This is a genomic window from Flavobacterium covae (assembly GCF_001534645.1).
In the GTDB taxonomy this organism is placed as follows: domain Bacteria; phylum Bacteroidota; class Bacteroidia; order Flavobacteriales; family Flavobacteriaceae; genus Flavobacterium; species Flavobacterium covae.
Genome location: NZ_CP013992.1, coordinates 743014 through 800684 on the forward strand (window position 1 = coordinate 743014; position 57671 = coordinate 800684).

The 57671-nt window shown below is 30.2% G+C and carries 50 protein-coding genes and 1 CRISPR repeat array (2 of these 51 only partly in view); of the genes, 26 read left to right on the plus strand and 24 right to left on the minus strand.

The window, feature by feature from the left end; translation table 11 throughout:
• From AWN65_RS03215 to AWN65_RS03235, 5 genes are all read right to left on the minus strand, one after another.
• Positions 1 to 572 carry the 5' portion of a lysoplasmalogenase gene (locus AWN65_RS03215; RefSeq protein ID WP_060381840.1) on the minus strand. It extends 88 nt beyond the left edge of the window, so 572 of the gene's 660 nt are visible here — the first part of the coding sequence; its start codon is at positions 570 to 572; its stop codon lies off the left edge, out of view.
• A gap of 9 nt (positions 573 to 581) precedes the next feature.
• Complete coding sequence (locus tag AWN65_RS03220; RefSeq protein WP_060381841.1) at positions 582 to 1847, minus strand: sterol desaturase family protein; 1266 nt, start codon at positions 1845 to 1847, stop codon at positions 582 to 584.
• Positions 1848 to 1961: 114 nt separating this feature from the next.
• Entirely contained in the window at positions 1962 to 2237 is a 276-nt protein-coding gene (locus AWN65_RS03225; RefSeq protein ID WP_060381842.1) for an ATP-dependent Clp protease adaptor ClpS, read from the minus strand.
• 32 nt (positions 2238 to 2269) lie between these two features.
• Positions 2270 to 3106: a 50S ribosomal protein L11 methyltransferase gene (gene prmA / locus AWN65_RS03230; RefSeq protein ID WP_060381843.1), complete on the minus strand. Its 837-nt coding sequence runs from the start codon at positions 3104 to 3106 to the stop codon at positions 2270 to 2272.
• 289 nt (positions 3107 to 3395) lie between these two features.
• On the minus strand, positions 3396 to 3890 hold the full coding sequence (locus tag AWN65_RS03235) for a GNAT family N-acetyltransferase (protein ID WP_060381844.1): 495 nt from the start codon (positions 3888 to 3890) through the stop codon (positions 3396 to 3398).
• Positions 3891 to 3925: 35 nt separating this feature from the next.
• Here AWN65_RS03235 and AWN65_RS03240 point away from each other — a divergent pair, with 35 nt between their 5' ends.
• From AWN65_RS03240 to AWN65_RS03255, 4 genes are all read left to right on the plus strand, one after another.
• Positions 3926 to 4606, plus strand: coding sequence for a hypothetical protein (locus AWN65_RS03240; protein ID WP_060381845.1), 681 nt, complete (start codon positions 3926 to 3928; stop codon positions 4604 to 4606).
• Positions 4607 to 4640: 34 nt separating this feature from the next.
• Positions 4641 to 6305 carry a 2-succinyl-5-enolpyruvyl-6-hydroxy-3-cyclohexene-1-carboxylic-acid synthase gene (gene menD, locus AWN65_RS03245; protein ID WP_081078389.1) on the plus strand — a complete coding sequence of 555 codons (1665 nt, stop codon included), beginning with the start codon at positions 4641 to 4643 and terminating at the stop codon, positions 6303 to 6305.
• Between the two features lie 84 nt (positions 6306 to 6389).
• The gene (locus AWN65_RS03250) at positions 6390 to 6731 is read left to right on the plus strand and encodes a DUF2853 family protein (protein ID WP_060381846.1); all 342 of its coding nucleotides are present in this window, start codon (positions 6390 to 6392) and stop codon (positions 6729 to 6731) included.
• Between the two features lie 78 nt (positions 6732 to 6809).
• Positions 6810 to 7643 carry a CvfB family protein gene (locus AWN65_RS03255; RefSeq protein WP_060381847.1) on the plus strand — a complete coding sequence of 278 codons (834 nt, stop codon included), beginning with the start codon at positions 6810 to 6812 and terminating at the stop codon, positions 7641 to 7643.
• 172 nt (positions 7644 to 7815) lie between these two features.
• On the opposite strand, the gene AWN65_RS03260 is transcribed toward AWN65_RS03255, so the two are convergent.
• The 8 genes from AWN65_RS03260 to cas13b form a co-directional block, all read right to left on the minus strand.
• Entirely contained in the window at positions 7816 to 8520 is a 705-nt protein-coding gene (locus tag AWN65_RS03260) for a DUF6048 family protein (protein WP_060381848.1), read from the minus strand.
• Positions 8492 to 8986 (minus strand): DUF6452 family protein, encoded by a 495-nt coding sequence (locus AWN65_RS03265; protein ID WP_060381849.1) that lies wholly within the window; start codon positions 8984 to 8986, stop codon positions 8492 to 8494. Before AWN65_RS03265 ends, AWN65_RS03260 begins: the two co-directional genes overlap by 29 nt.
• 61 nt (positions 8987 to 9047) lie before the next feature.
• Complete coding sequence (gene rlmD / locus AWN65_RS03270; RefSeq protein ID WP_060381850.1) at positions 9048 to 10460, minus strand: 23S rRNA (uracil(1939)-C(5))-methyltransferase RlmD; 1413 nt, start codon at positions 10458 to 10460, stop codon at positions 9048 to 9050.
• Positions 10461 to 10601: 141 nt separating this feature from the next.
• Positions 10602 to 11303 (minus strand): hypothetical protein, encoded by a 702-nt coding sequence (locus tag AWN65_RS03275; protein WP_060381851.1) that lies wholly within the window; start codon positions 11301 to 11303, stop codon positions 10602 to 10604.
• A 187-nt stretch (positions 11304 to 11490) separates the two neighbouring features.
• Entirely contained in the window at positions 11491 to 12339 is an 849-nt protein-coding gene (locus AWN65_RS03280; protein WP_060381852.1) for an Rpn family recombination-promoting nuclease/putative transposase, read from the minus strand.
• 54 nt (positions 12340 to 12393) lie between these two features.
• Positions 12394 to 13242, minus strand: a complete 849-nt coding sequence (locus AWN65_RS03285) for an Rpn family recombination-promoting nuclease/putative transposase (RefSeq protein ID WP_060381853.1) — start codon at positions 13240 to 13242, stop codon at positions 12394 to 12396.
• 54 nt (positions 13243 to 13296) lie between these two features.
• Positions 13297 to 14133, minus strand: coding sequence for an Rpn family recombination-promoting nuclease/putative transposase (locus AWN65_RS03290; RefSeq protein ID WP_060381854.1), 837 nt, complete (start codon positions 14131 to 14133; stop codon positions 13297 to 13299).
• Positions 14134 to 15527: 1394 nt separating this feature from the next.
• A CRISPR array of direct repeats spans positions 15528 to 15892; the repeat unit is 36 nt; unit sequence GTTGTAGATACCCTTCAAAATAAGGGCTTTCCCAAC.
• 136 nt (positions 15893 to 16028) lie between these two features.
• A complete protein-coding gene (gene cas13b / locus AWN65_RS03295; RefSeq protein WP_060381855.1) occupies positions 16029 to 19670 on the minus strand; it encodes a type VI-B CRISPR-associated RNA-guided ribonuclease Cas13b in 3642 nt (1213 codons plus the stop codon).
• 146 nt (positions 19671 to 19816) lie between these two features.
• Here cas13b and AWN65_RS03300 point away from each other — a divergent pair, with 146 nt between their 5' ends.
• On the plus strand, positions 19817 to 20353 hold the full coding sequence (locus tag AWN65_RS03300; protein ID WP_060381856.1) for a DUF1697 domain-containing protein: 537 nt from the start codon (positions 19817 to 19819) through the stop codon (positions 20351 to 20353).
• A 32-nt stretch (positions 20354 to 20385) separates the two neighbouring features.
• Here the strand turns inward: AWN65_RS03300 and AWN65_RS03305 are convergent, their stop codons facing one another.
• Positions 20386 to 22140, minus strand: coding sequence for a cytochrome-c peroxidase (locus AWN65_RS03305; RefSeq protein WP_060381857.1), 1755 nt, complete (start codon positions 22138 to 22140; stop codon positions 20386 to 20388).
• A 180-nt stretch (positions 22141 to 22320) separates the two neighbouring features.
• Positions 22321 to 23772, minus strand: coding sequence for a hypothetical protein (locus tag AWN65_RS03310; RefSeq protein WP_060381858.1), 1452 nt, complete (start codon positions 23770 to 23772; stop codon positions 22321 to 22323).
• Positions 23773 to 24032: 260 nt separating this feature from the next.
• On the opposite strand from AWN65_RS03310, the gene rocD reads away from it, so the two are divergent.
• A complete protein-coding gene (gene rocD / locus AWN65_RS03315; RefSeq protein WP_060381859.1) occupies positions 24033 to 25277 on the plus strand; it encodes an ornithine--oxo-acid transaminase in 1245 nt (414 codons plus the stop codon).
• Positions 25278 to 25424: 147 nt separating this feature from the next.
• Here rocD and AWN65_RS03320 read toward each other — a convergent pair whose 3' ends face one another.
• Positions 25425 to 25736, minus strand: coding sequence for a DUF2752 domain-containing protein (locus tag AWN65_RS03320; RefSeq protein WP_060381860.1), 312 nt, complete (start codon positions 25734 to 25736; stop codon positions 25425 to 25427).
• A 48-nt stretch (positions 25737 to 25784) separates the two neighbouring features.
• Between AWN65_RS03320 and AWN65_RS03325 the strand changes: the two genes are divergently transcribed.
• A complete protein-coding gene (locus tag AWN65_RS03325) occupies positions 25785 to 26330 on the plus strand; it encodes a Smr/MutS family protein (RefSeq protein ID WP_060381861.1) in 546 nt (181 codons plus the stop codon).
• A gap of 1 nt (position 26331) precedes the next feature.
• Here the strand turns inward: AWN65_RS03325 and AWN65_RS03330 are convergent, their stop codons facing one another.
• On the minus strand, positions 26332 to 27252 hold the full coding sequence (locus AWN65_RS03330) for a hypothetical protein (protein ID WP_060381862.1): 921 nt from the start codon (positions 27250 to 27252) through the stop codon (positions 26332 to 26334).
• 84 nt (positions 27253 to 27336) lie between these two features.
• Here AWN65_RS03330 and AWN65_RS03335 point away from each other — a divergent pair, with 84 nt between their 5' ends.
• From AWN65_RS03335 to dnaK, 5 genes are all read left to right on the plus strand, one after another.
• Positions 27337 to 28992, plus strand: a complete 1656-nt coding sequence (locus AWN65_RS03335) for an MFS transporter (RefSeq protein WP_060381863.1) — start codon at positions 27337 to 27339, stop codon at positions 28990 to 28992.
• An 83-nt stretch (positions 28993 to 29075) separates the two neighbouring features.
• The gene (locus tag AWN65_RS03340) at positions 29076 to 29963 is read left to right on the plus strand and encodes an EamA family transporter (protein ID WP_060381864.1); all 888 of its coding nucleotides are present in this window, start codon (positions 29076 to 29078) and stop codon (positions 29961 to 29963) included.
• Between the two features lie 168 nt (positions 29964 to 30131).
• Positions 30132 to 31040 (plus strand): neutral zinc metallopeptidase, encoded by a 909-nt coding sequence (locus AWN65_RS03350; protein WP_060381866.1) that lies wholly within the window; start codon positions 30132 to 30134, stop codon positions 31038 to 31040.
• Between the two features lie 868 nt (positions 31041 to 31908).
• A complete protein-coding gene (locus tag AWN65_RS03355) occupies positions 31909 to 32814 on the plus strand; it encodes a neutral zinc metallopeptidase (RefSeq protein ID WP_060381867.1) in 906 nt (301 codons plus the stop codon).
• 482 nt (positions 32815 to 33296) lie between these two features.
• Positions 33297 to 35186 carry a molecular chaperone DnaK gene (gene dnaK, locus AWN65_RS03360; protein WP_060381868.1) on the plus strand — a complete coding sequence of 630 codons (1890 nt, stop codon included), beginning with the start codon at positions 33297 to 33299 and terminating at the stop codon, positions 35184 to 35186.
• Between the two features lie 484 nt (positions 35187 to 35670).
• Here dnaK and AWN65_RS14990 read toward each other — a convergent pair whose 3' ends face one another.
• The 5 genes from AWN65_RS14990 to AWN65_RS03385 all read right to left on the minus strand — a co-directional run bounded on the left by AWN65_RS14990 (position 35671) and on the right by AWN65_RS03385 (position 40579).
• Complete coding sequence (locus tag AWN65_RS14990; protein ID WP_256380911.1) at positions 35671 to 36147, minus strand: transposase; 477 nt, start codon at positions 36145 to 36147, stop codon at positions 35671 to 35673.
• 89 nt (positions 36148 to 36236) lie between these two features.
• The gene (locus AWN65_RS14995) at positions 36237 to 36572 is read right to left on the minus strand and encodes a hypothetical protein (RefSeq protein ID WP_201025137.1); all 336 of its coding nucleotides are present in this window, start codon (positions 36570 to 36572) and stop codon (positions 36237 to 36239) included.
• A gap of 12 nt (positions 36573 to 36584) precedes the next feature.
• Positions 36585 to 36845, minus strand: a complete 261-nt coding sequence (locus AWN65_RS15000; protein ID WP_060383812.1) for an IS1182 family transposase — start codon at positions 36843 to 36845, stop codon at positions 36585 to 36587.
• A 506-nt stretch (positions 36846 to 37351) separates the two neighbouring features.
• Positions 37352 to 37732: a RidA family protein gene (locus AWN65_RS03380; protein ID WP_060381871.1), complete on the minus strand. Its 381-nt coding sequence runs from the start codon at positions 37730 to 37732 to the stop codon at positions 37352 to 37354.
• A 117-nt stretch (positions 37733 to 37849) separates the two neighbouring features.
• On the minus strand, positions 37850 to 40579 hold the full coding sequence (locus AWN65_RS03385) for a putative LPS assembly protein LptD (RefSeq protein ID WP_060383813.1): 2730 nt from the start codon (positions 40577 to 40579) through the stop codon (positions 37850 to 37852).
• A 67-nt stretch (positions 40580 to 40646) separates the two neighbouring features.
• Here AWN65_RS03385 and AWN65_RS03390 point away from each other — a divergent pair, with 67 nt between their 5' ends.
• The 7 genes from AWN65_RS03390 (at position 40647) to bshA (ending at position 49962) form a co-directional block, all read left to right on the plus strand.
• Positions 40647 to 41837, plus strand: coding sequence for an N-acetylmuramoyl-L-alanine amidase family protein (locus AWN65_RS03390; RefSeq protein ID WP_060381872.1), 1191 nt, complete (start codon positions 40647 to 40649; stop codon positions 41835 to 41837).
• A 30-nt stretch (positions 41838 to 41867) separates the two neighbouring features.
• Complete coding sequence (locus AWN65_RS03395; RefSeq protein ID WP_060381873.1) at positions 41868 to 42818, plus strand: MlaD family protein; 951 nt, start codon at positions 41868 to 41870, stop codon at positions 42816 to 42818.
• Between the two features lie 29 nt (positions 42819 to 42847).
• Entirely contained in the window at positions 42848 to 44182 is a 1335-nt protein-coding gene (locus AWN65_RS03400; RefSeq protein ID WP_060381874.1) for a (Fe-S)-binding protein, read from the plus strand.
• Between the two features lie 35 nt (positions 44183 to 44217).
• Positions 44218 to 45009 (plus strand): (Fe-S)-binding protein, encoded by a 792-nt coding sequence (locus AWN65_RS03405; protein ID WP_060381875.1) that lies wholly within the window; start codon positions 44218 to 44220, stop codon positions 45007 to 45009.
• Between the two features lie 7 nt (positions 45010 to 45016).
• Entirely contained in the window at positions 45017 to 45499 is a 483-nt protein-coding gene (locus tag AWN65_RS03410) for a hypothetical protein (protein WP_060381876.1), read from the plus strand.
• Positions 45500 to 45508: 9 nt separating this feature from the next.
• Complete coding sequence (locus AWN65_RS03415; RefSeq protein WP_060381877.1) at positions 45509 to 48514, plus strand: glycoside hydrolase family 3 N-terminal domain-containing protein; 3006 nt, start codon at positions 45509 to 45511, stop codon at positions 48512 to 48514.
• Between the two features lie 326 nt (positions 48515 to 48840).
• Positions 48841 to 49962: an N-acetyl-alpha-D-glucosaminyl L-malate synthase BshA gene (gene bshA, locus AWN65_RS03420; protein ID WP_060381878.1), complete on the plus strand. Its 1122-nt coding sequence runs from the start codon at positions 48841 to 48843 to the stop codon at positions 49960 to 49962.
• A 395-nt stretch (positions 49963 to 50357) separates the two neighbouring features.
• Here the strand turns inward: bshA and AWN65_RS03425 are convergent, their stop codons facing one another.
• Together AWN65_RS03425 and AWN65_RS03430 are read right to left on the minus strand one after the other, a co-directional pair.
• On the minus strand, positions 50358 to 51278 hold the full coding sequence (locus AWN65_RS03425) for a bifunctional metallophosphatase/5'-nucleotidase (RefSeq protein WP_060381879.1): 921 nt from the start codon (positions 51276 to 51278) through the stop codon (positions 50358 to 50360).
• A 19-nt stretch (positions 51279 to 51297) separates the two neighbouring features.
• The gene (locus AWN65_RS03430) at positions 51298 to 52050 is read right to left on the minus strand and encodes a 5'-nucleotidase C-terminal domain-containing protein (RefSeq protein ID WP_060381880.1); all 753 of its coding nucleotides are present in this window, start codon (positions 52048 to 52050) and stop codon (positions 51298 to 51300) included.
• Between the two features lie 101 nt (positions 52051 to 52151).
• Between AWN65_RS03430 and AWN65_RS03435 the strand changes: the two genes are divergently transcribed.
• The 7 genes from AWN65_RS03435 to recN form a co-directional block, all read left to right on the plus strand.
• Positions 52152 to 52670, plus strand: coding sequence for a DUF6913 domain-containing protein (locus tag AWN65_RS03435; protein WP_060381881.1), 519 nt, complete (start codon positions 52152 to 52154; stop codon positions 52668 to 52670).
• A gap of 4 nt (positions 52671 to 52674) precedes the next feature.
• Positions 52675 to 53556, plus strand: a complete 882-nt coding sequence (dapA, locus tag AWN65_RS03440) for a 4-hydroxy-tetrahydrodipicolinate synthase (protein WP_060381882.1) — start codon at positions 52675 to 52677, stop codon at positions 53554 to 53556.
• A gap of 111 nt (positions 53557 to 53667) precedes the next feature.
• The gene (locus tag AWN65_RS03445; RefSeq protein ID WP_060381883.1) at positions 53668 to 54462 is read left to right on the plus strand and encodes an outer membrane protein assembly factor BamD; all 795 of its coding nucleotides are present in this window, start codon (positions 53668 to 53670) and stop codon (positions 54460 to 54462) included.
• Positions 54463 to 54471: 9 nt separating this feature from the next.
• Positions 54472 to 54786 (plus strand): DNA-directed RNA polymerase subunit omega, encoded by a 315-nt coding sequence (locus AWN65_RS03450; protein ID WP_014165513.1) that lies wholly within the window; start codon positions 54472 to 54474, stop codon positions 54784 to 54786.
• A gap of 14 nt (positions 54787 to 54800) precedes the next feature.
• Positions 54801 to 56009, plus strand: coding sequence for a bifunctional phosphopantothenoylcysteine decarboxylase/phosphopantothenate--cysteine ligase CoaBC (gene coaBC, locus AWN65_RS03455; RefSeq protein WP_060381884.1), 1209 nt, complete (start codon positions 54801 to 54803; stop codon positions 56007 to 56009).
• Positions 56002 to 56889, plus strand: a complete 888-nt coding sequence (gene porD / locus AWN65_RS03460) for a type IX secretion system protein PorD (protein WP_060381885.1) — start codon at positions 56002 to 56004, stop codon at positions 56887 to 56889. The genes coaBC and porD overlap by 8 nt, the downstream gene beginning before the upstream one ends.
• A gap of 9 nt (positions 56890 to 56898) precedes the next feature.
• On the plus strand, positions 56899 to 57671 hold the start of the coding sequence (gene recN / locus AWN65_RS03465) for a DNA repair protein RecN (protein ID WP_060381886.1). Its footprint extends 880 nt past the window's final position; 773 of the gene's 1653 nt are visible here — the first part of the coding sequence; it begins with the start codon at positions 56899 to 56901; the stop codon falls past the right edge of the window.

Genomic DNA, 57671 nt, shown 5'->3' on the forward strand with positions numbered 1-57671 from the left:
GGTAGTTCTGAATGAAATTTGTTGATTGCTAATATACTATCAGAGCTTACAAAAAATAAAGCGCCTATTAGTACGATTAGGTTGTTTGGTTTAGACCACTTAAAATAACCTTTAATAGCCATTAACAACATAATAGAAATGGTTGTGGCATATAATGCAACAGGTATTTTTAAATTTCCTAAACTAGGGGAAAGTAGATTTAGCATACCTAATAAATACATCATTACAAATATAAATCCTATCCAAAACAAGTTAGAATTGGGTTTGGTTTGCTCTTGTTTTATAAATAAAAAGATAAAGAAAATATGGCTTATTAGAAAAGAGGTTAAGCCTAAAATAAAATATAGCTCAGCTTTGTCTGCAAACATTAAAACGACATCGCCAATCCAAGAAAACAACAAGGCAAAAAGGAGGTGTTTTTTTATTCGGAAATTATGAGAACTATAAGTTTCTAAAATTAGTAAAGGAAGTAATAGAGGTTTGAAATACCAAGCAATAGCTTCTTGTTTAGTTAGTAGTAGAAGTAAATAAAATAGGCTAATACCTATAAAACTCTTTAAATATTGGCTCATAAAATTAGTTTAAAAGGAATTAATGTTTTTTTGTTTAAATTCTATTTTTACAAAATAAAAACTCATAAAAAGAGCAATTAAAAAATAGCCGAAGACTATGTGTGTACCGTATGGAATAATTTGATCTATTTGAAACCAGCCATTTAAGTGATAAATGATAACAATAGCAAATACGAAACGGATGGTCTCATAAATATGTGCAAATTTGTTTTTTCCCATTAATTCAGTATAGCTATATATTGTTATGAAAATAAAGAAGCCATAATAGAAGATATTCGGCAAACCTATTTTAGCTATATTGTCAAATAAATAAGATATTAATATAAGGGTTAAAAACAGCTGAATGAATGACCAGCCTATCAATAATGTGGAATGGTTAGTGCCAAATTTTTTAAAATTATAGACATCTTCAATTTTGTAAATGGGGTATTTTTTATCGAAACCTTCAGGTCTCCAGCCAGTAGGCATAAACCAAATTTTTAGTTTGTCCATAAATTTTTCAGCATACCAAGCATCTTTAATTAATACCCAAAGATGTTGAAAGTTGATTTTAAAAGGATTCCAAGTTTGGGCAGGGCGTGTGATACCGAAAACGGGTGGTACATCTGCTAATTCTTCTTGAAAAGTACCGAAAAGTTTATCCCAAATAATGAATATCTGCGCATGGTTTTTGTCCATGTATTCAGGATTAATAGCATGATGAACTCTATGATGAGAGGGGGTTACAATTATTTTTTCTAAAAATCCTAGTTTATTAATATAACGTGTGTGATACCAAAATTGCAGAAAAAATTGGATAGGTAGGGTAATTGCAATTACTCTAGAAGGAATGCCTAATAAAGCAGCAGGTAATAATAAAAAAGTAAATAATTTAAAAAAATCAGAAACAGATTGTCTTAATGCACAGGATAGATTAAACTCTTCGCTGCTGTGATGAATAGCATGCTTGTTCCAAAAAATATTAATCTGATGTGCCAAACGGTGTGTCCAGTATCCTTGAAAATCAATGGCAATAAATGCAATAATATAGGCTAAAATAGATTCTTCAATATGAAAAAAGGCTATTTTAGAAACCATGATTTCATACGTAATGATAGAAATACTTAAGCCTAAGACATCTCTAGTAGCGTTAGTCATTCCAGAGCTTAAACTAGAGATGCTATCCATCATAGGAGCGTAATCTACTTTTTTATAATAGCCATATATTTTCTCAACGATAATTAAGAATAAGAAAACAGGCATTGCAATGATCAGTATTTTGCCGTAAGTTTCCATTGTAATATTTAGATTTTAAAAATTCAGAAATTTTAAAAAATGATTATATCTGCTTTTAGTAAATCTAATTATTTTTTTTAAATAAATTTATTTTTTTATAACTTTATTTAAGAATTATGTAATTTCTGCGCTTAGTCCAGCATCAAGAAGAGCAAGGCATAATGGTTGTAATTCGTCAAAAGAACCTGTTTTTACAGCACATTTGCCTGTATAATGTACTAAAATAGCGCATTGTTCTGCTTGTAATTCCTCGTGATTACAAACGCGTATTAATGTTTCTATTACATGATCAAACGTATTTACATCATCATTGTATAGAATTATTTCGTGATTAATAGAAACTTTTTCTAAAATGGCAACGTCTTCCTGTGTTTTTTCAATAATACTCATGTATGTTAAATATTTATTAATGGAAAATTAGTCTATGAATTTATATATTTTAATGATACCCAGTTGTTACGGTTAATTTTTTTGACAAAAGTTAAGCCTTTTTCTATGCAAGAAGCATCAATAGTAGGAATGTCTTGTTCGTAAAAACCGCTGAATAAAATAATACCATTAGGATTTAAACAATCCACATAAGTTTGCATATCATTAAGGAGTATATTTCTATTAATGTTTGCAATAATTAAATCGTATTTTTTGTTTTTTAATAAAGAAGCATCTCCTTCATAAACCGTTATATGTTTACAATTGTTGCGTGTTGCATTTTCAATAGAATTTAAATAACACCAATTGTCAATGTCTATGGCATCTATAGGTTGTGCTCCTTTCATTTCAGCAAGTATTGCTAGAATAGCAGTTCCACATCCCATGTCAAGTGTTTTTAATCCTTTGAGATCCAATTCTAATAGATGTTGGATCATCATGTGGGTGGTTTCGTGATGCCCTGTTCCAAAGCTCATTTTGGGTTCTATTATAATGTCAAACGGAGCGTCTGTTTTAGGATGAAAAGGTGCGCGTACATGACATAAACCATCAACATCAATTGGATCAAAGTTTTTTTCCCATTCTGCATTCCAATTTTGCTGTTCAATTTCTTCAAAAGTGTACGAAATTTTAAATTCGGGATTTTGTAATATATAAATGTCTTCTAGAATATTTTTATTCCAATTTTCTTTGGGAATATAAGCAGAAAAACCTTTATCTGTTTCAATAAAACTGTCAAAAGGAAGCTCTCCTAGTTCAGCTATTAAAATTTCAGAACCCAACTCTTTTGGTTCTACCTCAAAATGGTATCCTATGTATGTATTTTGCATTGATTTATTTTTTGCAAAGGTAGTTATTTAGTAGATTATAGTTTTGAGTTTAGGGATCTTTATTAAATAGAAATTGTAAATTTGCGCACGAAAAAAAATAAAATATGAAAAAGAATGAACATTTTTCTAGTGTTAGGTCTTTTAATTTTTTTGTTTAAGAATAAATTTTTTATAAAATTAAAATATTTTTATGATCGGAATAACTAGGATTATAAGGATCAAGGTTAAAAACTGTCATTATAATTTAGATAAAATTTCTCAAAAGAATGAGTCGTAAATAGTTGTTAACTCATAACATAATTTGTACAAAAATAGAGTCAAGCCATCTGTTAAATTTAAAACCAGTTTCTTTAATATGCCCAACTTCTTGGAATCCTAATTTTTTATGGAATGCAAGGCTTCCTAAATTTTCAGAATCAATAACACCAATTAAAGTATGAATTTTTTCTTTTTTTGCAATTTTAATGAGTTCTTTTAAAAGGAGTGAGCCAATTCCATTTCCGTGGTAGTCTTTATGTATATATACTGAGTGTTCTGCGGTAAATTGATACCCTATTTTAAAACGAAATGAACCATAAGTCCCAAATCCTACTATTTTATTTTCTTTTATCGCAATTAAAAAAGGTTGATTATTTATTTTTTTTTCTTCAAAAATCTTTTGTTGCTGTTCTAAAGTTCTGATATGATATTCCCAAATAGAAGTACTATTTAAAATTTCATAGTTTATTATTTCAAGAATTTCAGAAAGATCTTCATACTTAGCCTCTTTTATTAGAATGGACATTTGTTTATAATTAAAAGTATTAATAAATTGAAGTTATGAAATTACAAAAAATTGCTCAAATTTTTGATTTTCTATTTATTATTAACCTTGTTTTGTATAGTGTAGTGACTATTTTACAAGTTGATATACTAGAAGAATATTTACGCTATACAGGAATTCCTATACTTTTTGTGTTATATGTTGTGTCATCTTCAAGAATAAATATGAGTTTCTTATTGTGTTTGGTATTGTTTCAAATAACATCTTCATTATTTGCAATAGAAGAAAAAATAGCCTTTAAAATAGCAACACTCTTTTCTTTAGCCTCTAAAATAGGATTAATTTATTTAGTACTAGAATTTATCCAAAAAAAATATAGAATAGCTATTGGAATTGCCTTAATACCTTTGTTCGTTCTATATTTATATATGATTTATTTTGTTTTTAATCAAGTAGAAGAATATTATATTTATTGGGTTTTTAACTCTTTGTTTACCGCTTTTTTAGGTGCTGTTGGAATAATTACTTATATTAACGAAATGAAAAGAGATAATTTGTTTTTCCTTCTAGCTACAGCTTTTTTAGTTATTAAAATGTCGCTCTTTTTCTTTAACATGTTTTATTGCAAATCAATTTTTTTGCATAAATTGACTGTCATTTTTTCTGCGTTAGCCTATTACATGATTTATAAATTTTTAATTTTAAAAGAAAATACTCAAAATATGACGATAAGTTAATACTTTTGCGATAGAACATGAGTTTATTATAAAATTGAAACCTACCGCTATTTACCCCAAAATTCCTTTGGCACAAAGCATAATTGAAATGTGCAAAAAAAAAGGATTAAAACATATAGTCATTTCCCCAGGTTCGCGAAATGCACCTTTGACTATAGGATTTTCTAATCAACCTGAATTTAATTGTTATAGTATAGTAGATGAACGCTGTGCAGGCTTTTTTGCATTAGGCTTGGCGCAACAATTACAGGAGCCAGTAGCACTAATTTGTACTTCGGGATCAGCCTTGTTAAACTATTATCCTGCTATTTCAGAAGCATTTTATAGTCAAATACCTTTAGTTGTTATTTCTGCCGATCGACCAATTGATAAAATAGATATAGGAGATGGGCAAACTATCAGGCAAGCTAATGTTTTTGCTAATCATATCTTGTATAATGCAAATCTACAAGAAGCCGCATCTCTAGAAAATGATAGATTGATACAAGAAGCCCTTTTTTTTAGTGTTTCCCAAAAAGGACCTGTTCATATAAACGCACCTTTTGAAGAACCTTTATATGAAACAATTTCTGAACCAACTATTGAACCAACATGGTTTAATTTTGAAAAACAGAATGAACCTTTAGAAACCCTAGATTTTTTTGCAGAAGAATGGAGTCAAGCTCAAAAAAAAATAATATTAATAGGAGAAAATCACTCTGATTCTATTGATACTAAATATTTAGACATACTAGCTAGAGATCCTTCTGTTATTGTTATGACTGAGGTTACGTCTAATCTACATCATGAAAATTTTATTACTAATATAGATACAATCATAACCCCTTTTTCTGAAAAAGAATTTGAACGTTATAAACCCGAAATATTGTTGACTTTAGGAGGAATGATTGTTTCAAAACGCATAAAAGCGTTTTTTAGGAAATACCAACCCAATGCACATTGGCATATAGACCCGTTAAGGGCTTATAATACCTATGATTGTCTTAATTATCATTTTAAAGAAAAACCTAACACTTTTTTTGAACGCTTCCTGAAATTAACATCTTATAAAGAAAGTTCTTTTCAAAAAGAATTATTAGCTATTCGTTTTCAAAGAAAAATAGCTCATAACAACTACTTAAAAGAATTAATTTTTTCTGATCTAAAAGTTTTTCAAATTATTACGGAATTATTGCCTAAGAATATTCAATTACAAATTAGTAATAGTTCTGCCATACGATACGCCCAATTATTCCCTATAGATCCTAGTATTTCAGTATATTGTAATAGAGGAACTAGTGGGATAGAGGGAAGTACTACAACGGCTATTGGTGCTGCTGTGGCAAGTAAAAAAACAACTTATCTTATAACAGGAGATATTAGTTTTTTTTATGATAGCAATGCGTTATGGAATCATTATATACCCAACGATTTTAAAATTATTATCATAAATAATGGAGGAGGGGGGATTTTTAGAATTTTGCCAGGTCATCAAGAAAATGAAACATTCAATACTTTTTTTGAAACATCTCATAATTTAACAGCAGAATATTTAGCTAAAATGTATGGATTGGATTATTTTAAGGCTAAAGAAGAAAAAGAATTACGAACTAATTGGGCATTTTTTTCATCATTAAATAAACCTGCCATATATGAAATCTTTACACCTGAAAAACAAAATAATGAAGTTCTTTTGCAATATTTTAAGAAATTAAAATGATTGTTTTTTTCCTTTTTAAATCTTGCTTATTCTGATATATTTTTATATATTTGGTAGATATACAATAACATAACTAGAAAAAATATGAGTAAAAGAGATGAACTGATTGAAAAATACGCTACAGATTTAAAAGAAAAATGTGGAGTAACACCTGATATGGAATTATTGACAAAAGTAGTAATAGGATGTGGTCCCTCTATTTATAATCAAGATTCAGCAACCGTTTCAGGATCACAACAATCGGAATTAGATACAGTTAAAAACAACTTTTTAATAAAAAAATTAGGTCTGTCTGATAATCCAGAGCTAGATGCTGCAATTGATAGTGTAATGGAACGATATGGACGCTCCAACCGTAACAAATACCGTGCAGTCGTGTATTATTTGTTAACGCTTCACTTTAAAAAAGAAAGTATATATAATTAATTTATACAATAAAGTTTATAAATCCCGATTTTTATCGGGATTTATTATTTGTATCTTTGCGATTCTAAATACTAACAGATGATTGAAATAGGAAAATACAATACCCTAAAAATAGCTCGAAATACTAATGTAGGATTATATTTAACAGATGGTGAAAAAGATGTGTTATTACCTAATAAATATGTACCCAAAGAATATGAGATAGAAGCGGATATAGAAGTATTTATTTATTTAGATCATGAAGAACGCCCTGTAGCAACTACTTTAGAACCTTATATATTTTTAAACGAATTTTCGTTATTGAGAGTTAATTACGTTAATAAGTTTGGAGCTTTTATGGATTGGGGCTTAGAAAAAGATTTATTTGTCCCATTCAAAGAACAGGCAAGACCTATGGAAGAAGGAAAAAGATACCTTGTATACATGTATCTAGATAAACAAACAAATCGTTTAGTAGGTTCTAGTAGGTTGAACCAATTTTTAAACAACCAAAATTTAAATGTTGAAAAAGGAGAAGAAGTAGATTTGATCGTTTCTCATATTTCAGATACAGGTATTAACGTAATTATTAATGAAAAACACAAAGGATTAATTTATAAAGATCAAATTTTTGAAGATTTAAGAACAGGAGACCGTATCATTGGATATATCAAAAATATTCGCCCAGATGGCAAAATAGACATTTCAAGACAACCATTAGGTTTTGAACGAATAGATGCTTCCGCTCAAAAAATATTAGAAGAATTAAAAGCAGGAAGAGGAATGCTAAAATTACACGATAATAGTAGCCCAGAAGATATTAAAACAATTTTACAAATGAGTAAAAAGACTTTTAAAAAAGCCATTGGGACTCTTTATAGAGAAAAGATAATAGAATTAAGACCAGATGGTATTTATTTATTAAAATCATAATAAACCCTTACAAGAGAAGGTTATCTAGTAAATGTTTTTTTGTTTCAATGCTAAGATGATTTTTAGTTAACGTTATGTTTTTACCTATTATTAACACTATTTCAGCCTAAGCTTTTCATTGAATTATATAACTATATTTTATTAGATAACCCTTCAAAGTTCAATATAAAAATTACCCCTTCTTTTTATATAAAGGAATAAAATAGGTAATGCTATAATTCCAACCAGCACCAAATTGCCCATCATACGTCCTGTTAAATCCAGGGATATACAAATTGTTAAAATTTTCTGGCTTCTTTTCGGATAATAGATAATTAATTCTTAAGCTAAAGCCTGCATAAAAATTATTAAAAATTTTAGCTTTTATTCCAGCTACAACCTCCGTCCAATGAGCTGTTAGATCTTTATAATTTTGATTTGCTATCACAGCATCTGCTTGCGGAAAATATCCCGTAGTATTATATATTTTGTAACTTGTAAGTGCTTGACTAAAAGAAGAAAAACCATAGCGCAAACCAAGATGAACCATATCTTCCATATTGAGCCAGTTTTGATAAAAATTGTAATCAAATCCTACTTTTAAATAACTACCAGTCGTTGTAAAATTAAGACGTTTATCTTCTGTTATTTTTTTTTCGTTGCCTATCTCGGTTGCTAGATACATCTTCTGACCTATCCTGTAATCACCTACTAATTCTAATCCTTTATAATTTTTATCAAAAATAGAACGAGTAATTTTGGATAAATCCGTTCCTATTCGTATTCCATAACGTTCTGTTTTTTTGATAGTATCGTTTGTTTTTTCCTGTGCCTGACTAATTGTAAAAGTATAAATCGTTAACAACAGGCTAAAAGAAAATTTTGAGATGTGTTTCATTTTCGTTTACTATAGATGTTTTTTGAATAGTTACTTCTTGTATCCAGTTTTTAGGTGTTGTAAGGGTGGCTCCATTAAGTGTATTTAGAGTAAATTCAGTTTTATATCCGCAAGCCCTTGAAATATAAACATCGTTACGTGAGTAATTAAGAGTAATTTGATCTTCCTTAGCTAAAGTACTGTTTTTTGAATTAATTTGAAAAGTATAACGTACTTGATTATTATTTACTTTTAAAGGTAATTCAATTTTGTTACTACTAGCAAAATCCAAGGAGCTAGACATGCCTTCAGCAGTGACTTTTAAATCCGTTATTGTTTTAGGATTAGTAGGATTGTTGTTGTCAAAAAATTGTACAATCATTCTAGGAGTTGTGGGTGTTCCTTGTGGACAGACATCATCGGGTTCGCAATTTAAAAAAGGCAAAGTAGACAGAATGACGAATAATCCCAAAAATATTTTTTTCATATTTGTTTTAGTAATTAAATAAAAAGTGATTAGTTATAGATTGCTAATCACTTTTTATTATTTATCTCTTTTCCAAAAGTACAACATTTTCTACGTGATGGGTTTGTGGAAACATGTCCACAGGACGTACACGAGTTACCTTATACATCTTATCCATTAACGCCAAATCACGTGCTTGTGTAGCAGAGTTACAGCTTACATATACCACTTTTTTAGGTGCAATCTTTAAGATTTGTTCAACCACATCTGCGTGCATACCATCACGAGGGGGATCTGTAATAATGATGTCAGGATGTCCATTTGTAGCGATAAAGTCATCATTGAATACGTTTTTCATATCACCTACAAAAAACTCACAATTACTAATGTTATTACGTTCAGCATTTATTTTTGCATCAGAAATAGCTTCTGGAACAGCTTCTACTCCGATTACTTTTTTTGCTTTTTTAGAAACAAATTGCGCAATCGTTCCTGTTCCTGTATATAAATCATATACCAATTCGTTCCCTGTTAATCCAGCAAAATCCCTAGTAATAGAATATAATTCATACGCTTGTTCTGAATTGGTTTGGTAGAAAGACTTAGCATTAATGCTAAACTGTAAGCCTTCCATTTCTTCTAAGATATAATCTCTACCTTTAAACAAAATAATCTCTTGATCGTACAAAGTATCGTTTGCTTTTTGGTTGACTACATACTGTAGCGAAGTAATTTCAGGGAAACGTTCTGCCAAAAAATTCATAACCATTTCTATTTGTTTTTGATTATGATCAAAAAATTGAATAACTACCATGATTTCTCCCGTAGAAGCAGTACGAATCATAAGAGTACGTAACAAACCACCATGTTCTCTAGGGTTAAAGAAGGTTAAGTCATTTTCGTTAGCAAAACGTCTTATTTCATTACGAATATCATTAGAAGGATCTTGTTGTAAATGACATTTGTTGATATTAAGAATCTTATCCCACATTTTTGGAATATGAAAACCTACTGCATTTTTATTGTCTAATTCTTCGCCACTATTAATTTCTTCGGGGGTCATCCAACGACTAGAAGAAAAACCGAACTCCATTTTATTACGATAGAAAAACTGTTTTTCAGAGCCCAAAATTGGTTCAAATACGGGTAATTCTATTTTCCCAATGCGCTTTAAGTTATTTTCTACTTCTTGATGTTTGTAAAATAACTGTTGGTTGTAATTCATGTTTTGCCATTTGCAACCACCACATACACCAGAATGTTCGCATACGGGATCTACACGATGCTCAGAATACGAATGAAATTTGAAAGCTTTGCCTTCATAATACGATTTTCGCTTTTTGAAGGTTTGAATATCTACTACATCACCAGGTACTACATTACTTAAAAAAATAACCTGACCTTCTGGGGCTTTTGCCACACATACGCCTTTTGCTCCTGCATCAAGGACTTTTACGTTTTCGAATACGACTTGTTTATCTTTTTTTCTTCCCATAGTGCAAAGATAATAATTGCTATCATATTTATGATTTTTGCTCTTGGATTTTAGAAAAAACCAGTTTAGTTTGAATAATAAATAATCTATTATTCTTGAGTCTGATAAAACGTTAATTTGAAATTTCTATTTATTTTTAGATTATTCCAAATCTATTTTTTTGATGATGTGAATACCTCCAATGCTATATGCCATATCTATAGGGATTGGAATGCCATTTAGAAGAAAATTACCGTTTTGAAATGGCGTAATTCTTTCATCAATTAAAAAAAAGTAATTGTCTTTGTCGGATAATATATCTAGATTGTCATCTTTTAGTTCAACGGGTTCTATGTATTCAACCAAACCAATTTTGTTTAATTCAGGAATTGTTATTTTTTGTCCATTCATCTCACAGGAATGTTTCTGACCAAGGCCAGGCATTCCAAACCAAGGAATAGCTTGCCCTATTTGTAATGAAATTTTAGACGTATCTCCAACAAAGAGAAAATGTTTGGTTTTAAAAGTTTCAAAAATAGGGGGTAAAGATTTTTTAGGAAAAGGCTCTTCTGCTTTCCAAAAGAACATGACTTTATTTTGCCATTCAGGATCATTACGGTCTTTACAAACTAAATGATCTGTCCAATAGTGCATATAAAGTTGTCCCGCTTGAAGCAAAATAGTCGATTTATGAATAGCTTCTCTTTGTTCATTTGTTAAAGATCGAATTATCTTATGTTCTAAATGATCAACTGTAGAAACGAACGTATTTTCTTTGTTTAGTTGAACGTCTTGAGTTTGCTTTGAGTTTTCTAAATTAGTTACAGCTTGCTTTTTCTTAAAGAAAATGTCAAAAAATCCCATAAGTACTGATTGAAATAGATGTTTTTTACTTGTTTTTGAAATATAGTTTCGAATGTTTTACAATTTTAGAAACTTGTAAACTTCGGAAGTTATCATTGTTTAGTGTGCTTTACGTTTTTATATAATTAATTTTAGTTTCTTATTTGTATATCATGGATAAGAAAAAAAGTTCTTGTATTATAGACTTTTATAACTCGTTGATTTCTTTTTTGGATAGTCCTGTTAGCTTTATTATATCAGGAATTGAAAGCCCCATTGTTTTTGCTTGCTTAGCAATTTCAATTTTTCCTTGAATCTTTCCTTCTTCTTTACCGTCGTCAAAAGCCGTGTCAATAATACTTTTTAGGTCTCTGTACACTTTTAAACTACTTTCGTATTTATCTAATTCCCATTGTCCAAAATTAGCCAATTCAGCTTTTTCAAAAGCTTGAGTAAAAACCTCATCTTTGAAAATGGTAGGTATATTTTGGAAGTCTTCTAGGTTTTTAATAAAATACAACCACTTGTCTAAACGGGAGTTTAAGTCGGTTTCCTGTTTTTTAAAGTTGGGCATTTCTAAATAAATATAGGTTAGTTTATCGTAAAAAACTTTTCCATTTTGGTTTTTTAGTTTAATGGTATGTACGACTTCGCTTTTTTCGGGTTCAGATTCGTAATCGTCAAAAGTAAAATCTAAAATACCTATACAGTAAACGGATTTGAGGTTATAGTTCCATTCTCCTTTTTCGGCTTGTTCTCTGATAGGAAAAGTGGCGTAATAAATGGTTCGTTCTTTAAAGAAATTTTGTTTTGCTTTTTGTAGTTCTACGATGAATTTTTCGCCTTTTTCATTTTGGCAATAGATGTCGTATATGGCTTTTCTGTCGAGGTCGGTAATTCCGAGTTGCTCGGTGTTTTTAAAAGAAAGTTCTTTAATTTGGTCGTGTTCAGGCAATAGTGTGTTAAGGAAGTCTATAAGCAAATTTTTGCTGGCTTCTTCCCCAAATATTTTTTTAAATCCAAAGTCGGTAAACGGATTGATGTATTTAGCCTTCATGATTCCAAATGGTTTGATGATTCAAATTTACAAAAAAGGTAGGAGCACTGCTTTTTATAATTTGTTTATTTCTTCTTGGGTCAATCCTGTTGATTGGATGATTATTTCTATTGAAATGCCTAATTTTTTTAAAGATTTAGCAGTTTCAATTTTACCTTCAATCTTTCCTTCTTCTTTACCGTCGTCAAAAGCTGTATCAATAATACTTTTTAGGTCTCTGTACACTTTTAAACTACTTTCGTATTTATCTAATTCCCATTGTCCAAAATTAGCCAATTCAGCTTTTTCAAAAGCTTGAGTAAAAACCTCATCTTTGAAAATGGTAGGTATATTTTGGAAGTCTTCTAGGTTTTTAATAAAATACAACCACTTGTCTAAACGGGAGTTTAAGTCGGTTTCCTGTTTTTTAAAGTTGGGCATTTCTAAATAAATATAGGTTAGTTTATCGTAAAAAACTTTTCCATTTTGATTTTTTAGTTTAATGGTATGTACGACTTCGCTTTTTTCGGGTTCAGATTCGTAATCGTCGAAGGTGAAATCTAAAACACCTACACAATAAACCGCTTTCAAGTTATAGTTCCATTCTCCTTTTTCGGCTTGTTCTCTAATGGGAAATGTGGAGTAATAGATGGTTCTTTCTTTGAAGTAGTTTTGCTTGGCTTTTTGGAGTTCTACGATGAATTTTTCGCCTTTTTCATTTTGGCAATAGATGTCGTATATGGCTTTTCTGTCGAGGTCGGTAATTCCGAGTTGCTCGGTGTTTTTAAAAGAAAGTTCTTTAATTTGGTCGTGTTGAGGCAATAGTGTGTTAAGGAAGTCTATAAGCAAATTTTTGCTGGCTTCTTCCCCAAATATTTTTTTAAATCCAAAGTCGGTAAACGGATTGATGTATTTAGCCTTCATGATTCCAAATGGTTTGATGATTCAAATTTACAAAAAAGGTAGGAGCACTGCTTTTTATAATTTGTTTATTTCTTCTTGGGTCAATCCTGTTGATTGGATGATTATTTCTATTGAAATGCCTAATTTTTTTAAAGATTTAGCAGTTTCAATTTTACCTTCAATTTTACCGTCGTCAAAAGCTGTATCAATAATACTTTTTAGGTCTCTGTACACTTTTAAACTACTTTCGTATTTATCTAATTCCCATTGTCCAAAATTAGCCAATTCAGCTTTTTCAAAAGCTTGAGTAAAAACCTCATCTTTGAAAATGGTAGGTATGTTTTGGAAGTCTTCTAGGTTTTTAATAAAATACAACCACTTGTCTAAACGGGAGTTTAAGTCGGTTTCCTGTTTTTTAAAGTTGGGCATTTCTAAATAAATATAGGTTAGTTTATCGTAAAAAACTTTTCCATTTTGGTTTTTTAGTTTAATGGTATGTACGACTTCGCTTTTTTCGGGTTCAGATTCGTAATCGTCAAAAGTAAAATCTAAAATACCTATACAGTAAACGGATTTGAGGTTATAGTTCCATTCTCCTTTTTCGGCTTGTTCTCTGATAGGAAAAGTGGCGTAATAAATGGTTCGTTCTTTAAAGAAATTTTGTTTTGCTTTTTGTAGTTCTACGATGAATTTTTCGCCTTTTTCATTTTGGCAATAGATGTCGTATATGGCTTTTCTGTCGAGGTCGGTAATTCCGAGTTGCTCGGTGTTTTTAAAAGAAAGTTCTTTAATTTGGTCGTGTTCAGGCAATAGTGTATTAAGGAAGTCTATAAGCAAATTTTTGCTGGCTTCTTCCCCAAATATTTTTTTAAATCCAAAGTCGGTAAACGGATTGATGTATTTAGCCTTCATGATTCCAAATGGTTTGATGATTCAAATTTACAAAAATATCTTAGGTGTTGAGGTTAAATTATAAGGAAGTTTAGGAGGCAGTATATGGATCATATTTACTTGATTGTGTTATAGGTTTGTTTTTGTTATTTTTAAAAAAGAGGTATTTCTATGAATAAGAATTATGGTTTATTTATTTTTTAAATAATTAAATTTGGTTTCAAACGCCTGCTCGCTATTTTGCTAGAGACTGTCCAAAAAGTTCGCAATCTTGTGATTTTGACCAAAGGAAGAAATTACATGCTATTGATTATGAGACTCCTTCTACGTAGGAGTGACAAACTGGATGTTGATTTAGTACTTTTTGGACAGCTTCCTTAACGCTCGTCCCTCCTTCAAAAAAATTGAATTCGGTTTCAAATGCCCACGCGCCTCCTGGCTACATCGCTAAAATAGTCCACTGGACTATTTCTTAACGCTTGTCCCTCCTTCAAAATAAGGGCTTTCCCAACCGTCAGTCGTTCGTTAATGGGATGATGGTGTTGTAGATACCCTTCAAAAAAAATGAATTCGGTTTCAAATGCCCACGCGCCTCCTGGCTACATCGCTAAAATAGTCCACTGGACTATTTCTTAACGCTCGTCCCTCCTTCAAAATAAGGGCTTTCCCAACGATAGATTCACGGATTATTTGGCTGATTTAGTTGTAGATACCCTTCAAATAATCATTCACGAACTCCTATAAAAAAACAATAGAAACAGCGTGAGTAAAATAAGGGCTATCACAACAGATGTATGTCACTAGACAATTTCCAAGTAGTTGTAGATACCCTTCAAAAAAAATGAATTCGGTTTCAAATGCCCACGCGCCTCCTGGCTACATCGCTAAAATAGTCCACTGGACTATTTCTTAACGCTTGTCCCTCCTTCAAAATAAGGGCTTTCCCAACCGTCAGTCGTTCGTTAATGGGATGATGGTGTTGTAGATACCCTTCAAAAAAAATGAATTCGGTTTCAAATGCCCACGCGCCTCCTGGCTACATCGCTAAAATAGTCCACTGGACTATTTCTTAACGCTCGTCCCTCCTTCAAAATAAGGGCTTTCCCAACGATAGATTCACGGATTATTTGGCTGATTTAGTTGTAGATACCCTTCAAATAATCATTCACGAACTCCTATAAAAAAACAATAGAAACAGCGTGAGTAAAATAAGGGCTATCACAACAGATGTATGTCACTAGACAATTTCCAAGTAGTTGTAGATACCCTTCAAAAAAAATGAATTCGGTTTCAAATGCCCACGCGCCTCCTGGCTACATCGCTAAAATAGTCCACTGGACTATTTCTTAACGCTCGTCCCTCCTTCAAAATAAGGGCTTTCCCAACCTTTTAAATTTAGAAATTATGCCAAATAAGTTGTAGATACCCTTCAAAATAAGGGCTTTCCCAACTTGATGAATTAAATCAAAAATTAGCTTAAAGTTGTAGATACCCTTCAAAATAAGGGCTTTCCCAACAACCCCCGTTGCCGAGATATTCAAAACCGCAGTTGTAGATACCCTTCAAAATAAGGGCTTTCCCAACGCGAACGAGTTTATAAAAGAGAGGCTAACGTTGTAGATACCCTTCAAAATAAGGGCTTTCCCAACAAGCTGGGTATTTTGAATTAGACAACCAAGTTGTAGATACCCTTCAAAATAAGGGCTTTCCCAACGTCGCAGAAGCACAAAAGAAGATAGCGGAAGTTGTAGATACCCTTCAAAATAAGGGCTTTCCCAACCTAAGTGTTGGTAAGCCTCTCGTAGTAAGGGATTACTACAATTTTTTATACAAAAAAATGAACTTTTTCTGAACTTTATACCCCAAAGCTACTCCTTTTTTTAAATCCTTCTCAAAATATCAAAGAGCAATAGCTTTTAAACTATTTCTTTAGCTTTTTTTTTGTTTTCCCATAATTCTGTTGTTATGGTTTCAAAAACTCGGTTGAAATAGCAAGCAAAGTATTCTTCTTCTTTTTTTGGAACAAAACGAGTCGCTAAATCGTAAATAAATTTAGGTGGATATTGATTGTGCGCCATTTTGTTGCGAATGATAATTAAAACAAGTGCTTTTTTAATTAAAACATTGGTTATTTTGTTATAATTCTCTTTAGTATTAACTATTTTGGCTTTTTCATCCTCATCCATATTTTTTATTTTTTCCTTCAACTTTTCAGTATTATAATCATAATATTTAATTAAAATTTCAATATCTATGTTTTCTAAATTTATGATTTCAGATTCATTTTTTAATAAGGCTTTTGTAATGTAAAGTTTAAAATTAGGGTGTCTTTTTCCTTTTTTATCCTCAATTTCTAAATCTTCAGGATGAGTAGCATTATTAGAAAAATCATAAAATTTATCTAAAATCTGTTTCTCTAATTCTTGTACTTGTTTTAGTAGTTTTTTACTACGCACTTTTTCATACTCTTGCAATTCCATATTAAGTGCGGTATAGTGCAATTCTTTATAATCGTTTTCATTTTCCTTCTCAGGTTTTTGTAAGGCATACGTCCACGTTCTATCATCATAAGTAAGTAGCGTGGCTATTTTTTCATCTTGCAGGGCTCTCTTGTATTTTCCTATGTCTTTCAGTTTCGGATTAGCAGTAATCCTATTATTTTGTAAAGATAAATGGATGACTTTATTCCATAAGAAGCTATCGTTGCGCTTTTGGTAAGCTTTGGCATCGGCTTTTATTTTTTCTCTATCTGTTTTGGAAACATAAAAATCTGATAAGGATTTGTCTAATGGCTGATTGAACAAGTCTTGATACAAAGTATCTACCATTAATTTTAAATAATAGTCTTGAATTTTTACTTTGTTAATCGCTCGTAGGTTTTTGTATTTTTTCTTTTTATCATTCTCTATTTTGTCTGGTGTCAATTCATAAAAAGATTGATAATTGTTGTATTGATAAGATGCGACAAACCAAGAAGCAAACTCATCTGGATTTGGTTTTTTAAACGGAATCATTGTAGGTTTCTCGTCAAATATACCGCGGGATAAATTGATGGCATCAGCATATAAATTGTTTTTCTTTTCTTCTAATTCTTTAATTATAAATTGGCGTTTTTGAAATACAATGAATATATAGTTGAGCCTTTTTGATAATTCTTTTTTTAAAATTTTTGGTGGTAACCCAATAAACCCATTTTCTAAAAAAGTAGATTCAGTATTCAAGAAGTCTTCTTTTAATTTTAAATATTCTTTATAGAAATCAATAAAATTACCATGCTTGAGAAATAAATTTTTTAAGTCTTTTGTTAAAATACAATCTTCTTTTAGGTTAAAAACAGTTTCTAATAAGGCTATACAGTCATTTTTTTTATCTTCAAAAAAGGCTAAAAATGATTGTAATTCGTTATGCATGTACCCTTTCCATAACGATTTGTTTTTCATAAAATGGATAAGGTCGCTGGCTAACCAATTAGCTTCTTGTCCAATTTCGTTACGATAAAATACATATTTACGTTGGAGTTTATTATCATCAACTTTATCTTTTGGCTGATTCTTAAATTTATATGTATTCTTATTTCTGTTGTAATTGTCTACTTCAATTTCATGTTGCTTAACATTTAGAAGTTTTTCTTGTGTTAACGTTAATTCTTTTTGAAGAGCATTTTTTAAACGAGGGATATCTATGGGTTGATTTTCAAAAGTAACTGACGTGTCTGTGCTTATTGTTTTTGTTAATGTAGTTGGTATGTTGTCTTTTTGAGGACTATCAAGGGTGAAATCTCTGATACTTTGGTATTGTTCTCTTATTTTTTGAGCAATTTTGTTTTCAAGTTCAGCTCCTTTAATATCTTTAACAATCACTTCATAAAGCATACTAGGCAGTTCGTTGCAGCTTAATAACCCTATAGTACTTCTTTGTTGTAAATCTTTTACACCAATTTCTTTTTGAAGCATTGCTATAATAGCATCTTTAGATTGTTCTTTGTTATACTTTTCAAAAGTAAGATTCCTTTTTCTGTTTTGACTTTGCGCTTTTTTCTTTTGGTTTAGATATTCATCTAAGTTGTTACTTCTGCTATCTATATAAAAAGGTATATTGTTATTAGCCATTACATAACTGGGACTAGGAAATAAAGGAAAACGACTAAGGTCTATATTGGAAGTTTCTTTTAAGTATACGTTTTTTTTATATTCAGTAACTAGACCCAGTTTTTCAAAAAGATGGATTTCTTTTTTGATGATTCTTTCGGAATCAAATTGGATAGATTCCAATATTTTCTTTTGACGATCTTTAATATAGTCGCCAAAATTGACCATAAATCGCAATGTAGGTAGTTCGGCGTATTCATCTAAAAAGCGCATTGCAAAATAGTTGAACTTATTTTCATAGCGTTTGCGAATGACTTTGTGAGAAACTATTGATGAAAAAGTTGAGTCCTCATTTTCTGGATTCTCACGCATATACTCATTTATGTCTTCTTCAAACTCTTTCTGTTGTTTTTCAGAAAGAGTTTCGTAGATTTCATTTGGTACTTTACTCAAGTAGTCTACTATTTGAGTTAGTAGAGCTTCTTTTGTATTAGTATTTGTTAAGCTGTGTGTAGTATTGTTTTGTTCAAGTGTGCTAACGCCTTGGTCTGTTTTTATACGATGTTTTAAACCTTTAAAATTGTAATATGAATACGACCAATGTGTAATCATGTATACAATATTGTTTTTATTTAAAGAGATTTCTTCTTCCTTAATAGTGTTTACTTTTGCCTTAAATCCTTCTAATCCAGATGTGAAAACTTGAAACTCTTTTCGATGTAAAAAGAAAGAGATTAAAAAGACTAATCCACTTTGGGTCAACGTAATCGATGTTTCTTCGTTTGGTTTAGATTTTCTATATTTTCGTAAAGAAACTGTTTTGTTTTGTTTATCATCTGTTTTGTTTTCCTCTAAAAAAGGTCTTAGACAGTGATTGAAAACTGCATTTTCTAAATTTTCTTCTAATAGTTTTTTGCCTTTTTTAATTAACTCTTCTCTTTTTTGATTTTTTAATTGTGTTAATTCAGGTCTAAATTTTTCTTTTAGTAGTTCTCTAGAGGTATCGTTTTTTACTTTCTTTTTTTTAATTGTAATTAAAACATCTAATAAGGTGTCATCTAAAAAATCATAGACTTTGGGATTAATAGTGATGGGTTTGTGATAATGATGTGTATAATAATCTCTTAATTTTTTTATTGTATCAAGTAACAATTCGAAAATTTCTCTGGTTTGTTCAAAGTTATGATTAGTATGCTTTTGAATTCGTTCTAAAACAGGAAAGTAATTACTTAATAAGTTTAACGCATGCTCTCTTTTGGCAACTGATTTTTCTTTGTTGAAATAATCTTTAAAAACACTTGCTAATTCATTATTGTTGTGATTAAAATTAATCCTTGTTTTGAACTCTTTGCCAACTTGTCTTAAATTGTCGTCAGCATTATTCAAAAAGCCACCAAAAAAGTATTTGTCTTCTTGTTTGTAGTGGTTAAAAGTTTTTTGTTTGTTATAAGATTCATTTTTTGAACTCATTGTAGATGTGTTGGTTTTATAGTTGTGTTTGACTGTTCTAAAATAAGGAATTATTTAAGGCTTTTTAAATTTTATCTTGTGAACTTTTTAAATTAATCTAAATTTGTTATTCTATCTCTTTTGATAATTTTTTAAAAAAAGTAATAATGAAAAAACACCTTGCACTCCTTCGCGGTATAAATGTATCAGGACACAATATGATAAAGATGGATGATTTGAAAGTTTTATTGGAGCGAATGGGGTTTGAAAATGTGGTGACTTATATCCAGTCAGGAAATGTGTTTTTTGAATGTGAGGAAGCAAATGGTCCTTCGGTAGGGTTCAAAATCAAACAAGAAATTTTTAAGGAATGGGGCTATGAAGTACCTGTAATGGTTTTAGGGAAAGAAGATTTAGAAGGAGCTCTTTCTAATAATCCATATTTAAAAGAAAAGGAAGCTGATCCTTCAAAAATATACTTTGCTTTTTTGAATAAAGAACTAAATGAAAGTGCTATTCATGATTTAAAAATAAGTCAGGTTAAACCAGATGAGGCAACAGTAGATAAGAATCGGATATATTTGAAATATATTAATGGGGCTGGTAAAACCCGAATGGATAATAAGTATATAGAAAAAAAATTAAATGTACTTTCTACAATTCGTAATTTTAATACTGTAACTAAGTTGTTAGAAATGTTTTAAAAATACCTGAACAATCCATAGTGGTTTTAGAACTATGGATTGTTTAAGGTTTGTATAAAACGAATTATGTTTTGCATTTCTTCTTTAGATAAAAGGAGCGGATTTTGGGCTAAAGTTTGGTGTTCTACTATGATTCCGTTTCCTTTGCCACCTCCTTTATTGTAAAAATTAATGACTTCTTCTAGCGTGTTAAAAACACCGTTGTGCATATAAGGAAAGGTAATCGAGGCATTACGAACGGTTGGTGTTTTAAAAGCATATTTTTTGAGTGGTGCTTTTGTAATATGATATTCTCCTAAATCGGGATCTATTTGTTTTGAATGTATACGGGAGGGAACACCTAATATTTCGCTTTCTGTTTTTTGGTATAAAGGAGGAATGCTGCCATTAAATAAAGGAAAGAAATGACAAGTTGCGCATTTTGCTTTTCCCATAAAAAGATTAAAACCTTTTTTTTCTTGTATGGTTAAAGAAGCTTTTTCTCTTAGATATTCATCAAATTTAGAATTTAGTTTGGATAGACTTCTGACAAAACTAGCAATGGATTGTAATAAATTTTCTTCGGTTATATTTTTTGAACTAGGGAAAACTTTATGAAAAAGATTTCGATACATTTGGTTTTTATTAAGTTTTTTAAGGGCTAATGTAAAGCTACCGTGCATTTCATCGGGATTATTTATAACGGCTTTGGCTTGATCTTCTAAATAACGAATGCGATTGTCTGCAAATTGGGTGTTTTGCAATCCTGCGTTTAATAAGGTTGGCGTATTGCGTGATGTTTTATTTGCAACGGCTTTCGTTTTGTGGTCTGCATAAGCCTGGTTAGGAATGTGACAACTGGCGCAGTTTATTTGATTATTGCCACTCAAAATTTTGTCAAAAAAAAGTTGTTTGCCCAAGTGAATTTGTAATTTGCTAGGGTTTTTGTTGTAAAAAGGAGCAAAGTAGTTTGGGTCGTAAGCTTCTGTTTCAAAAGGCGTTTTTTTATTAAAATTAATAGCTGTTAAAAAGGGATTGTTTTTAATATGCAATTTTTGTTGAATTCGAAAGATATTTTGAAATATCGGATTGGCGTATTGTGTGATAAATACCGCACGATCAAAGGTGTTGAACGAATTGTTTTTTTTGAGGTAAGATATTGCTTTACTAATAGCTGTATTGAATGATTTATCAAATTGAAAACCGTTAATAACTTCTTGAATACCTTTTAAGGAACTTTGTGCTTCGGGTAATGAATGTAGCGCTAGAGCGGAGTCAAAACCTGTAATTCCTAAGCTTAGAACGCGAAGTAATTGTAATTTTTGAATTTCAAATATGTTGCTGTCATTTAATTGTAAGTTGTTAATTTGTTGGGTTAATACTACGAGATGTCCTTTTAGTATTTCAATGTTTTCTAATAACAGAATTTTGTTAATTGAAGGGCGGAATATTAGTTCTTCAATTTTTTGAAATCCTGTGGCATATTCTATTTTTCTATTGGTTTCGTTGAGATCATTTTCGTCAATGGGAGCACCGTTTATTTTTATAAAACTACTAGGGAAATAGTAAGCAATAAATTCTTCTGATTTTTTAAAAGCTAACCGAGTTTTTTGGAATTGATTTCGTAATTGATCCGCTGTTACATTTTTTTTTGTTATTTCTTCAAATGTATTTATTTCATTAGTAAAGTACTTGAAATTAAGTTTGAGTAGGTTTTGCGTGTTTTGTATGCTTTGTATGGATTGGTATTGATTTTTTTTGCAGGAGATAGAACAAATGAATAGGATTAAAAAGACTATATTTTTCATGAAAATTGGGTTAGTAAAAAAAAAGAGACTGCTTTTACTCTTTTCATCTTTATCATAAAGACTAATGTATAATTAGAATTTAATTCGTTTAATAGTTTGGTTCTTGTTGAACAACAGATGATAGATGAATATTCTTTAGACAGTCTCTAGGTTTCGTTTATAGAATGTATTTAGAAAGGATTATCTTGGTAAACCATTAATAAGAATAACCTGGCTTCCTTGTTTTTCATCTGGGCGTAAACCGCCACCATCTTTACCTTTAAAATCCTCTTTTTCCCAAGAATGGGGTTGTATAGATAACATAAAGGTATTGTCTTTTCCAATAATATCAGAAATGTCTAATAAAGCACCATATTCCCAAGAGCCTTTGGGCGATTTAGCACCTAAATACTTATCAGAAGTGTCATTTCGTCTGTGATCTAATTCAAAAACTACTTTTAGTGTTTTTTTAGCGATATCATATTGATAAATATATGCGTCATGTGACTCGTCACCATAACCATTAGCATCTTCTTGTAGATACACATAGTTTTTTGTAACACAAATATTATCTATGTTTTGAAATGTTTTTGCTAAACCTGATTTGTTATCACCGTCTAACATAACAGTTAATTTTCCTTTTAAAGGATTGCTAGGATCTAATTCTAAACGATACAATCTTCCGTATTTAGTTCGGGTATTATTTGCGTTTACTCCCGTATTGTTTTGACCTGTAACATTAAAATAAATCTCTCTTTCTTTTCCTGTGGTTTTATTCCAGTCAAGATCTTCTACACGTCCAAAAATAATGGCATTTGCGGCTTGGGCTGCTTGATTGTTTTGTAAGCCTGTATTGGTTTTAGCGTTTGTAATTTCAACGAACTCTATGTCATAGGTGTTATTTTCAGTCATTTTAGTTTCAATAGATTCGTTATCTGTACGTTTGATTACATATACTTTTCCATTGTTTAAATCGCCTGTTGTTGATTTATACATTACCAGTTGACCTCCATAATCTTTGTTGTCATCATCTCCAATCATAATAATGGTTTGACCAGCGTAAGCATTTTTAGACAAAGGAACTGCATTTTCAGCACTCCATCTACCAAAAGCAGGAATGGTTTTAGGAATACTGGCATTTATGTGAGTATCAGTAGGCGCTATTTTATGTACAAGAGATTCACTATCGCTTTCACCACAAGTTAAAAAGAAAGGACCAAAACCGTGAATTTCAGGCATTACTAAAGTAGCAGAACAAAGTCTTGTTCCTGCACCTTTAGAATTTAAAACATACTCACCAGCAATAGGTTTAAAGGTTTTATCAAAAGTTATTTTAGAAACAGAAAAATTATCTTCATTGTTTACTAAAAAGGTAAAACTGTCGTCTGGGTTTTTTATAAGTCCCGATCCGTCTGCGGAACCCCCAAAAACGAAGCTAGGAGAATTAATAAATTGGTCTTCACTTGAAAATAAAGAATAGGTTTGAATACTTGAAAACTCAGGCATTGTTTTTATAAGAGCAGGAGTTTTAGAATGGTTTTTAAATTCAATACGAGTATTTTCAACTGCTGAATCCGTGTTTGTGTTTTCCTCTCTATTACAAGCTATTACTGATATAATAATAGAGGTAAAGAACATGTTTTTTAAGTTCATAAATTTATTTTTTGTTTTGGCAAACCTACAAGCTTTATGTTAGCTAAACGTTTGTGTTTTTTTTTTAGATTGTTATATTACGATTTCCTTATAGTTAAAAAATAAAAATGTTTGTTAATAAAATGTTTCTTGAAAAAGATCAGATGTTTGAAATTGAATTGTTTGGAGAATGATCGTAGAAATTTGTACTTTTGACGTTTATAGGGTTGATTTCTCACCATAAGAAGGAATTGCGATTTTACCAATCAATAAGAATTATTATGTCAGTTTTAGAAAAATTAAGTTCAGCTGAAGCTATTGCATTAGAAGACAAACACGGAGCACACAATTATCATCCACTACCAGTAGTCTTAAGTAGAGGAGAAGGAGTGTACGTTTGGGATGTGGAAGGTAAGAAATATTACGATTTTTTATCAGCGTATTCTGCCGTAAATCAAGGGCATTGTCATCCAAGAATTGTCGATGCTATGGTAAAACAAGCTCAAACATTAACTTTAACTTCAAGAGCATTTTATAATGATAAGTTAGGTGTTTATGAACGATACGTAACCAACTATTTTGGTTTTGATAAGGTATTGCCAATGAACACAGGAGCTGAAGCAGTTGAAACAGCTTTGAAATTGTGTCGTAAATGGGCTTATGAAAGAAAAGGAATTAATGAAAATGAGGCTCAAATTATAGTTTGTGAAAATAACTTCCACGGAAGAACAACCACAATCATTTCATTCTCTAATGATGAAAATGCTCGTAAGAACTTTGGTCCTTATACAGCAGGATTTATAAAAATTGCATACGATGATTTAGAAGCTTTAGAACAAGCAATTACGTCATCTCCTAATGTTGCAGGTTTTTTAGTAGAACCTATTCAAGGAGAAGCAGGAGTTTATGTTCCTAGTGAAGGATATTTAGCAAAAGCAAAAGCATTATGTGAAAAACATAATGTATTGTTTATAGCCGATGAGGTTCAAACAGGTATTGCTCGTACTGGCAAATTACTGGCAGTACATCATGAAAGTGTTCAGCCTGATATTTTAATTTTAGGAAAAGCATTATCAGGAGGTGCATATCCTGTATCAGCTGTATTGGCTAATGATGGTATTATGAATGTAATAAAACCAGGTCAACACGGATCTACTTTTGGAGGAAATCCAGTAGCTGCAGCTGTGGCTATAGAAGCTTTAGAGGTGGTAAAAGAGGAGCAACTAGCCGAAAATGCAGAACGTTTAGGGAAAATATTTAGAGAAGAATTAGCTAAATTTATAGAAACATCGAATGTAGCTACTTTAGTCCGCGGTAAAGGGTTGTTAAATGCTGTTGTAATTAATGATACAGAAGAAAGTGATACAGCTTGGAATATTTGTGTGAAATTGGCGGAGAAAGGCTTATTGGCTAAACCAACACATGGCAATATTATTCGTTTTGCACCACCTTTAGTGATGAATGAAGAACAATTAAGAGATTGTGTTGCTATAATTATAGATACTCTTAAAGCGTTTGAAAAATAAAAACTAATAGGCTGTCTACAAAATAAGCATAGAAAATCTTATTTTGTTTATTTAATAACACGAAAAGCTTCATTTTTGATGCTATTTCTTACTGTTAGGGTACAAGATGAAATGATACAATTATTATCTTGTAGACAGCCTCCTTTTTTATGTTAAATGTTTAATAAAATAAGAAATAAACATAATAATTAAGTTTATATAGCCTAATGATCGGATGTATTTATTAGAAAAACTAAAAGCTTTATAATATTGTCCAGTTATTAGTAATACATAAGGCAGTACGCTAAAAAGAGGAGGATACATAAAAAAAGCATTTTTAAACTCTCCTTTTAGTAATAAAATAAAAGCTCTTTGTGCCCCACACCCCAAGCAATCTACTTTAAAAACCATTTTAAACAAACAAGGAATCATAAAATCGTTCATGATTATTTTTTCTACCCATGTAAAAACAAAGTTCATTGCAAAATTAAATATTTACTTCCTATTTTTGTCAAAAAAAAAAAAGTTATGTTTTCCAAAGGAGATAAAGTATCCGTTTTAGATGATAATATTAATGGAGTAGTAATTAAGATAGCTACAGATCAAGTTTGGATAGAAACAGAAGAAGGATTTGAGTTACCTTTTAAAAATAACGAATTAATCTTGATTGGAGAATCAGGAATGGATTTTTCTACAACAAATTTTTATGCAATAAAAAAAGAAAAAGAAATTTCTAAACCTAAAAATTTTATAAAAGAAAAGAAGTCTAAAAAAGATGAAACTATTTTAGAAGTAGATCTTCATATAGAAAAATTAGTACAAAGTACTAAAGGCATGAATAATTATGATATTTTAAATATTCAAATTGAAACAGCACAAAGACAGCTAGATTTTGCAATAAAAAATAAAATTCAGAAAGTGGTACTTATTCATGGTGTTGGAGAAGGGATCTTGAAAGCTGAATTAGATTTTCTATTAAATAAATATAGTTACATCAGCTTTCAAGAAGCTAGTTTTCAAAAATACGGTTTTGGTGCAACAGAAGTATATATTAACCAAAAAAATTTTTTGTAAACTAGTTTATAATTTCGCCAAATTCATAATCTCCATTAGGATTTGGACTGTATGTTTTAATCCCATTCTTAAAAAATACTTTTCTGAGTTTTATAACATGACGATAAGTGGTAGAGGTTTGTTGAGTGGTTTCTATCACAATAATACCATCGTTATCTATTGTCCCGTTTTGTGCAATCCATTCTCCAGTTAAACTAGGACTTGTAGGAGGGATAGATTGACAGAAAAAATTACTATTTAAATTACCATTGTAAACTCTATAGCTTATTTTATTAACGTTATTTATTAATGCCGTTTTTGTACCAACCGTTTGGTGTTTATATAAATTAGGATCTATATCTAACAATAAGGCGTTATTATTATTGTATTTAAATATAAGGTTATTTCCAGAACAATTTTGCATAACAGCATTTTTATAATCAAATTTTAAATCAATTAAATCAGTTGTGTAATTGCCAAAATCATATTGATCATATACCAGTTGTTTGTTAGGGGTGTTGAATGTTATATTTTTAAATAAGATCTTGTGGTTGTAACCTACTATTTTAGAAGGATCATTGGTAGAGATTATTTTGTTAGAAGTTATTTCAATAGTCCCGCCCGATACGGTCCATTGTTCTGCAATAGGAACACTGCCCGTAGAACAGATTTCATTACTGCTAATTGTAGAATAAAACTTTTTATAAACTAAATTATGAGTTGTTCCAATAGTGTACGTTTTAGTTCCTTCTTCATTAGGAAAGCTTGTTTCAGGAGTAATAAAGATAAGAGCTTCTCTATCATTAATTTTATATAGTGTGTTAGTATTGTTACATTTTTGAGTTGTAATGCTACTGAAATTAAATGTTTCCTCTATTATATTCCCATCATCACAAGAGTTAAGTAGTACTAGTGAAGTTAGTAAAAACCAAAAATTTTTCATATTTCTTAAATTTAAAACAAAAATACAATTTTAAAATTTTAATCAAAGTTATTGTTATATTTGGATCGCTAACTAAAAAGATTTATGAATTCACAAGTAACAAAAACAAATTATCCAGCTTTATATACCCTGGTAACGGTTTTCTTTTTTTGGGGTTTTATTGCTGCTGGAAATAGTATTTTTATTCCATTCTGTAAAAATTATTTTTCTCTAGATCAGTTTCAGTCTCAGCTAATAGATTTTGCATTTTATACGGCATATTACTTAGGAGCTCTATTATTATTTGCTTTTGGAAATGCTAAGGGAAAGGATATTGTAGGAAGTTGGGGGCATAAAAAAAGTATAATTTATGGGTTGTTATTTTCTGCTTTAGGAGCAGGAGCCATGATTTTAGCCGTGAAAGGAAGTATTTATGCTGGAATGTTAATAGGTTTGTTTATAGTGGCACTAGGTTTTTCGTTGCAACAAACAGCCGCTAATCCTTTCGCCATTTTATTAGGAGATCCTAAAACAGGAGCAAGTAGAGTAAATTTAGGAGGAGGAATTAATTCATTAGGAACAACAATTGGGCCAATAATTGTAGCTTTAGCCTTGTTTGGAACAACCGCTACAGTTTCAGATGATCAAATTAAACATTTAGAATTAGATAAAGTTATTTTTCTTTATGTGTGCGTAGGTTTACTATTTGTAGGTTCAGCAACATTGTTTTATTTTTCTAAAAAGGTACCCTCAGGAATTTCTAATGAACCTATGGAAAAAGCTAATAAAGCCTTAATGACATTGGTCGTTATGACCATACTTTTAGCCGCTTGTTTTACCTTTATTTTTAAAACATATCAGAATGTAAATGATTTAAATTCGTCTGATTTATTAGATTTAAATAAGTATAGAATGAACTGGCTAATTGGAGCTTTAGTAGTAGTTCTAGGCGGCATTTTTTATGCTTATACATCTGCTAAGAAAAACCCTGAAGGCTGGGGAGCTATGCAGTATCCTCAACTAGTATTAGGAATGTTGGCTATTTTTGTTTATGTAGGTGTTGAAGTTTCTATAGGAAGTAACCTAGGAGAATTATTAAAATTACCTGAATTTGGTAGTTTACAATCTTCTGATATTGCACCTTACATATCTATGTATTGGGGAGGTTTAATGATAGGACGTTGGGCTGGTGCTATTAGTGTTTTTGATTTGAAAGTAATTAAAAAGATAATAGCATTAATTGTAGTCCCTCTAATAGCATTTGGAATAGTATTAGGGGCTAATATACTTTCTGGTAAAGATATGAAACCTTTATATTTTTATGTTTTATGTGTTCTATTACAAATTATAGCCATGTTTTTATCTAAAGATAAACCAGCAAGAACATTAATGATCTTTGCCTTATTTGGTCTGATGGCTATGCTGATAGGTTTGTTTTCAACAGGTATTATTGCAGTTTATGCGTTTTTAGCGGGAGGATTAGCTTGTAGTATTATGTGGCCAGCAATTTTTAGTTTATCTATTTTTGGTTTAGGAAAATATACTTCACAAGGTTCCGCTTTTTTAATCATGATGATATTAGGTGGTGGAATAATACCTCCTATTCAAGGTAAAATTTCAGATTTAATAGGTATACATAATTCATATATTGTAGCTGTTCTTTGTTTTGCCTATTTAACATTTTTTGCAATTCTAGTTAAGAATATATTAAAAAAACAAAATATTGATGTTGACTCAATAGAAGTCAAAGAAGGACATTAGAACTTTGAAAAATATTAATTTTAGAAAAGGATAAAAGGAATTGAGTATTTTTATCCTTTTTTTATAATTATAAATCTGATTTTATGAACCTTAACAAATATTTTGTAGCTGCCTTTTCATCCTTCTTTATATGGGGCTTTTTTAGTTTGGCGATAAAAAAACTTCATGCTTATCCTTCTTTAGATATATTATTCTACCGCGTTTTTTATGCCACCTTTTTGTTGTTACTCATTAATTTGTTATTCAGAAAACACGTCGTTTTTAATAATTTTAAAACGTTTAATGAATTAAGTATAAAGATCAAGAAAAAAACAATTTTTTTAACCGTTTTAGGAGGTTTGTTACTTGTGTTAAATTGGTTTTTATTCATGTATTGCGTAAATCATGTTAGTATACAATCTGCTTCATTTGCCTATCTAATTTGTCCAATAATTACAACAATATTAGCTTATTTTATACTCAAAGAAAATTTGAATAAAGGACAATGGATAGCAGTAGGATTATTTATTATTAGCTGTGGTATTTTATCTTATGGACATATTGAAGATTTGATCTATTCCTTAATAATTGCATCAACCTTTGCAATGTATCTTATAAGTCAAAGAAAAAATAACCAGTTTGATCGTTTTGTGGTATTAACAATTCAATTGATAATTTCATCATTACTGTTATTGCCTTTTTATTTTTTTTATAAATCAGAAACTCCTATAGTATTATTATTTTGGGAGGTAATGACTCTTATAGTCATATTATTTACCATCCTTCCTTTGTTTTTAAATTTGTACGCCCTTAAAGGTGTTGACTCAAAAACAGTAGGTGTTCTAATGTATATTAATCCACTGATTAATTTCTTTTTAGCATTATTTTATTTTAGAGAGGAAATAAATCTAATTCAATTAAGTGCTTACTTATTAATAATAGTTGCTATAATTTTATTTAACATCAATTATTTTGTAAAAAAGGAGGGTTGATTTTTTACACAAAATTTTACTTTTTTGTTAAAAACATGGAAAATAGGGTTAAAATTAATCTGTTTTATCTTTTTGTTTAAGTTTTTGTTAAAACAATTGTTTGTTTTATTCTTGTTTTTTAAAAAAATGTTATAGGTTTGCGTAAATAATTTAAAAACCAACCAATTTATGAAAAAAGCTATCAAAGTAAGCACTTTGTTGCTAAGTGTGACTACATCAGTAGCATTATTTTCTTGTTCCAAAGAAAAAGAGGCATTAACCAATCAAGAAGAATCTGCAATTGTAGAACAACCAACAGGGGGTGAACACGAATGTAGTTATGTAGATTCTTCTTGGCCAGCTTCAGCTAGTTTATCTACAACCTTATCTGCTAGTGCAGGAACATCAGCAGATGCTACTTTTATGACAAATCAAAATACTGCTATTAAAACTTTTTGGAGGGGGACTTCTGTAGCAGCTCCAGTATTTAGATTTGTAAAAAACGGCACGGACTGGAATTCCACCTATAATGCAGTTTCTTATAGTAATGGAAAAATTTATTATGGAGAAGGAATTTTTAGAGATGCAAAATCTAAAGATGCTTCAAACTTAATCAATGTAATGATACTTGCTCATGAGTACGGACATCAATTACAATATGCGTTCCGTTTGCCTTCTAAAAAAGAATCAACAGCTAGAGCAGGTGAATTACAGGCAGATGGAATGGCAGGTTATTATTTAAGAAAAGGATATGGCAAATCTACTTACTCTGAAATAGCTACAGCTTATGAGTTTGCTTCTTCAATTGGAGATAGAGAAACAAAAAGCCCTGATCATCACGGTACGCCTGAACAAAGACGTTCAGCAGTTCGTTTAGGATTTTTATTAGCAGATCCTACGAATGCTAAATTAACTGCAACTCAGTTTGATTCAAACTTCTTCCGTTATTATGATGGAGTCTTAGCAGGTACTCACAGATTAGCTAAGCCAGAAGGAATGAGTGATGAAGGTCATCAATTAATTATGAGCAAAATGGAGGAGTTACGAAAAATTCAATCAGGAAAAATGTCTGATAAAGAATATTTTAATCTATACTAAATTCAGCTAATATTATTTTAAGCCAGCTATAAGTTTGTAGCTGGCTTTTTTGTAATCTTATTTTAATCGAAATCGCGTATTAGAAAATATTAGAGAAAATAACCCTCTTTTTATATATTTTTTTAGTTTGGTAATAAAATCATTTAGATTTATCGCTTTTTAGATATATTCATTTTATGACGTTTTTTATACTCCTTTTTTATTATTTAAAAAATAAATCCTTTCTAAATGATTTTGAGGTTTTTAGAAACTAAGTATGAAGACTAGAAAAAGTAATTTAGAAGGTTTGTTACTTATGCTAAAATGGAGTTTTATTGATACGTTATAAATGATGTTCGTAAATGTTCTATTTGTCTAATAATATAATAATGTTGACTTATTTATATATCCAAAGAAAAACAATACAAGAAATAATGATGAGGTAATAGAATTAGTTATAATATTAAGAATTATTTCATAGCTAAACTATTATCTTGTTATTTTTTTTAAATTATAAATATTATCTACAAGATCATTTTTTAGTAGGTAATTCTTTTGTAATTATATTGCTTACTATCCTATTTTTTCTTTGTTTTTAAATTTGCATGAACTTAAAGATACTAACTTAAAAAAGTAGGCGTTTTAATGAATATTAATCTACTGATCATTTATTTTTGATATTATTTTATTTTAAAGAAGAAATAAATTTAATTATATGAAGTGTTTATTCTTTTATGATATACTATAATTCTATTTATGATTTAAATTTAACAAAAAATTAATTAAATTATAATTATGTGTTTTTTTTGAAACATTGTTGTATTTTGTAATTTATTTATGATTTTTAAAATTTAAATTTGTAGAAATTATTTTAAAACAAACTAAGTTTATGAAAAAAAAAATCAAAGTAAGCACTCTGTTGTTGGGTGTAGTTTCTTTAATATTATGTTCTTGTTCTAAAGAAAAAGAAGAAGTAAAAAAACAAGAAGAAGCAGTAATTATTGAAAAACCAATAGAGGTAGAAAAAGAATGTGATTTTGTTGATGATAATTGGCCAGCTTCGGCTACTCTATCAAAAACCTTATCTGATGGAGCAGGAACAGTAACAGATGCTATTTTAATGAATGATCAAAATACAGCTATTAAAACTTTTTGGAGAGGAATTTTTGTAGCAGCTCCAGTTTTTAGGTTTGTAAAAAATGGCACGGATTGGAAATCTACTTATAATGCTATTTCTTATAATACTGGAAAAATTTATTATGGAGAAGGAATTTTTAGAGATGCAAAATCTAAAGATGCCTCAAATTTAGTTAACATAATGATTCTTGCTCATGAGTATGGACATCAATTACAATATACGTTTCGTTTACCTTCTGTAAAAGAATCAACCGCCAGAGCAAGTGAGTTAGAAGCAGATGGAATGGCAGGATATTATTTAAGAAAAGGGTATGGGAAAACTACTTATTCTCAAATAGCCGCAGCTTATGAATTTGCATATTCAATTGGAGATAATCAAATAACAAAATCAGATCATCATGGTAAACCTGCACAAAGACGCTCAGCAGTTCGTTTAGGATTTTTGTTAGCAGATCCTGCAAATACTAAATTAACAGCAACTCAGTTTGATACTGAATTCTTTTATTACTATAATGGAGTATTAAATGCTTCTTATAGAATGGCTAAACCAGAAGGAATGAGTGACGAAGGCCACCGATTAATTATGAGTAAAATGGAAGAATTACAAAAAATTAAATCAGGAAAAATGTCTGATGAAGAATATTTTAACCTATACTAAATCAATTAAAAATATTTTTAGCCAGCTACAAACTTATAGCTGGCTTTTTTGTGATCTTATTTCACCTATAAAATAATCAAATTAAAAAAATAGAAAATTATTAGATATAAAAAATGATTTTAAGTTTAATAAAGAATTCGATTTTTTTATTCTCTATGCAATAAAACCATATCTGTGAAAAAAAACTATATTTTTTGTCATTATAACAAGGCTTACAAAATAAATTCGATAAAATGTAATCATATCATTATTTTCAGTATTATCTAATACAAAATAGATAAAAAACTTTGGTCTTTTTGTCAATTTTTAAACAAAAAAAAGTTATTTATTTGTCATTTTGTCATAAAGGAGTAGAACAGTACTGACAAACAGAGAAGTTTTTTGTATTGGCATAGTCCTTGTCATTTCGAAAGTGTTTGAGAACAAGACTAAGATAAAAAATAGTCAATTAAAAAGAATTAAAATTTAAGGAGAATTATATTATGAGTAAAATTATTGGAATCGACTTAGGTACTACTAATTCATGTGTTGCAGTAATGGAAGGTGGAGAACCAGTTGTAATTGCAAACGCAGAAGGTAGAAGAACTACTCCATCTGTAATTGCTTTTGTTGAAGGAGGAGAAATAAAAGTAGGAGATGCAGCAAAACGTCAAGCTGTAACAAACCCAACTAAAACAATAGCGTCTGTTAAGCGTTTTATGGGTAATAAATACTCCGAAAGTGCAAAAGAAGCTTCAACCGTAGCATATAAAGTAGTAAAAGGAGATAATGATACACCACGTGTAGACATTGATGGACGTTTATATACACCACAAGAATTGTCAGCCATGACACTTCAAAAAATGAAGAAGACAGCTGAAGACTATTTAGGACATGCAGTAACTGAAGCAGTTATTACAGTTCCTGCTTATTTTAATGATGCTCAACGTCAGGCTACTAAAGAAGCAGGTGAAATTGCAGGTTTAAAAGTAATGCGTATTATTAATGAACCTACAGCAGCAGCTTTAGCTTATGGTTTAGATAAAGCAGCTCACGATAAAAAAATAGCCGTTTATGATTTAGGTGGAGGTACTTTTGATATTTCTATTTTAGAATTAGGTGATGGAGTATTTGAAGTATTGTCAACTAACGGTGATACTCATTTAGGAGGAGATGATTTTGATCAAGTAATCATTGATTGGTTAGCTAGTGAATTTCAATCAGCAGAAGGGTTAGATTTACGTCAAGATCCAATGGCTTTACAACGTTTAAAAGAAGCTGCTGAAAAAGCAAAAATTGAATTATCAGCATCAGCACAAACTGAAATCAATTTACCTTATATTACGGCTACAGCCTCTGGACCAAAACACTTAGTGCAAACTTTAACACGTGCTAAATTTGAACAATTAGCAGATAGTTTGGTAAAACGATCAATGGAGCCTGTTGTTAAAGCATTAAAAGATGCAGGTTTATCAACCTCTGATATTGATGAAGTAATCTTAGTAGGTGGTTCAACTCGTATTCCAGTTATCCAAGAACAAGTAGAAAAATTCTTTGGTAAAAAACCATCTAAAGGTGTAAATCCAGATGAAGTAGTGGCAATTGGAGCGGCTATTCAAGGAGGTGTGTTAACAGGTGATGTGAAAGATGTATTATTACTAGATGTAACACCACTTTCTTTAGGTATTGAAACAATGGGAAGTGTAATGACTAAACTAATTGAGTCTAATACTACAATTCCTACTAGAAAATCACAGGTTTTCTCAACAGCAGTAGATAATCAGCCATCAGTAGAAATTCACGTATTACAAGGTGAAAGACCAATGGCTAACGATAACAAAACAATTGGTCGCTTTCATTTAGATGGTATTCCACCAGCACCAAGAGGAGTGCCGCAAATTGAAGTTACTTTTGATATTGACGCAAATGGTATTATCAAAGTGTCAGCTACAGATAAAGGAACAGGTAAATCACATGACATTCGAATTGAAGCTTCTTCTGGATTAACACAAGAAGAAATTGATAGAATGCGTAAGGAAGCTGAAATGAATGCCGAAGCTGATAAAGCAGCTAAAGAAAAAGCTGATAAGCTGAATGAAGCAGATAGTATGATTTTCCAAACCGAAAAACAATTGACAGAATTTGGAGATAAATTATCAGAGGGTAATAAAACAAATATTGAAAATTCTTTAAGTGAGTTAAAAGCTGCTTATGAAACTAAGGAAATTTCTGCTATTACTCCAGCTTTAGAAAAAATCAATGAAGCGTGGAAAAATGCTTCAGAAGAAATGTATAAAGCTCAAGCAGAAGGGCAGCAAGCTCCTCAAGGACAGCCACAAGCCGATGCAAGTGGTGACGCTACTCAAGATGTAGAGTTTGAAGAAGTAAAATAAAATATTATAAATAAGAAAGTTGTCCGAAACAAAAAATGCACTGCATCCAAAAGTTTAGACAGATTTATAATTAATTTTGAAAATAATGAGGCTGTCCTAAAAGGGCAGCTTTTTTTATGTCGCAAATTCACGATATTGGTGATTGCTAGTAAAATTTAATTTTTCTAAAACAATTAGACGCTAAAATCGAGTTATATAGTTGTATGTTGAACAAGAACGAGTTGTTTTAAAAACTTTTTTCAGTGAACTTGCAGTTGTAGCTACCATTTTTCTGAAATTATGACCAAGCACCATTAGTAGAAACTCCATTTCTACCATTTCAATTCCAAAAAATGTAAACCGATTTTTGAGTTTAGTAATTCTTTAGTTTCGTTTTTTAGGTAATTTAGATGGTGATTGACTTCTATTTTTCGATTCCCTTTTGCTTTGTGGCATAAACTTCTTAATGGCATCCTACGCATCGTTTAGCTTGATAATAAGTTACTTATGATTCATATCCATTGCTAAAGATTCGCTTGCCTGTTCCTATGTTTTCTATTTTTTGCCTCATCGGACAGATATAAAAATCGTATTGTTGATTGTAAAATAAATTTTGCACTAAAAAAGGATTTTCTTTAAGTTTCTTTTTCTGCTTTGCATGAAAATAATTGTACTTTATAAAGGGCTCAATTTGCTTGTTTTTAAGCATTTCGTAGTTTTCTTCACTGTCATATCCAGCATCGGCGACAACTTCTTTACTTTGTCTATTATAGTTTTCATCAAAACTGTTTAAGTGTGACTCTAATGTGTTGGTATCGTTGGTTGTTTGATGTATAGAAACGTGTGTAATAAATTGATTTTCAATTGATATTTGAGGATTGTAAGCTGGTTTGAGTTGTCCATTTCTCATGTGGTCTTCCTTCATTCTCATAAAAGTAGCGTCAGGGTCTGTCTTACTATAAGAGTTTCTATTTCCGAGTATTTCTAAATCCTTTTCGTATTTCTCTAATCTTGGAAGATGTTCTTCCTGTAATTTCTGTAGTTCTTTTACCTGTTTCTTAGTAGGTTCTTTTAACTTTTATTCAATTCTGATAGCTTTTCTTTTAACACTTCTGAATTGATTTTTTTAAGTAATTCTTCCTTGTTAAGTTCTTGATTATCTGATTGTATACTATTTTCTATATCGGATAAAATTGTATTGATTTTAGTTTCTAGTTTTTCCTTGTATTTTTCAACCGAACCACGCCAAACAAAAGTGTATTTATTAGATTTTACTTCGATTTTTGTACCATCAATATACTGAACTTCAAGACTTACATATCCTAACTCAACTAACATTTTACCACTTCTGCGAATAAAACCTTGAATTGTCCTAAAGACTGGAGTAGAATTACCCGAGATAAACATAAAATGAATGTTCTAATTAAGTGCTTTGGCTATTTTTTGGCAGGAATAAACATTTGATAAATAATTGTAAAATAATACTTTGATTAGCATTTTGGGGTGGTAGGCAGAGCATCCACCACCGCGATAAAGCTTAACTATGTCGCTAATATCAAGTCTGTCAACAATAGAATTGACCAGTCGAACAGGGTGGTTGTCATCAATTTTATCGAAAATGTTGATTGGAAAAAGTTCTGGAGAATTGCTTGTCTGGTTTTTAAATGTTACTTTAGCCATTGCTTGTTTTTTGTCACCTCTAAAATACATGTTTTAGAGTAAAACAGCAATAAAAAAGGCTGTTCTAAACTTTTTGGACAGCCTCTTCATAATCAAAATTATGTGATTTCTCCCTTGGGTCGAAATGACAAGATTGCGAGCTTTTTGGGCAGTCTCTTTTTTTAAATAATTAGTAAGTCTTATCAGAAGGAATCAAATAAAAATATTATATCATTTAAATTTTGAATTTTCTTTTTAAAAATAGTACATCTACAAAAGCAATAAAAAATTAGTATTTGGTTCTCGATGCGCTTCGCGCTCGAACTAACGATGATTTCAATTATATACTCAACTGTCTGTTCGAGTTGTTTTTAAAATGAAAAAAAATCTATCGAGAACTTTACTTTTAATCCAGTATATTTTAAGTTTAAATGGTATAAAATTTTAGTTTAACCACTAGTTAAAGTAAAAATGAGACGATATCTAAGAAAGATCATCTCATTTTTGCTTTGTATTGAAATATAATTTTACTTAACAGCAATCATAGAAATTTCAATGTTTACGTTTTTAGGAAGCGTAGCAACCTGTACTGTTTCGCGAGCAGGAGCAGTAGCTTCTTCGAAATATTTTCCATAAATAGAGTTGATCTTTGTGAAATCGCCCATATTCATAATGAAAATAGTTGTTTTAATAACGTTTTCAAAAGTCATATCAGCAGCTTCAAGTACTGCTTTTAAATTTTGCATAACTTGTTCTGTTTCTTCCTCAATTGAAGTTAAAATCAATTCGTTATTTTCGGGATTAATAGCTATTTGTCCAGATGTATATAAAGTGTCTTTAATGAGTACTGCTTGATTATAAGGTCCAATAGGAGCTGGTGCTTTTTTTGTGAAAATTATTTTTTTCATATACTAAAAATTCATTTTTTATTGGTTAAAATATATTATTATCTTATTAACTCCTGTTTTTTTGTTTTTAAAACCTCCTTATTCTATAGTGTTTTATATATTTTGTTAAGTAAATTATTATAGTCTTCTGTCAGGTAAGCTTCTTTTATCCCACTTAATATCACTTAGTACAGAAGAACTAATTCCTATGAAAAAATACCATGAGGCTCTATCTCCAAATGGATTCCATTGGAAATCCATACGCCAACTTAATAAATCTCTTTGAAAACGTAATTGAGTATATGTAACGCCCTTTTGTACAAAATCATATCCAGTTGATATTCCTGTTTTCCAACGAGGAGTAAGATCTACATTTCCTGAAATCATGAGTGAATTTTGAGTAATAGTATTTTCTCTTTTATTATTAGAGTAGGTTAAAGAATAAGCAAGGTTTAAATCCCAAGGAATCACTGAAGAATAAAAGCCTTTGAAATTAGAGTCTTCCTTGTCTTTTTTATCGAAAGGATTTTGATTTCGATTACTGAAATCATTAGAACTACCAAAAAGATCATCTGCTCTACCGCCATTTCTTAAACCTGAATTGTTAAGGTTATTTTGCTCAGATTTTCCTTTCCCGCTTAATTCATTACTATTAATAGAGTAGTTTAAAGTGATATTAGCACTGGTCATACGAAACAAGCTACCACCATTATTAATGTTAAGTTTCTCTATCATATTACCTTTTTTATTAATAGCATAAGGATTTAAGGTCATACCAAAATTAATATTGAGCTTGTTTTTGAGTAGGGTAGTACCACCGCTTAATCTTAAAGGTGACCATTTTAAGGAGTCAGCATCAATGTTGTAGTTAGTAGATATATTTAAGTTGTTAATTAAAATTATTTTTTTAGGAGTTGTTTTTGTAGAATCTTTGTCTCTTACTTTTGCTTCAAAAACGTTGTTAAGAGAAAGAGAGAGATTGTTATTTCTTCTTTCAGAAGGACTTCCAAAAATGCCTTTTTCAAAACGTGTATAATTGGCCATTTTTCCACTGCCGTCAATTGCGTATGTGTCGTAATATTTTTCAAAACTAGGAGCATAGGCATAGCTAACATTTGGACGCATAGTATGTCTTATAGATTGTATTTTTCCACTTTTTTTAAAATTAAAAGTTCCATAAATAGTGGTTCCTATACTACTTGAAAAATCATAAGTTCTAAAAGAGTCAAAACCTGATTTTTCTATATCTTCTACCTTTTTTAGAGTTGTATTGTATTGTTTTCTTATAGTTTTAAAATACCAAGTTTCATTAAAATTAGAAGAAGCTGTGATACTAAAGTATTTAAGGAGTTTAAAGTTTGTACTAAAAGGGATGTTATGCTGAATCCCATTTTGCATATTTCTAAACATAGCAGGTTTGAAGAATAAAGAATCCGTTGTTTGGACACGATTTTCACCACGTAAGCTATAAGTGAAATTTAAGTTTTTAATAAAACCTTTTTTAGTGCCACTTTTAGACGCAAACGGAAAAACACGATCTACACCAATTTGAAGGGTAGGCAGTGTCATATTAATTTGTTTTGTATTTGTGTTTTGAGAGTGTGAAGCAGTTAAAGATAGGTTTACCTGCGGAGTCCAGTTAAATGTTTTTCCGTATGAAATAGAAGAACTTAACGTATTATTTAAAAAATTAGAAGTATTTAATTGATTAAATGACTGTTGGTAGTATTTACTACTTCCTAAGTTTACCGAGGCAGAAAACCTTGAATTAGGTGTTGCTTTAGCATCTGGAGAATGACTCCATTGTAAATTATATAATGTAGATTTTCCATAACCAGGTAGTCCTCTTTCTCCATTTATTTGATTTTCATAACGAAAATTAAAATTGCCTCTATATTTATATCGTTTAGCATAATTTGTTTCGGCTCTTAGTCCATAACTACCATTTGTAAAGTAATCTCCTAGTAATGCTAGATCTAGATTATTGCTAATTGCAAAATAATATCCACCATTTTGTAATGAGTATCCTTGTGTGTTATTTTGTCCAAAAGTAGGCATTATAATCCCAGAAGTTGCTTGTTCAGTCATAGGGAAAAAAGCATAAGGTACCCCTATAGGAGTAGGGACATCAGCAATTACCATATTGGTTAGACCTGCTACTATTTTCTTTTTTGGAACAAATTTTATTTTTCGAGCTAAAAAATAATACTCAGGATTATCTAAATTTTTGGAAGTCGTAAATCTTGCATTTTTAATAAAAAAAACAGAATCATTTTCTTTTTTTGTTATTTCGCCTTTAATCTTAAATTCACCTTGATCAGTTCTAGAATTCCAAATTAATGCCTTTTTTGTTTTAAAATTAAAACGAATTGAGTCGGGTTCAACAACGTTGTTTCCTTGTTTAAAAACAGGATATTGTATGTATTTACCTGTAGAGTCTTTTAGTCTACCAGCATATACTTCGTCCTTGTTATAATTTATAACAATAATACCAGACTTAAGTTCAATGTCCTTATATTTTACTTCAGCTTCATCTTTTAAAATAGCAAGCTTTTTTTTGTTGTCTAACTTAACAGAGTGTTTTGATTTATAGAATATTTTGCCCTCTAAAAAAGATTTTTTCTTTTTTATACTGTCTTTACTTTTGGTAACGTCTTCTTTTTTATTTAAAATATTAGAATTAACTTTAATGCTATCTTTCTGTTTTACAGATAGTAGACTAGTGTTTTTTTTAGGAAGTTCCTGCGATCGTAGATTAAGACTACAAACGGTTATGAAAAAAGGAACTAAAACGATGTAAAATAAGTTTGTACGCAAAGCTATAAATACTATTTTTGTAAAAATATGGCTTAATTTTTGAAGCCACAAACTTACAGCTATTTTTAGAAATAAGTAAGTATTTAATAAAATTATAACCATTTAATTCATTAGTGAAATGAAGGTGAAAAATAGAAATAAAATGAAATATGTTTTTTTTACAGCCTTATTTATTTTGTCAGGTATTCTTCAGGCACAAAATAATGGTAAATTTAAGGTGTGTTTAGATGCAGGACATGGTAATCAAGACTTTGGAGCTACGTATCATGGTTATGTGGAAAAACAAATTAATTTGGCTATTGTTTTAAAATTAGGAGCTATTTTAGAAAAAGATCCTACTATTGATGTTATTTACACTCGTAAAACAGATACTTTTATAGAACTCGTTGAACGCGCTAATATTGCCAATAAAAATAAAGCTAATATTTTTGTTTCTATTCATTGTAATGCTAATAAAAATTTAGAAGCGTATGGATCAGAAACCTATGTAATGGGACTTTCAAAAAGTGCCTCTAGTCTAGCCGTAGCAAGAAAAGAGAATGAAGTTATTAAATTAGAAGATAATTATAAAACTAAATACGCGGGTTATAATCCTAATGCTCCTGAATCCTTGATTAGTGCTACAATTGCACAGGAAGAATATTTAGATCAAAGTATTGAGTTAGCCAGTAGAATTCAAGACAATTTTGATCAAAAAGTAAACCGTAAAAATAGAGGAGTACATCAAGCTCCCTTTATGGTTTTACATAAAGCCTTTATGCCAAGAGTTTTAGTAGAAACAGGTTTTATATCTAATCCAATAGAAGGAGCTTATTTAAATTCAGAAGAAGGACAAGAAAATATGGCAAGATCTATAGCAGATGCAATCTATAGAATGAAAGCAGAACATTTTGGAGGTTCTATCCCTTTTTTGGATATAAAAAAATCAGAAAAACCAGCACCAAAAGATACAACACCAAAAACTAAAGAAATATTGACACCAGTAAAAGAGGTTGTAAAACAAGACCCCGTAAAAATAGAAACAAAAAATAAAGTAGTCGATAATCAAAAAGTTATTTTTAAAATACAATTGAAAGCAAGTAACATGCAAATAGATATTAAACCTGAAAATTTTAATGGTTTATCTAGTATTTCTTCTGTTTTTGAAGGGGGATACTATAAATACATGTATGGAGAAACAAATGATTATCAAGAATCTAGAAAAATGTTAATAGAAGCTAAAACCAAAGGGTATGAATCAGCTTTTATTGTTCCCTATAAAAATGGAACTAAAATTACCCTTAATGAAGCAGTGAAATCTGCCAAGTAATTAGTATTTTTGCAAAAAAAAGTTTATATTTTGAAAATAACACGTGAAATTAAAACAGCAATCCTAGTAATTGCCTCTATTTTATTATTTATCTGGGGATATAGTTTTTTAAAAGGAAGTAATCTGTTAAATAGCCATAAAAGATTATTTGTGGAATTTGATAATGTAGAAGGTTTACTCTCTTCTGCGTCCGTTACCATTAGTGGTAAAGTAGTTGGTAAAGTAAAATCTTTAAATTTAACAGAAAACGGTAAAATTTTAGCTGAATTACAAATTAATCAAGATGATTTTCCAATCTCTAAAACAAGTGTAGCTCAAATATATGAGCCTGGTTTTATTGGTGGAAAACAAATAGCCATTATTCCTAATTTTAATGATAAAAATATAACAGTTGACGGAGATCGTTTAAAGGCAGATGTTAAACTAGGATTAACAGATAATTTAGGTAAAAAGTTAGCTCCAACTCAACAAAAAATAGAATCATTAGTTCAAGATGCAGATCAATTAATGGTCAATGTTAATCAAATTTTAAATGATCAGGCAAAGAACGATCTTCAACAAGCTATAGCTCAGCTTAGTCAAACAATGGCAGAGTTTAATAAATTAGGTAAAGGAGCTAACCAATTATTAGCAACTAATCAAAAAAGCTTAAATCATTCATTAGGAAATATAGAAAAAATCACAACAGATTTTTCTAAAGTATCTACCGAACTAGAAAAAGCGGAGTTAGGAAAAACTTTGAAAAATTTAGAAGGAACCTTAGTTAATGTTAATAAACTAATGGCAGATATGCAAGCGGGACAAGGAACTTTAGGAAAAGCAATGAAAGATGAGGCAATGTATAATAACTTCACGAAAGCCGCTAAAGAAATTGAACTGTTATTACAAGATTTACGTTTACATCCTACCCGTTATGTAAATGTTTCCCTTTTTGGTAAAAAAGAAAAACCTTATAAAGGACCTGAATTACAAACAAAATAATTTTAAACCAATCAATCTTTTATAGATATATGAATTATTTAAGCAGTTTATTTTTTCTAATTATTCTTGGTGTAGGAATAGGATTTTTTGCAAAAAATGTAAAAAAAATCATTCGAAATATAAAGTTAGGAAAAGATGTAAATCGGTCAGATCGCGCATCAGATCGTTGGAAAAATATGCTCCTAGTAGCATTTGGTCAAAAAAAGATGTTTACACGTCCAATACCTGCAGTTTTGCATTTCGTATTGTACACAGCTTTTATAATTACTCAAATAGAATTAGTTGAAATTCTTATTGATGGCATTTTCGGAACTCATCGTTTTTTTAAGCCGATTTTAGGCGGGTTTTATACATTTTTAATCAGTTTTATTGAGATTTTATCAGTTACCGCATTAGTGGCAACAGTTGCCTTTTTAATGAGACGAAACTTGTTAAAATTACCACGTTTAAATAAGACAGAATTGTTAGGATGGCCTAAAAAAGATGCAAACCTAATCCTGATAATGGAAATTGTATTAGTATCTTGTATTTTTACAATGAACGGAACCGATGAAGTTTTATTCACACTAGGAAAATCACACTTTGAAGGACAAGGAACTTTTAGCTTTGCTGTATCTCAGTATCTAGGACCTGTTTTTTTTGGAAGTTTAAACGAAGGAGCCTTACATATCTTAGAAAGAGTAGGATGGTGGGGACATTTTACGATGGTAATGGTGTTTCTGAACTATTTATATTTTTCTAAACATTTACATATTATATTAGCCTTTCCTAATACATTTTTTGCAGATTTAAACCCTCTAGGTAAATTTGATAACCTAGAAAGTGTTACTAATGAAGTAAAATTAATGATGGATCCCAATGCTGATCCTTATGCGGCAGCACCAGCAGATGTAACACCAAGTAAGTTTGGAGCTTCTGATGTAACAGATTTAAATTGGGTTCAATTGTTAAACGCTTATACATGTACTGAATGCGGACGTTGTACATCTTCTTGCCCAGCCAATCAGACAGGTAAAAAATTATCTCCTCGTAAAATTATGATGGATACGCGTGATCGTTTAACAGAAGTAGGAGATAATATAAATAAAAATAAAGGGGTATTTGTAGAAGATGGAAAAACATTACTAAATGATTACATAACACAAGAAGAATTGTGGGCTTGTACCTCATGTAATGCTTGTGTAGAAGAATGTCCAGTTAATATAAGTCCTCTTTCAATCATTATGGATATGCGTCGTTATTTAGTAATGGAACAAAGCGCAGCACCTCAGTCTTTAAATGCCATGATGACAAATATTGAAAATAATAGCGCACCTTGGCAATATAGTCAGATGGATCGTTTGAATTGGAAAGACGAAAATTAATAGTTGAAATTGCAGACAAATCAATATAGAGAGTTATGTCAGAAAATTTAATAGTGCCTACAATGGCAGAAATGTTAGCTCAAGGAAAACAGCCAGAAGTTTTATTCTGGGTAGGATGTGCAGGTAGTTTTGATGATAGAGCTAAAAAAATAACAAAAGCATTTGTTAAAATTTTAAATAAAGCAAGTGTTGATTTTGCGGTTTTAGGAACCGAAGAAGCTTGTACAGGAGATCCTGCAAAACGTGCAGGAAACGAATTTTTGTTTCAAATGCAAGCTTTTATGAATATTGAAGTACTAAAGGCTTATGAAACAAAAAAAATTGTTACAGCTTGCCCTCATTGTTTTAATACTCTCAAAAACGAATATCCTGAATTAGGAGGAGAATTTGAAGTAGTACATCATACTGAGTTCCTAAAAGAGTTATTAGATCGAGGTCGTTTGACTATTGAAGGAGGTCAGTTTAAAGGTAAAAAAATAACATTCCACGACCCATGTTATTTAGGGCGAGCCAATAAAATATATGAAGCACCTCGTGACCTAATTCAAAAGTTAGATGCAGAACTCGTTGAAATGAAACGTTCTAAGGCTAACGGATTATGTTGTGGAGCAGGAGGAGCACAAATGTTTAAAGAACCTGAAAACGGAGATAAAGACATTAATGTTGAACGTACAGAAGATGCACTAGCAACTAAAGTAGATATCATAGCTGCTGGATGTCCTTTTTGTAATACAATGCTAACAGACGGTACTAAAGCAAAACATCGTGAACATGATGTAAAAGTACTGGATGTAGCAGAATTAATTGCTAACGCCCAAGATTTATAATATTAAGATGTATATACCTTTTGAAAAAATGCCACTTGATTCACGTGTTTGGATTTATCAATCCAACCGTAAATTAAGTGATGACGAAGTGGTAGAAATAGCCGCTCATGTCCAAAAATTTATTGATGATTGGTCAGCTCATGGTGCTTCTTTAGAAGCATCATTTGATATTAGATATAATCGTTTCGTTATTTTAGCAGTGAATGCTGATGTACAAGCACCTACAGGGTGTTCAATTGATAGCTCAGTACAATTTATTCAGCAATTAGAAAAAAAATATGACATTGATTTGTTGGATAAAATGAACGTTACTTTTAAAAATGGGGATTTTATAGCGCATAAATCATTAATAGATTTCAAGAAAATGGCTAAAGAAAAAGCAGTTTCAGCGTCTACCATTGTTTTTAATAATTTAGTTAATACTATAGAGGAACTGAATGATTCTTGGGAAGTTCCTGCAAATGAAAGCTGGCATAGCCGCTTTTTTTAATCAATAAACATGAAGTTTTCTATTTTTAAGTATTTATTCTTTTCTGTAATAGCTTTATTAATGATGCAATGTGCGGTTATAAAAAATCGTAAAAGACAAGGCACTGTTATGACAGAAACAAAAAATATACCTGTAATTCAAAAATTTATAGATCCTACTAAGGAAGGATTCAATCTATTTAACGAATTAACAGGGGAACGTCAATGGGTTGATAGTATCTATAATTCGTTAAGTTTTGAAGAAAAATTAGGACAACTTTTTATGGTTGCAGCGTATTCTAATAAAGATACAGTTCATTTTAACGCATTAGATAAACTTATAAAGAATTATAAAATAGGAGGACTAATTTTCTTTCAAGGAGGTCCAATGCGTCAAGCAAAATTAACAAATCGTTTTCAAGCAAATTCTAAAATACCCCTTTTTGTAGGTAATGATGCAGAGTGGGGACTTAATATGCGATTAGATTCTACTTATGCTTATCCTTGGAATATGACTTTAGGTGCTGTTCAAGATATGAAATTAATAGAACAATTAGGAGAAAGAATGGCTAAGGAAACCAAAAGAATGGGATTGCAGTTTAATTTTGCTCCTGTAATTGATATTAATACAAATCCTAATAACCCCATTATAGGAAATCGCTCTTTTGGGGAAAATAGAGAAGAGGTAACCAAGCGAGCAGTAGCCTTAATGAAAGGAATTCAAAGTCAAGGCGTATTTGCTACAGGAAAACATTTTCCCGGTCATGGCGATACGGAAACAGATTCTCATCATACCTTGCCCGTCGTAAACTTTACAAAAGAACGCATAGACTCAGTTGAATTATATCCTTATAAAAAAATGTTCAACTTGGGATTATCTTCTGTTATGGTAGCTCATTTAAATGTGCCAAGTTTAGAAGAACGTCAAAATTATCCTTCTTCTACTTCTTATAATATAGTAACAAATATTTTAAAGAAAGAATTAGACTTTAAAGGATTGATTTTTACAGATGCTCTTAATATGAAAGGAGCAAGTAGTTTTAAAAAACCAGGCGATATAGATTTAGAAGCCTTCTTAGCAGGCAATGATATTATGTTATTTGCAGAAGATGTTCCAGCAGCCATTACTAAATTTACACAAGCCTATAACGATAAAATAATTACAGATGATCGTCTAGAACATTCTGTAAAAAAGATTTTAAGTTATAAATATAAAGCAGGTTTACAACAGTATAAGCCTATAGATTTAGTAGGGTTGTCTAATGATTTAAATGCTCCAGAAGGTAATAAATTACAATATAAATTATTTGAAAACGCAATTACGGTTTTAAAAAATGAACATTCTCTATTACCTATAAAAGATCTAACAAAAGCTAAAATTGCCTACGTAAAATTAGGAGATGATTCGAGTACTGTCTTCTTGAACACATTGAAAAAATATGCAGAAGTACAAGAAATGGAAGAAAAAAATCTAGATAGTCTTTTAATTAATTTAAAAGAATTTAATACGGTAATTATAGGATACCATAAGTCGGATAAAGCATGGCGTAAACATGATTTTTCTGAAAAAGATTTACTTTGGTTAGAAAAAATAGCAGCTCAAAACGATGTAATCCTAGATGTTTTCGTGAAACCATACACATTGCTTAAAATTAAATCCTTTGACAATATAGAAGGACTAATAGTTAGCTACCAAAATGGGGATATACCACAAACTATTTCAGCTGAATTAATTTTTGGAGCAATAGAATCAAAAGGTAAATTGCCTGTTTCTATTAAAGAATATTTTAAGGTAGGAGAAGGGCTCTCTACCGAAAAAATTGATAGATTAGGCTTTTCTGTCCCAGAAGGAGTAGGGATGAGTTCTAATAAATTAAAACAAATTGATGATATAGTTAAAAAAGCAATTGATGATAAAATAACACCAGGAGCACAAATTTTAGTTGCAAGAAAAGGAAAAATAATTTATCATAAATCATTCGGTTATCACACCTATGAACAAGATTCAAAAGTTAAAAATACAGATGTTTACGATATTGCATCTTTATCTAAAATTATAGGTACTTTACCCAATGTAATGATTGATTATGATAAAGGAAAGATAAATTTAGAAACTCGTTTAGGGGAAATGCTTCCTAAAGCAAGAGGAACAAACAAAGATTCTATTTTTTTTAAAGATTTACTGTCACACTATGCACGATTAAAACCCTGGGAACCTTTTTATAAAAAAACAATTGATTCACTTACTAAAAAACCATCAGAAAAATTATATCGTCAAACAGAAACAGAAGGTTTTACAACACAAGTATCTGAAAGTTTATTTTTAATAGACAGTTATAAAGATTCAATTATATCCAAAATATTAAAAAGTCCGTTATTACCTAAAAAAGAATATAAATACAGCGATTTTACCTTTATTTTGTTAAAAGAATATTTAGAAACAAATCATAATACCACCTTAGATAAATTGGCAAATGAAAATTTCTTTTCAAAAATGGGAATGAATTATACGATGTATAATCCTTTGAAAAAAATAGAAATAGATCAAATACCACCCACAGAAAGAGATACTTATTTTCGTCAGGATATAATTCAAGGATATGTACATGATATGGCTGCAGCTATGCAAGGAGGCGTAGCAGGTCATGCAGGGGTATTTTCAAATGCGAGTGATATTGCAAAAATGATGCAGCTTTACTTGAATAAGGGAAGTTACGGAGGAATTCAGTTTTTTTCTTCTAAAACAATGGACGATTTCAATACTTGTTATTTTTGTACTGAGGGAAATAGAAGAGGAATAGGGTTTGATAAACCTCAATTAAAAGGGGAAAGCCCAACTTGTGGATGTGCATCAATAACTAGTTTTGGACATACAGGTTTTACTGGTACTATGACTTGGGCTGATCCAGAAAAAGAACTCATTTATATATTCTTATCCAATAGAACTTTTCCTGATAGTAATGCCCCAAATAAACTAGCAAAAGAAAATACAAGAGAAAAAATTCAACAAATAGTTTATGATTCAATTCTTGATTAATCGTTAATATTTAGTGAAACTAGTATTTAATTTTTTAAAATATAGTAAATTCGTAAAGTAATAAATTTACTTTACGAATTTTTTTTTTGAGACTGTCCAAAAAGTTCGAAATCTTATCATTTCGACCAAAGAGAGGAATTACATAATATTGAATGAGACTCCTCCTTCGTCGGAGTAAAAAACTGTATGTTGATTTATTACTTTTTGGACAACCTCATTTTTTTAATAATTTTTAAAAAATATCTACTCCTATTAGTTTGTTAACACCATAAAGATTAGGTGAAAGAGTAGAACAATTTTTAGAATAATAATATTTTTCATTATTTATGAAAATAGCAATAGTTTGTTATCCAACATTTGGAGGTAGCGGTGTAGTAGCAACAGAATTAGGTTTAGAGTTGGCTCGCCGAGGTCATGAAATTCATTTTATTACCTATCGTCAACCTGTGCGTTTGGCACTTTTGAATCATAATGTACATTATCATGAAGTAAATGTGCCTGAATATCCATTATTTCATTACCAACCCTATGAATTAGCTCTTTCGAGTAAACTAGTAGATATGGTAAAACTTTATAAAATAGATATATTACATGTACATTATGCTATACCTCATGCTTATGCGGGTTATATGGCCAAACAGATCTTAAAAGAAGAAGGAATTAATCTGCCAATGGTTACCACATTGCACGGTACAGATATAACCTTAGTAGGAAACCATCCTTACTATAAACCAGCTGTTACTTTTAGTATCAATAAGTCAGATGTAGTAACATCTGTCTCAAAAAGCTTAAAAGAAGATACGTTGAAATATTTTGATGTAACAAAAGAAATAAAAGTAGTCCCTAATTTTATAGAAATTGAAGAAACAGAAGCTCAGAATCTAATTTGTAAGAGGTCTGTAATGGCTACACCAGAAGAGAAAATTATTACCCATATTAGTAATTTTAGAAAAGTTAAAAAAATACCTGATGTTATTAAAGTTTTTTATAAAATACAAGAAAAAATACCTGCTAAACTGATGATGGTGGGTGATGGACCTGAAAAAGAAAAGGCAGAATGGCTTTGTAGAGAATTAGGTATTGAAGAAAAAGTTATTTTTTTTGGGAACAGTCATGAAATTAGTCAGATCTTATGTTATTCAGATCTGTTTTTATTACCTTCTGATACAGAAAGTTTTGGATTGGCAGCATTAGAAGCTATGGCTAATAAAGTACCTGTCATATCAAGCGATTCAGGTGGTTTGCCAGAAGTTAATATAAATGGTGTTTCAGGTTTTTTAAGTTCGGTTGGAGATATAGATGATATGGCTCAAAATGCTCTTAAAATTCTTTCAAATGATGATGTGCTAAACGAATTTAAAAGAAAAGCTTTTGAAACAGCCAAATTATTTTCCGTAGAAAATATAGTGCCTATTTATGAAAATATTTATAAAGAAATCATTAATTAAAAAGAAAATGATTTGTAATTCTTTTTTCTTTTTTTAAAGTATCTTTCTTATACCATTTAAACTTTGAAATTTCCTCATAATAATAATTTTTTAACCTTGAGACTGTTCAAAAAGTTCGAAATCTTTTTCATTCCGACCAAAGGGAGAAATTACATAATGTTTATTATGAGATTCCTCCTTACGGAGTGACAAACCGGATGTTTTAAAATGAAAAAAGAGATCAAGAATTTTACTTTTTAATCCAGTATATTTTAAATTTAAAAGGTATTAAATCTATAAACCCCGTTTTTGAAAAAAATCAAGACGGGGTTTATTTTATTATTAGGCTATTTCTTTTTTTAAATAATAAAGTAATTGTCTTCAGTAGAGACTAAATAATGCCTATCGTAACCATTTTATATAACGATTTTTCTTCCTGTTCCTGGAGCTATGTTTTTTTGATCATCTATATAAAAGTCAATACGACCTAAATTAATACCATAAGCGCCTACTTGATTAATTAAGACTTCTTTGTCATCTAAATTTCTTTCAATTACAGGTTTATCTAGGAAAGTATGTGTATGACCTCCAATAATTAAATCAATATTCTTTGTTTTTTTTGCTAAGTTGATGTCTGAAATTCTTTCTGGTTCATTTTTATACTCAAAACCTAAATGGGATAAACAAATGACTAAATTACATTTTTCAACCTCTTTTAGTTTTTTCGTTATATCATTTGCTATTTCTACAGGATCTAGGTATTTAGTCTCTTTGTAATACCTAGGATCTACTAAACCATATAGTTCTACTCCTAAACCAAATATTCCTATTTTAATTCCTGCTTTTTCAAAGATTTTATAAGGTTTGATATGTGTATCTAATATAGTGTTTTTAAAATCATAATTAGCACAAACAAACTCAAAAGAAGCGTTAGGTAATTGCCCATATAATCCTGTAATGCCATTGTCGAAATCATGATTACCTATCGTAGCAAGGTCATATTTCATCATGCTCATAACTTTGAATTCAATCTCTCCTCCGTAGTAATTAAAATATGGTGTACCTTGAAAAATATCGCCTGCATCTAATAATAATACATGATCTTCTTCTTTGCGAATTTGGCTAATGAGGGCAGCCCTTCTTGCAACTCCTCCTAGGTTTGGATTTTTAGGATGTCCTTCAGGAAAAGGATCTATTTGGCTATGTGTGTCATTAGTATGTAAAATAGTAAGTTTTCGTAAAGAACCAGCTGTATTAAAGCTACTTAAAGATAAACCTCCTAATCCTAATAAAGTAGAACTAGCAACTGTATTTTTTAAAAAATCTCTTCTTTTCATAATCTCTTTTCTTTAAGTGTTATTCTTGAGTAACTTTAATAATTTGTGGAACTTTTACAATATCTACTGAATCAAAATAGTCAATTAGCATATCTCTTAATTTATAATCAATAGATATTTTGCGAGTAGCTCTTAAGAAAAATTCCATTCGATCGCCACCACTAGCTAAATAGTCATTGGCTGCTACATAGTAAGTTTTTTCTAAATCTAAATTATTTTTACCTATTTTAATGTCCTTAGGTTTGTTGTCAGCCGTTATAGAAAAAGTCATTCCTGCAAAAGGATGTGGTTTTTTTTCTTTAATAAAGAAATTAATAAAGTCTAAAATAACATCTCCTTTCACTTCTAAAATCATAGCTGCATTTTCAAAAGGCATTACTTCAAAAGCGTTTCTAGCCGTCACATTTCCTAGAGGAATAACAGTTCTTATTCCTCCACTGTTTAAAACTGAGATGTCAGCCACTTTATTTTCTCTTTCTTTTAGTACTTGACTACTTCTTTCCAATATAATTTCAGCAAATAAATCGCCAATATTACTTTGGAATTTTGTTCCTTTTGTTTTGTCTAACAATTGAGGATTGTAAGCTAGTACTTTGTCTAGATCTTTGTTTATTTGTTGCCTGTAAGGTAAAATTAAGGTTTCATATTCCTGAATACTACCTACACTAGCTTCCACCTTAATTTGTTTACCATGAATTTCTGTTACTACATTTTGAGCACCTGTAGCAAAGCTAAACGTTATTAACGTTAAAATTAAACCAAAATGTTTCATTTATTCCTACTCTTTTTTATACTTTTACCTAGTATTTAATATACTATTTAAAGCTTGTTAACATTAATTCGTTTCAAAAGAAACAAGACGACAAAAATAATATGTTTATAAACTATATAAAAGCATTATCGTTAAAAAAAATATTAAATTCTACTTTACAACCCGTAAAAGATACTTTATTAGTTAATTCTGTCAAAAAAGTAGGGCTTTTATTAGAAGATTCTTACTCTTTTAAAAAAGAAGAACTCATAAATGAATTGATAAATAAAGGGTTTAAACGAGATAATATTAAAGTGTTAGTTTATAGAGATCCGTTAGAAAAAAAGGTAAATTTAACTTTTCCCACTTTTTCTTTTAAAGATATTAACTGGAATGGACAATTTTCGGCTCCGTTTGTTAATGAATTTATATATACCCCTTTTGATCTGTTAATAAGTTATTATGATGTAGAAAAAGCACCTTTGTTATTAGTTACACACAACTCAAAAGCCTTATTTAAGGTAGGTTTTTCAACAATAGATAAAAGGTTAAATCATTTGATAATAAATACAAATGCTCAAAATTTCAAGATTTTTCTAGAAGAATTAGTTAAATATTTAAAAATTTTAAAAAGAATATAATAAAATGCAATCATTCATAGGTACGGGTGTAGCTTTGATAACACCTTTTAAAAAAGATTTTTCGGTAGATGTGCAAGCATTAACAAGAATAGTTAATTACGTTATTGAAGGAGGAGTAGAGTATTTGGTAGTATTAGGAACTACCGCAGAATCAGCTACTTTGTCATCAGAAGAAAAAGAATTAGTAATAAATACTATCGTTGCAGCTAATGCAGGTAGATTGCCTCTGGTTTTAGGAGTAGGAGGAAATAATACAATGAAAGTAGTAGAAGAGTTAAAAACACGTGATTTGTCATCTTTTAATGCTATCTTGTCAGTTTCGCCTTACTATAATAAACCTACACAAGAAGGGATTTTTCAACATTTTAAAATGGTGGCAGAGGCTTCACCTCTTCCTGTTATTTTATATAATGTACCAGGGAGAACATCAAGTAATATGCAACCCAATACCGTTTTGCGTATTGCTAATGAATGTAAAAACGTGATAGGTATAAAAGAAGCAGCAGGAGATATAGTGCAAGCGATGAAATTAATACAATTACTACCTAAGGATTTCTTGGTTATTTCAGGAGATGATATGATAACTTTACCAATGGTATTAGCAGGTGGAGCTGGTGTAATATCCGTAATAGGAGAAGGTTATCCAAAAGAATTTTCAGAAATGGTACGTTTAGGACTGAAAAGAAAAGTAGATGAGGCGTATGCTTTACACTATAAATTAATGGATAGCATAGATATGATTTTTGAGCAAGGAAATCCAGGAGGAGTAAAAGAAATTTTCAAATCTTTAGGCTTATCTGAAAATACGTTACGTTTACCTTTAGTGAATGTAAATGAAGATTTAGCTAATCGTTTAGATGCGTTTACAAAACAATTGACTAAATAGCAGAAAAATAAAGTTTTGAAGTAAAAAATTAATAATTAACTTTGCACTCTGACTTTTGAGAGTGTTTTGTGGTATTCTAAATAAGTCTTTGAAAAAAGTTGGTGAATTTTTATGAATAAATATATAAGCGGTATTTTATCTGCAATGCTGTTAGCTTCTTGTAGTGAATATCAAAAAGCATTAAAATCAGAGGATCCAGCTGTAAAATTAACAGCTGCCACTCATAAGTATGAGCAAAAGAAATATACTAAGGCTATTCGTCTTTTTGAACAAATAGCTCCCGTGTATAGAGGAAAATCAGAAGCTGAGGATCTTTACTATATGTTTGCTAAATCATATTTTATAACAGAACAATATTATCTAGCAGGTTATCAGTTTGAAAGTTTCAGTGCTTTATATCCTAAAAGTAAAAATGCAGAAGAATCAGCATTCTTAGGAGCTAAGGCTTACTCAGAGTTATCACCTGTTTATTCGTTAGATCAAGCAGATACTGAAAAAGCCATTTCAAAAATGCAAGAATTTATTAATAAGTATCCTAGTTCAACATACCTATCAGAAGCAAATAAAGTGGTTTTAGAATTAGAACAAAAATTAGAAAAAAAAGCATTCGAAATAGCAAAGCAGTATAATACCATTTCAGATTATAAAGCAGCTTTAAAAGCATTTGATAATTTCTTAATAGATTATCCAGGAACAACTTATAAAGAAAAAGCATTATTCTATAAACTAGATTCTTCTTATAAATTAGCAATAAATAGTATTCCTAGTAAGATGGAAGAACGTTTAAAAGAAGCTCGAATAGCTTATAATGGATTAATGAAATTTAAAACAGATTCAAGTTTTAAAAAAGAAGCGGATCAAATGTTGGTTCGTATAGAAAAGGATTTACAACAATTTCAAAAATAGGATATTAGAATGGATTTAAAAAAGACAACAGCTCCAGTTAACACGGTTACTTATAATAAAAACAAAATTGAAGAACCAACCGGAAATATCTATGAAGCTATCACAATTATGGCAAGAAGAGCTAATCAAATTAATTCTGAGATCAAAAAAGAATTAATAGAAAAATTAGACGAATTTGCTACTTATAATGATAGTCTTGAAGAAATTTTTGAAAATAAAGAACAAATAGAAGTTTCTAAATTTTATGAAAGATTACCAAAACCACATGCTTTAGCAGTACAAGAGTGGTTAGAAGGAAAAATCTATCATAAAAATACTAAATAATATAGGCTTATAACATGTCGGTTTTAAGTGGTAAAAAAGTAATACTAGGCGTAACTGGTGGAATTGCCGCTTATAAGTCGGCTTCATTAGTAAGACTTTTAATAAAAGCAGGTGCTCAGGTTCAAGTAATTATGACACCTGCTTCTGTTGATTTTGTTACTCCGTTAACCCTCTCAACATTATCTAAAAAACCTGTTTATATCCATTTTTTTAATGAAGAAAATACTTCAGCTTTATGGAATAATCATGTGGAGTTAGGGATATGGGCTGATCTTATGATTATAGCACCAGCTACTGCAAATACAATGTCTAAAATGGTAAATGGAAATTGCGATAATCTTTTATTAGCAACCTATTTATCTGCTAAATGTCCAGTATATTTTGCACCAGCAATGGATTTAGACATGTACAAACATCCCTCTACTTTAGCAAGTTTTGAAGCTTTAAGATGTTTTGGAAACACTATGATACCTGCTGAAAATGGCGAATTAGCAAGCGGTTTATCTGGAGAAGGACGTATGGCTGAACCTGAAAATATCATAGCTTTCATTGAAAAAGATTTAGAAAGAAAATTACCGTTAAAAGGAAAAAAGATATTAGTTACCGCAGGACCTACTTATGAAGCTATAGATCCAGTTCGATTTATAGGTAATCATTCAACAGGAAAAATGGGATTTGATATAGCTGATGCCGCAGCCAATTTAGGAGCCCAAGTAATGCTAGTTACAGGCCCTACTCATCTTCAGCCTAAAAACAAAACAATTCAGATAAAACGAGTACGTTCAGCAGAAGATATGTATAATGCCTCTCTTGAATATTATGACACAGCAGATGCAGTCATCGCAGCAGCAGCAGTAGCAGATTATAAACCTAAAAATATCGCCACTCAAAAAATAAAAAAGAACGACCCAACGTTTACAATAGAATTAGAAAAAACAAAAGACATATTAGCTTCTCTTGGGAGAAATAAAAAAAATCAATTCTTGATTGGGTTCGCCTTAGAAACGGAAAATGAAATTGAACATGCAAAACAAAAAATTCAGAAAAAAAATCTAGATTTAATTGTATTAAATTCATTGAATGATTTAGGAGCTGGTTTTGGACAACCTACCAATAAAGTCACTTTTATTGATAAAAACTTCCATATAGAACCCCATAATCTGAAATCAAAAGAAGAAGTAGCTTTGGATATAGTAAATAAAATTGTCAATCATTATGCGTAAAATTTTCATCTTATTTATCTATTTCTTCTTCAATTCCTATTATGCACAGGAGTTGAATTGTATAGTAGAACTTAATACAAGTCAAGTTACAGGAACTAATCAGCAAATATTTAAAACTTTGAAAAAATCACTTACAGAGTTTATGAATAATACAAAATGGACAGATAAAAATTATAAATCAAATGAAAAAATCAATTGTTCATTTTTCTTTAATATTACTTCTTTCGATAATGTAAATCAATTTTCTGGTAGCTTACAAGTTACAGCTACTCGTCCTGTATACAATACAACCTATACAACCCCTATTTTAAATATCAATGATAAAGAATTTAGTTTCACCTATAATGAATTTCAAAATTTAGTTTTTAACCCAAACGCTTACGAATCTAATCTCATCTCAGTTGTAGCTTTTTATGCTAACATGATTATTGGAATAGATGCAGATACCTTTGCTCTAGAAGGAGGAACAAAATCTTTCGAAACAGCATCTAATATTGTAGCACAAGCACAAGTTACACAAGAAAAAGCATGGGGGAATACCTCACCACAAAGTCGTTATTTCTTAGTAAATGATATATTGTCACCAACTTTTTCGCCTTATCGCAAAATGACTTATGACTACCATTTAGGAGCGTTAGATAGAATGAATGAAAATCCTAAACAAAGCAAAGAAACCATTCAAAAAGCTATTTTTAATTTAAAAGAAATAGCCACATCTCGACCAAATGCTTATTTAACTCGCGTTTTTTTTGATACTAAATCAGATGAAATTTTAAATATATTTTCTGGTGGACCTAAAATGGAAGTTAATCAATTAGTTGAAACATTAAGTAAATTATCTCCTACAAATATTAACAAATGGAGTCAAATTAGTTTTTAATTTTACCACATGCTCGTACAATTATCAATTAAAAATTTTGCATTAATAGAACAATTAGAAATGAATTTTTCTAATCAGTTTTCTATAATTACTGGTGAAACAGGAGCTGGTAAATCTATTTTATTAGGAGCACTCGGACTAGTTTTAGGAAACCGAGCAGATTTAGGCTCTTTAAAAGATAAAGAACAAAAATGTGTAATAGAAGCACATTTTAATCTATCAGCATATAATCTTAGAGAATTTTTCGAACAAAATGATATGGATTTTGAAGAAATTACTATTATTCGACGTGAAATCCTTCCTTCTGGAAAATCAAGAGCTTTTGTAAATGATAGTCCTGTTAATTTAACCGAATTACAAGAATTAGGTACATTTTTAATTGATATTCATTCACAACAACAAACAAGAGAATTAACGGAAGAATCCTATCAGATTGAAATATTAGATGCCATTGCATCTAATGCAAACCTATTACAACTCTATCAAAAAAATTTAAAACATTATAAGTCGCTTCAAGCAAACTTAAAAAAGATTTTATCAGAAAAAGAATCCTTAGCAAAAGAAGCAGATTATAACACTTTCTTACTACAAGAATTACTTCAAGCCAATCTCAAAGAAGGAGAACAACAAGAATTAGAAGATATTTTTGAAAAACTAAATAATATCGAAATTATAAAAGAAAATCTCGACAAATCCATTGCGTTAAGTAATGAAGAACAAATAGGTGTTTTACAAAATTTGAAAGAAGTAAAAAATTCACTTCAAAAAATAGGAGATTTTTC

Coding starts and splice junctions, on each gene's coding strand:
- AWN65_RS03240 (WP_060381845.1), top strand. CDS start 3,926: ATGAAATTACAAAAAATTGCTCAAATTTTTGATTTTCTATTTATTATT.
- cas13b (WP_060381855.1), bottom strand. CDS start 19,670: ATGAGTTCAAAAAATGAATCTTATAACAAACAAAAAACTTTTAACCAC.
- AWN65_RS03235 (WP_060381844.1), bottom strand. CDS start 3,890: ATGTCCATTCTAATAAAAGAGGCTAAGTATGAAGATCTTTCTGAAATT.
- AWN65_RS03290 (WP_060381854.1), bottom strand. CDS start 14,133: ATGAAGGCTAAATACATCAATCCGTTTACCGACTTTGGATTTAAAAAA.
- AWN65_RS03275 (WP_060381851.1), bottom strand. CDS start 11,303: ATGGGATTTTTTGACATTTTCTTTAAGAAAAAGCAAGCTGTAACTAAT.
- dnaK (WP_060381868.1), top strand. CDS start 33,297: ATGAGTAAAATTATTGGAATCGACTTAGGTACTACTAATTCATGTGTT.
- AWN65_RS03280 (WP_060381852.1), bottom strand. CDS start 12,339: ATGAAGGCTAAATACATCAATCCGTTTACCGACTTTGGATTTAAAAAA.
- AWN65_RS03445 (WP_060381883.1), top strand. CDS start 53,668: ATGAATAAATATATAAGCGGTATTTTATCTGCAATGCTGTTAGCTTCT.
- AWN65_RS03340 (WP_060381864.1), top strand. CDS start 29,076: ATGAACCTTAACAAATATTTTGTAGCTGCCTTTTCATCCTTCTTTATA.
- AWN65_RS03390 (WP_060381872.1), top strand. CDS start 40,647: ATGAAGGTGAAAAATAGAAATAAAATGAAATATGTTTTTTTTACAGCC.
- AWN65_RS03260 (WP_060381848.1), bottom strand. CDS start 8,520: ATGAAACACATCTCAAAATTTTCTTTTAGCCTGTTGTTAACGATTTAT.
- AWN65_RS03405 (WP_060381875.1), top strand. CDS start 44,218: ATGTCAGAAAATTTAATAGTGCCTACAATGGCAGAAATGTTAGCTCAA.
- AWN65_RS03265 (WP_060381849.1), bottom strand. CDS start 8,986: ATGAAAAAAATATTTTTGGGATTATTCGTCATTCTGTCTACTTTGCCT.
- AWN65_RS03285 (WP_060381853.1), bottom strand. CDS start 13,242: ATGAAGGCTAAATACATCAATCCGTTTACCGACTTTGGATTTAAAAAA.
- bshA (WP_060381878.1), top strand. CDS start 48,841: ATGAAAATAGCAATAGTTTGTTATCCAACATTTGGAGGTAGCGGTGTA.
- AWN65_RS03355 (WP_060381867.1), top strand. CDS start 31,909: ATGAAAAAAAAAATCAAAGTAAGCACTCTGTTGTTGGGTGTAGTTTCT.
- AWN65_RS03350 (WP_060381866.1), top strand. CDS start 30,132: ATGAAAAAAGCTATCAAAGTAAGCACTTTGTTGCTAAGTGTGACTACA.
- dapA (WP_060381882.1), top strand. CDS start 52,675: ATGCAATCATTCATAGGTACGGGTGTAGCTTTGATAACACCTTTTAAA.
- AWN65_RS03325 (WP_060381861.1), top strand. CDS start 25,785: ATGTTTTCCAAAGGAGATAAAGTATCCGTTTTAGATGATAATATTAAT.
- AWN65_RS03430 (WP_060381880.1), bottom strand. CDS start 52,050: ATGAAACATTTTGGTTTAATTTTAACGTTAATAACGTTTAGCTTTGCT.
- rocD (WP_060381859.1), top strand. CDS start 24,033: ATGTCAGTTTTAGAAAAATTAAGTTCAGCTGAAGCTATTGCATTAGAA.
- AWN65_RS03435 (WP_060381881.1), top strand. CDS start 52,152: ATGTTTATAAACTATATAAAAGCATTATCGTTAAAAAAAATATTAAAT.
- AWN65_RS03450 (WP_014165513.1), top strand. CDS start 54,472: ATGGATTTAAAAAAGACAACAGCTCCAGTTAACACGGTTACTTATAAT.
- AWN65_RS15000 (WP_060383812.1), bottom strand. CDS start 36,845: ATGGCTAAAGTAACATTTAAAAACCAGACAAGCAATTCTCCAGAACTT.
- AWN65_RS03425 (WP_060381879.1), bottom strand. CDS start 51,278: ATGAAAAGAAGAGATTTTTTAAAAAATACAGTTGCTAGTTCTACTTTA.
- AWN65_RS14995 (WP_201025137.1), bottom strand. CDS start 36,572: ATGTTTATCTCGGGTAATTCTACTCCAGTCTTTAGGACAATTCAAGGT.
- AWN65_RS03310 (WP_060381858.1), bottom strand. CDS start 23,772: ATGAACTTAAAAAACATGTTCTTTACCTCTATTATTATATCAGTAATA.
- AWN65_RS03380 (WP_060381871.1), bottom strand. CDS start 37,732: ATGAAAAAAATAATTTTCACAAAAAAAGCACCAGCTCCTATTGGACCT.
- AWN65_RS03335 (WP_060381863.1), top strand. CDS start 27,337: ATGAATTCACAAGTAACAAAAACAAATTATCCAGCTTTATATACCCTG.
- AWN65_RS03330 (WP_060381862.1), bottom strand. CDS start 27,252: ATGAAAAATTTTTGGTTTTTACTAACTTCACTAGTACTACTTAACTCT.
- porD (WP_060381885.1), top strand. CDS start 56,002: ATGCGTAAAATTTTCATCTTATTTATCTATTTCTTCTTCAATTCCTAT.
- prmA (WP_060381843.1), bottom strand. CDS start 3,106: ATGCAAAATACATACATAGGATACCATTTTGAGGTAGAACCAAAAGAG.
- AWN65_RS03250 (WP_060381846.1), top strand. CDS start 6,390: ATGAGTAAAAGAGATGAACTGATTGAAAAATACGCTACAGATTTAAAA.
- AWN65_RS03220 (WP_060381841.1), bottom strand. CDS start 1,847: ATGGAAACTTACGGCAAAATACTGATCATTGCAATGCCTGTTTTCTTA.
- coaBC (WP_060381884.1), top strand. CDS start 54,801: ATGTCGGTTTTAAGTGGTAAAAAAGTAATACTAGGCGTAACTGGTGGA.
- AWN65_RS03320 (WP_060381860.1), bottom strand. CDS start 25,736: ATGAACTTTGTTTTTACATGGGTAGAAAAAATAATCATGAACGATTTT.
- AWN65_RS03300 (WP_060381856.1), top strand. CDS start 19,817: ATGAAAAAACACCTTGCACTCCTTCGCGGTATAAATGTATCAGGACAC.
- AWN65_RS03225 (WP_060381842.1), bottom strand. CDS start 2,237: ATGAGTATTATTGAAAAAACACAGGAAGACGTTGCCATTTTAGAAAAA.
- AWN65_RS03305 (WP_060381857.1), bottom strand. CDS start 22,140: ATGAAAAATATAGTCTTTTTAATCCTATTCATTTGTTCTATCTCCTGC.
- AWN65_RS03410 (WP_060381876.1), top strand. CDS start 45,017: ATGTATATACCTTTTGAAAAAATGCCACTTGATTCACGTGTTTGGATT.
- rlmD (WP_060381850.1), bottom strand. CDS start 10,460: ATGGGAAGAAAAAAAGATAAACAAGTCGTATTCGAAAACGTAAAAGTC.
- AWN65_RS03255 (WP_060381847.1), top strand. CDS start 6,810: ATGATTGAAATAGGAAAATACAATACCCTAAAAATAGCTCGAAATACT.
- AWN65_RS03400 (WP_060381874.1), top strand. CDS start 42,848: ATGAATTATTTAAGCAGTTTATTTTTTCTAATTATTCTTGGTGTAGGA.
- AWN65_RS03415 (WP_060381877.1), top strand. CDS start 45,509: ATGAAGTTTTCTATTTTTAAGTATTTATTCTTTTCTGTAATAGCTTTA.